Source organism: Roseovarius dicentrarchi, assembly GCF_003316635.1.
GTDB classification, from domain to species: domain Bacteria; phylum Pseudomonadota; class Alphaproteobacteria; order Rhodobacterales; family Rhodobacteraceae; genus Roseovarius; species Roseovarius dicentrarchi.
In genome coordinates, this window is the sequence record NZ_QNQP01000002.1 from 169,264 (window position 1) to 225,968 (window position 56,705).

Here is a 56,705-nt window from a genome sequence, read left to right on the forward strand (position 1 = left end):
GTCCAGCGTTTCGGCCATCGTCACCAGCTTGCCGCCCGCGCCGGTGGCGCCCGCCACGGTGGCAAAGGGCTGCGTCAGGAACCTCTCCAGCCGCCGCGCGCGGGCGACGATGGCGCGGTCATGGGCCGACAGCTCCTCGATCCCCAGCATGGCGATGATGTCGCGCAGATCCTCGTATTCGGCCAGCGTGCGCCGCACGCCGCGGGCAATGTCGTAATGCCGCTGGCCCACCACGTTCGGCGTCAGCATGACCGAGGTCGAGGCCAGCGGATCGACCGCCGGATAGAGCCCCTCGCTCGCGCGTTTGCGCGACAGCACGACCGAGGCCGACAGGTGCGAAAAAATATGCGCCGCCGCGGGATCGGTGAAATCGTCGGCCGGCACATAGACCGCCTGAATCGAGGTGATCGCGCCCGTGCGGGTCGAGGCGATGCGCTCCTGCAAGCTGGCCAGTTCGGTGGCCAGCGTCGGCTGGTATCCCACGCGGCTGGGCATCCGGCCCATCAGGCCCGACACTTCGGACCCCGCCTGCACATAACGAAAGATGTTGTCGATCAGCAGCAGAACATCCTGCTGGCGATCATCGCGGAACCATTCCGCCATGGTCAGCGCCGCCTTGCCGACCAGAAACCGCACGCCGGGGGCGGCGTTCATCTGGCCGAACAGCATCACCATCTTGTCGCGCACGCCCGCATCGCCCATCTCGCGCCACAGCTCCTCGGCCTCGCGGGACCGCTCGCCGATGCCGCAGAACATCGCGGCGCCGTGGTGATGTTCGACCGTGTTGTGGATCAGCTCGGTCAGCAGAACGGTCTTGCCCACGCCGGCACCGCCAAAGAGGCCGGTCTTGCCGCCGCGCTCGATCGGCGCCAGCAGGTCGATGGCCTTGATCCCCGTCTCCAGCACCTCGGCGCGCAGCACCCGGTCCGCCAAAGGCGGCGGCGCGTTATGGATCGAGCGGCGCTCCGCCGCTTCGGGGGCGGGCAGCCCGTCGATGGGCGCGCCGAATACATCCAGCATCCGGCCCAGCACGCCCTCGCCCACCGGGACCATGACAGGCCCGCCGGTGGCACGCACCGCCGTGCCAAGGCCAAGGCCCTGCACCGGCCCCAGCGCGATGCAGCGCGCCGCGCCGCCCTCGACAAAGCTCATCACTTGCAGCGCCACATCCCCGGCATAGAGCAGGTCGTCAATCTCGGGCCCGCCGCTGGGGAACACCGCATCGACGATGCCGCCGCGCACGGCCACGACCCGGCCCTCGGACGTTTGGGGCTGCGAAATGTTGGATGCCATATTCACATCTCCGCCCGCTGACAGATCATGCCAGAGATGATTTCGCGCGCATCGAAGCCTGTGAGAAATGTCATGCCGCGCCTCCGTTGCGTGTCTGAATTCTGGTCCCGGCCTGCCCGGTCAGGATTTGCGCCGCCTCCGCCAGCCGTCCGATGCCAGCCATGCCGCCGCTACGTGCGAACTGGACCGCCGCCGCAACCTTGGGCTGCATCGAGCCTGCGGGCAAGTCCAGTCTCAACGCGTCCTCGGGCCTGATATCGCCGATCCCGGCCTGTTTGACCGTGCCGAAATCCGTCATCACGGCAGGCACATCCGTCAGCAAAAGCAGCGCATCGGCGCCCAGCTCCTGCGCCAGAAGGGCGCTGGCGGCATCCTTGTCGATCACCGCCTCGACGCCCGACAGGCTGCCATCCTTGCCGCGCAGAACGGGGATGCCGCCGCCGCCGGTGCAGATGATGATGACATTCTGATCCAGCAGCAGTTTCAAAACGCGGAGATCCGGAATTTCCATCGGCTTTGGCGATGGCACAACGCGGCGCCACTTGTCGCCGTCCTGCGCGATGCTCCAGCCTGCGGCCTTGGCGCGGGCCTCGGCCTCGTCGCGCTCGTACACCGGGCCGATGAACTTGGTCGGGTTCTGGAACGCGGGGTCGGTGGCATCGACCACCACCTGCGTCAGCAGCGTGGCCACCGGGCGGGGATGATCCAGCACATTCTCCAGCTCCTGCTCGATCATGTAGCCGATCATACCGCCGGTTTCCGCCCCCAGAAGGTCCAGCGGATAGGCCTCGTCGGGTTTGTAGGCCGCGCCTTGCAGCGCCAGCAGCCCGACCTGCGGACCGTTGCCCTGGGTGATCACCAGATCATGGCCCGCGCGCACGATTTCGGCCAGCGACGTGGCGGCAATGCGCGCATTCGCGCGCTGATGTGCCGCCGTCAACGGCTGACCCCGTTCCAGCAGCGCATTGCCGCCAAGGGCTGCGACGACCAGCATATCCTAGCCCCCCAATGTGGCGACAAGAACCGCCTTGATGGTGTGCATCCGGTTTTCCGCCTGATCGAAAACGATGGAGGCTGGCGACTCGAACACCTCTTCGGTGACTTCCATCGCCTCGATGCCGAACTGATCAAAGATATCCGTGCCAATGCCCGTGTCGGTATTGTGGAAGGCCGGCTTGCAGTGCATGAATTTGGCGCGCGGATTGCCGGTTTTCTCCATCATGGCCGCATTGACCTGATAGGGCATCAGCAGCGCGATCCGCTCGGCCCATTTGTCCTTGCTTTCGCCCATCGACACCCAGACGTCGGTATAGACGAAATCGACGGCTTTTACGGCGTTGTCCACGTCCTCGGTGATCATGATGCGCGCGCCGGTTTCCTCCGCGACCTGCTGCGCCTCGTCCTGAATGGCCTGCGTGGGCCACAGCGATTTGGGCGCACAGAGGCGCACATCCATGCCCATCTTGACCCCGCCGATCAGCAGGCTGTCACCCATGTTGTTGCCCGCGTCCCCCATGAAGCAATAGGCGACCTCGCGCAGCGGTTTTTCGCCATGCTCCTGCATGGTCAGGAAATCAGCCAGGATCTGGGTGGGGTGAAATTCGTCCGTCAGCCCGTTATAGACCGGCACGCCGGACCATTCTGCCAGCTCCTCGACGATTTTCTGGCCAAATCCGCGATATTCGATCGCGTCATAAACCCGGCCCAAAACGCGCGCGGTGTCTTTGACCGTTTCCTTGCCGCCAATATGGGGGCCGGAGGGGCCAAGATAGGTGACCCTCGCGCCCTGATCGTGGGCCGCCACCTCAAAGCCGACGCGGGTGCGCGTGCTGTCCTTCTCAAAGATCAGCGCGATCTGCTTGCCCTTCAGCGTCTCGACCTCGGTGCCGGCGTATTTGCCGGACTTGAGGTCTGCCGACAGCTTGAGCAGAAATGCAATCTCGGCCTGGGTAAAGTCGCGCAGGGTCAGGAAGCTGCGGTTTTTCAGGTTGAAAGCCATTTCGTTCCCTCCTTTTCAAACCGCATCACGGATGGTCGGGCTGGACATGCAGCGGCTGCCGCCCCTGCCCCGGCCCAACTCGGCGCCCGGCAGCTCGATCACCTCGATGCCCTCGGCGCGCAGGGCGGCGTTGGTGTCGTCGTTGCGGTCGTAGCCCATGACGACACCGGGGCGCAGCGCCAGCACGTTGTTGCCGTCGTTCCACTGCTCGCGCGATTGCTCGAACGGGTTGTCGCCGCCGGTATCGACAACGGTCAGCTTCCTGAAGCCCATGACATCGGCCACCACGTCGAACATCGGGCGTTTGTCGCCGCCCTCCAGCGTGGCAAGCCCGTAATCCTTCAGCGGGACGCCCCAGATCACCTCGACCCCGCCCTTGAATTTGGGGTGATGTTTGTAAATCGCGGCGGTCAGCAGCGTTTCGGGCCGGCGCGCCTGCCAATACATCGGGTTCAGCGTGACGCCGCCATAGATCCAGGCCGAATTGTCGCGGGTAAACAGGAAGTTGGGCAAGGGCGGCAGGATGAAGCCATGCTTGCCCAGATAGGCGCCGAACATGCCGGTCGCCTCGAACGGCACATCATTCACGGTCAGCCCGCCGATCAGCCATTTCGACAGCTCCGTGCCGGGCAGCGCGTCCATCCACGCGCGCAGCTCGCGGCGCATGCCGACGCCGACATGAATGGCGGCGATGCTGATCGCCACTGAGATCAGAATGATGAGCAGCACCAGCAGCGGCCAGATAAAGGCCAGCCAGCGGTCATAGGACACGCGGCCAATCGCCAGCCCGCCGATCACCACCGCAAAGGTCGGGTTGATCAGGTTCACCAGGCCGTTGGCCGACTGATAGGCTGTCACCACCAGATCGTGGCCCACATCCGCAAAATCCGCCAGCGGCGCGAGGATGGGCATCGACAGGACCGCAAGGCCCGACGATGACGGCACGAGAAAACTCATCCCCGCCTCGATCCAGAACATCAGGTTGATGAAGGCCAGCTCGCCCAGACCGCCCAGCGTCGCCTCGGCGCCGTGCAGGATCGTGTCGGCGATCATGCCCTGCTCCATGATGACAACGATCCCGCGCGCCAGTCCGATGACCAGCGCCACGCCCAGAAGGTCGCGCGCGCCGTCAACAAAACTGCCGGTCAGCCGCTTCTCGCCCATGCGGGCGATCACGCCGGTGACAATGGCGGCGCCCAGAAACAGCGCGCCCATGCGGGCCATCCACCAGCCCTGACTGGCCACGCCCCAGATCATCACGGCAAAGGTGGCCGCGAAAACCACCAGCACCAGTTTCTGCGTGCCGGACAGGACGTCATCCACCTCGCCCGGCTTGGCAGCCTGAAGGAACAGGCGCTTGTGCGCCTCGGCCTGATGCGCGACGACCGAGCGGGACGGATCGGCCTTGACCCGTTTGGCATAGCGCATGACGTAGGCGGCGCAGATGGCAAGGCCCGCGACCAGCAGGATCAGCCGCGGCACGATACCATCGGTAAAGGGAATGCCGGCTGCGTCGGACGCAATGACCGTGGCAAATGGGTTGATCGTGGATCCCAGCACGCCAATGCCCGCGCCGATCAGGATCACCGCAACACCTGTGACGGCGTCATAGCCCGCGGCAATCATTACGGCGATCAAAATGGCATGAAACGCCAGCGTTTCCTCGGCCATGCCGTATGTCGTGCCGCCCAGCGCAAAGACCGCCATGAGGATCGGAATCATCCAGATCTCGCGCCCTTGCATGCGGGTCATGGTGGCCCTGATGCCGGTATCGACCGCGCCGGCAGCGTTCACGACGCCCAGGAACCCGCCCAGACACAGCACGAACAGCGCCACGTCGATCGCATTGGCCGCATAGCTGTCGGGATCATAAAACCCCGCAATCGGCGCCATCATCACATCCAAGACCCCCTGGGGGTTCCGTTCGGTCACGGCATAGCTGTCGGCAACCGCCACCTCGCGGCCCAGCGCGTCATCCATCACGCGCTGGTACTGGCCGGCGGGAATGATCCAGGTCAGCACTGCGATCAGGACAATCAGCGCGAAAAGGATGGTGTCGGCCGTCGGAAACCGCGACTCGAGAACCTGTTCGTCATCGGCCGGCAGATTGGGATCCGTAGGCATGGTGAAAGCTTCCTTCCGCGTTTTGCCGGCGCGCCGGAACGGGGCATCCCGTCCCCGCTGGGACCCTGGCGGAGGCGACACCAGCGACACATACCATCCTGCGCCGGGCCATCCTGCGCCGGGGGAATTTTGCTTTCATTAACATGGGTCAATGGCATCTGGCCGCGCACAGCGTAGGTATGAGCATGCCCACACGCCTGCGACGCCGCCCGATTTCGGGGCGGCGCCGCAGTTTGCGTGTTGCGGCCGGTAATTCAGGAGACTTCCAAGTGCTATATATCGAGACACCAACGCTGAAACAGATCGGCGCCCTGACCCAGACCCGCGCGGATGCGTGCGTATCCATTTACCTCAAGACAACGCCGTTGACGCAGGATATCGGGCAGGCCCGCACCAACCTTGGCAATCTGGCCAGGACGGCGGTTTCCCAGCTTGAGGATTCAGGTCTGCCCAAGCGACGCATCTGGCTTCTGGAGGAGCATCTGGGCATCCTGATGGAAGATGATGATTTTTGGGAACATCAGGCAAACAGCCTTGCCATTCTGGTCACGCCCGAGCGTATCCAGACCTTCCGCCTTGCCAATGATCTGCACGATATGGTCGAAGTATCCGACCGCTTTCACCTGAAGCCCCTGCTGCGCGCGGCGACCTTTGCGCATGTGGCTTACGTTTTGGCGGTGTCCGAGAATGACGTGCGCCTGATCGAGATGTCGGCGAACACGCCCGCGCGCGAAGTCCGCGTACCGGACATGCCCAAGGATGCGGCCAGCGCTGTCGGCAAAAAGTCGGTCAACGAATCCGGATCAGGCCGCCGCATTCAGGGGCTTGAGGGGCAAAAGGTGCGGCTGGGTCAGTATGTCCGCAAGATCGACGCCGCGCTGCGCCCCATCCTGAAGGATACCGATACCCCCGTCATTCTGGCCTCGACCCTGCCCATGGATGCGCTGGTTCGGTCGCTGACCGCCCTGCCGCTGCTGCCGCAAACGATCGAGACCAGCCCCGACCAGATGACCCCGGCGGAGCTGGCCGAGGCGGCGCGCCCGGTGCTGGATGCGCAGTATGACAGCCAGATCGAAGAATTCCGCGCAGAGTTCGAGCAGCGCCGCGGCGCGAGCCGGACAACAACAGACGTCTCGGATGCCGCACGCGCGGCCACGTTTGGCGGGATCGACACGCTGCTGGTCGATTTCGATTCCGTGACAACCGGAACCGTGGACGAGGATAGCGGCGCTATCACCTTTGCCGATCAGCCGGGCGCGACCAGCTACGGCATCATTGACGAAATTGCCGGTCGCGCCTTGCGCAGCGGCGCGCATGTCATGGCCGTGCGCCGCGATGACATCCCCGATGGCAAGGAACTGGCGGCGATCCTGCGCTATCCGATCTGACGAACTGCTATGGTCAAAGGGGCGCTCGCCTGCCCCCTCACATAAACAATGACGCGCCCAGGTATCACCTGGGCGCGTTTTTCGATGCGGGCCGGTACACGGCGCCCGGCCCGTATAACCGGACCGGGCGCCGCGTGGCGTCACCCCATCATGCCGCCCGCCTCGCCCAGGCTATCGTAATGCCGCTTGAGCCGTTGCAGCGCGATGCGCAGCACGATCTTGCCCGAGCGCGCGGACCAGCCCATGCGCTGCTCGGCGCGCTCCAGCCCCTCCAGATGACAGCAGCAGCGCAGGGCGATATCGCCAAGGCCCGGCCCCAGATCATGCAGCGCCCCTTCGACCCGGCGGCGCGCCGCCTCGAACCCGCGCGCATGCCCGCCGGTGCCATCGCCGCCGCCGGGAGTGGTCAGAAAACGGCTCCAGTCCTGGGTCATGCGCGGGCCCATCTGCGACAGCTCGAAATCTTCGCGCAGCCGCTCGCCCGCGCGGACCAGATCGTTCGGGATGAACTGCGCCCCATCGCGGCCCTTGCGCCGCGCCAGCGCGATCAGCGGGCTCTCGGACGTGCTGTAGCGCGGACGCTTCGGCGCGGCCTCCTTGCTTCGGACCTCATCGGTCGCGGCGAAGGGCGCATGCGCGTCGCCAAAGCCCGAAGCGCGGTTCTCCGCTTCGGCGACCAGCGCGGACAGGGTGGCGCGCCCCGCCTTGGTGATGTGGTAGCGCGCAACGCGCCCCGGCGCATCGCAGGCAATCCAGCCCTTCAGCGCCATCGCTTCGGCCACGGGGCGGTCCACGACAGCGGTGCGGGTCGGATCCGCGCGGTCGCCGTCACGCACAACCACGGCCTTGTCCATCTGGGCCGCAACCGCCAGCACCGCACCCGGCTCGCACAGGCGGCGCAGGATACGCAGCGATTCAAGCCGCAGTTGTGCGTCTGTGACCTCGGCAACATTTGTGGTTAGGGTTTCGGATGTCATGGCAGTCTCCTGATGGTTGGAGCCGGCCTTTTCTCGCGGGGCAATGCGGCATCCGAGGCGGCGCAGCGCCTCGTCTACCATGGGGTCATCGCGGCGGGCCTCGTATGCGCGGATCCGGCGCAGCACCGTTGAGGCATGACAGCCGCTGGCCCGTGCCAGTTCCCGTATGGACGAGCCCTGTTCGGTATGGGCGAGGTATAGTTTCGCCCCTTGCGGCACCCAGGACGGCATTTTGCGCGCGCCACTGGCGTCTGTTCCCCGATCCAACATATTTACCCTTCTTTACCCATTGCGCGGCTGTTGTCCGGGGGTCTGGCCCCCGGGGCGCCGCTGGTTGTTCGCAGACTTATCCCCGTCCTTAAGTGCAACCTATGCGAGAAAAAGTTACCGGTTCGTTAATTGTAAACGTGTCGTCAACAATGGTTTCGAAACTGTAAACAAACAGAAACACCAGCGCCCGGTGACTCCGCCAAATGTGCAACACCCGCCATAGTTGTGCCATCAAAAGGCCGCAATTCAGATTGGAGACTGCCGTGAAAGACATCCTCAAAGCCCTCGATGGCCTGCGCCGGCCCCGCCTTTTGATCCGCGCCGCACGCATTGGCGCCGCAGAATATCGGCGCGATTCGCACTTGCGCCGGCATCTGGGCTATGGCGCCCTGCCGCGCAGCGCCGCCGCGCTGGCCCGTCTGGTCGAGATGGAGGAGGAGCTGAATCAGCAGCGGCACAGCGACCGCACGCGCTATTCCGCGACGCGCCATGTCGAGATCCTGATCGCCATGATGGGCGAGGCGCGGATCCTGCGCGGCGGTCACGCGGCCTAAAAGCAGGCCGCGTGAGCCGTTAGCTTCAGATGAAGGCGTCGGGCATCGACGCCTTCTTTTTTGCAACATATTCGTCCAGCGCATCGGTGATGCCCTGATCCAGTGACGGGCGCTGATAGGTGTCCAGCATCCGGTGCATGCGCAGGTTGGCCAGCGTCATCGTGTCGCGCGCGCCTTCCTCGTCCCATGTCTCGAACGGTTTGTAATCCAGCAGTTCGGTACGCCAGAACGCATCCTTGAAATTGGCCTGCGTATGCGCGCAGCCGAGGTAGTGACCGCCCGGACCAACCTCACGGATGGCATCCATCGCCTGCCCGTTCTCGTCATGGCTGACACCGCGCGCCATGTTATGCAGAACGCCCAGTTGGTCGGCATCCATCACGAATTTCTCGAATCCGGCGACCAGTCCGCCCTCCAGCCAGCCGCAGCTGTGCAGCATGAAGTTCACGCCGCCCATCAGCACCGCGTTCAGCGTATGCGCCGATTCGTAGGCTGCCTGCGCATCGGGCAGCTTGGAGCCGCACAGCGCCCCGCCCGACCGATACGGCAGGTTCATCCGCCGCGCCAGTTGGCCTGCGCCATAGAGGATATGGCTCGCCTCCGGCGTGCCGAAGGTGGGCGCGCCCGAGTTCATGTCGATCGACGTGACGAACGCGCCAAAGATCACCGGCGCGCCGGGGCGGATCAGCTGGCTGTAGGCGACGCCCGCCAGCACCTCGGCCAGAACCTGCGTCAGCGTACCGATCACCGAGACGGGCGCCATCGCGCCCCCCACGATAAAGGGTGAGATGATGCAGGCCTGATTGTTGGCGGCATAGACCTCCAGCGCGCCCATCATCACATCGTCGAATGTCAGCGGCGAGTTGACGTTGATCAGCGACGTCATCACCGTGTTTTCCTGCACGAATTTCTCGCCAAAGAGGATACCGCACATATCAACACTGTCCTGCGCGCGGCTGGGGTCGGTCACGGACCCCATGAACGGCTTGTCCGACAGCGTCATATGCGCGTGCAGCATGTCCAGATGCCGCTTGTTCACCGGAATATCGGTCGGCTCGCAGACTGTGCCGCCCGACATGTGCAGCCATTTGGACATATAGCCCAGCTTCACGAATTTGCGGAAATCGTCCATGGTGGCATAGCGCCGCCCGCCTTCCATGTCGCGCACGAACGGGGGGCCATACACCGGCGCGGTGACCAGCGTGTTGCCGCCAATCTCGACATTGCGGGCAGGGTTGCGGGCGTGCTGTGTGTATGTACTGGGCGCGGTCGCGCACAGCTTGCGGGCAAGGCCGCGGGGGATGCGCACGCGCTCGCCGTCGATCTCGGCGCCGGCCTCGCGCCAGCGCTCCAGCGCCTTGGGGTTGTCGACCACGTTGACGCCGACTTCGGCCAGAACCGTCTCGGCGTTGGCCTCGATGATCTCCAGCGCCTCTTCGCTGAGCATGTTATAGACGGGGATATTCCGCTCGATGTACTTTGCGGTATCCATGCTGACAGCGGTGCGTTCGGCCCGCCGCGCGGCTCCGCCGCCACCCCGTGCGCGCCGCGGCGCCTCAACTTCTGCCATGTCTAGTGCCCCTTTGGAATCCTGCACGCCCCCATCCGGGGCCGTTTGATGCGCCCTGCTTACCGCGCGCCGCGCGCCGGGCGCTGCCGATTTGCGCCGCTTGAGGGGGGAAAGCGACATGGCGCAGCCTCTTGCGCAAATCGGCGGCGCGTCCTACTAGGCATGCATGACAGACATACAGCATGAACGCCTTCTTATCATCGACTTTGGCAGCCAGGTCACGCAGCTGATTGCGCGCCGCCTGCGCGAGCTGGACGTCTATTGCGAAATCCACCCGTTCCAAAAGGTTACGGACGCCTTTCTGAAGGATATGGCCCCCCGCGCCATTATCCTGTCGGGCGGCCCGGCCAGCGTGATCGACGCAGAATCGCCCCGCCCGCCGCAAGCGGTGTTCGAGATGGGCGTGCCCGTCCTGGGCATCTGCTATGGCCAACAGGTGATGATGCAAATGCTGGGCGGCCGCGTCGAGCGCGGCGACGGCACCGCCGAATTCGGCCGCGCCTATGTGACACCGACCGACACGCGCATCGACCTGCTGAAAGGCTGGTTTCTGGAATCGCGCGAGCAGGTCTGGATGAGCCATGGCGATCACGTCGCCGCCATCGCCCCCGGTTTCGAGATCTACGGCACATCCCCCGGTGCGCCCTTCGCAGTGACCGCCGATCTGGAGCGCCGCTTCTACGCCGTGCAATTCCACCCCGAGGTGCATCACACCCCGAACGGCAAAACGTTTTTCCAGAACTTCATTCAGGACGCCGGATTCACCGGCGACTGGACCATGGCAGCCTACCGCGAAGAGGCCGTGCGCCAGATCCGCGAACAGGTCGGCGACAAACAGGTGATTTGCGGGCTTTCGGGCGGCGTGGATTCCAGCGTCGCCGCGGTTCTGATCCACGAGGCGATCGGCGACCAGCTGACTTGCGTGTTCGTCGATCACGGCCTCCTGCGTCAGGGCGAGGCTGACGAGGTCGTCACCATGTTCCGCGACCATTACAACATCCCGCTGATCCACGCGGATGAGGCGGATCTGTTTCTGGGTGAGCTTGACGGTGTAAGTGACCCGGAAACCAAGAGAAAAATCATCGGCCGCCTGTTCATCGACGTGTTCCAGAAATACGCGAACCAGATCGAGGGCGCCGAATTCCTGGCGCAGGGCACGCTCTACCCCGATGTCATCGAGTCGGTCAGCTTCTCCGGCGGGCCATCGGTGACGATCAAATCGCACCACAATGTCGGCGGCCTGCCGGAAAAGATGGGCCTGAAACTGATCGAGCCGCTGCGCGAGCTGTTCAAGGATGAGGTCCGCGCGCTGGGCATGGAACTGGGCCTGCCGGCCAGCTTCATCGGGCGCCACCCCTTCCCCGGTCCGGGCCTTGCCATCCGCTGCCCCGGCGAGATTACCCGCGAAAAGCTGGACATCCTGCGCAAGGCCGATGCCGTCTATATCGACCAGATCCGCAAGCACGCGCTTTATGATGAAATCTGGCAGGCGTTCGTTGCAATCCTGCCGGTGCGCACCGTGGGCGTCATGGGCGACAGCCGCACCTATGATTTCGCCTGCGCCCTGCGCGCAGTGACATCCGTTGACGGCATGACCGCCGATTATTACCCTTTCACCCACGAATTTCTGGGCGAGACGGCGACACGCATCATCAACGAGGTGCGCGGCATCAACCGCGTGACCTATGACATCACCAGCAAACCGCCGGGCACCATCGAATGGGAATGATCACCTCATAAGGTGATAAAACGCTTGGGATAAACCGGACCGCAATCAGAGGATACCGAAATGACAAAATCCATGCCCGGAGCCGCAGGTGATCTGGCCGAACAGCATCCCGACCTTTGGCAGGCCTATTCCGCCCTCGGCAAGGCCTGCGCCGAAGCCGGACCGCTGACCGACCGCGAACGCCGCCTTGTCAAGCTGGCGCTGGCCATCGGCGCCGATTCCGAAGGCGCCGTGCATTCGCATTGCCGCCGTGCGCGCTCCGAAGGGATCGAGGACGCCGCGATCAATCAGGTCGCCCTGCTGGCCATCGGCCCGCTCGGCCTGCCGCGCGCAGTTGCGGCCAAGACGTGGATCGAGGACGACGCCAGCTAAACCAGCGGCGCTGTAACCGATTGAGGCAACACAGGTTATTGTTCAGGCGGCAGTGACCCAAAGTGAGGCGCACCATGCTATACCCTGATGCAAAGACATGGCGCGCCGCGCCAGAAAAGCATGTGCTGTTCTACGGCATGTCCGGCTTGGGCAAGACGCATCTGTCAAATATGCTGCGCGCCTCGGGCGGCTGGTTTCACTACTCCATCGATTACCGGATCGGCACGCGCTATATGGGCGAGCTGATCGCCGACAATGCCAAGGCGCACGCCATGCAGGTGCCGTTTCTGCGTGATCTGCTGCTGTCGGATTCGATCTATATCGGCTCGAACATCACGTTCGACAATCTGGCGCCGGTATCGACCTATCTGGGCAAACCCGGCAATGTCGAGCTGGGCGGAATGCCGATAGACGAGTACCGGACGCGACAGGATCAGTTCCGCCGCGCCGAAATCGCCGCGCTGCACGACACCGCCTATTTCATCGACCGCGCCCGGCGCCTCTATGACTACCCCAATTTCATCTGCGACACGGGCGGCTCGATCTGCGAATGGGTGGATGGCAACGACCCGGACGATCCACTGCTGACCGAGCTGTCGCGCCACTGTCTGCTGATCCGGCTGGAGGGAAGCGAGGCACACACCGCCGAGCTGATCCGCCGCTTTGATCGCGCGCCCAAACCGATGGCCTATCAGCCCGAGTTCCTGACCGATGCATGGGCCGAATATTTGCGCGAAAACAACTGCGTGGAGTCCGAGGTTAATCCTGACAGATTCATTCGCTGGACCTATGCCCGCGCACTGGCACACCGCAAACCGCGTTACGAGGCGATGGCGCCATGGGGTGTCACGCTCACGCCGGACGATGTAGGTCACATCACGGACGCCGCCAGTTTCACGGATGTGATCGCAAAGGCCATTGAGCGCCGCGAATAACCTCATATCTACCAGCCTTCCTAATTGACGGACCTGCCAAATGCCCATCAAGATCCCAGCCGACCTGCCCGCATACGACGTGCTCACGCGCGAGGGTGTCATGGTCATGGACGAGGATCAGGCCGCCACACAAGACATCCGCCCGCTGCGCATCGGACTGCTGAACCTGATGCCGAAAAAGATCCAGACGGAAAACCAGTTCGCGCGCCTGATCGGCGCGACCCCGCTTCAGATTGATCTGAGCCTTATTCGCATGACCGAACATCAGGCGCGCAATACGGCCGCCGACCATATGGAGAGCTTTTATCGATCCTTTGCCGACGTGTTCGCGGCCGATGAAAAGTTCGACGGCCTGATCATCACCGGCGCCCCGATCGAGCATCTGGACTTTGTCGACGTCACCTACTGGGACGAAATGCAGCGCGTATTCGACTGGACGCAAACCCATGTCCACTCCACCTTTGGCGTGTGCTGGGGCGGGATGGCGATGATCAACCACTTTCATGGCGTCAAAAAACACATACTGGACGCCAAGGCGTTTGGTTGCTTCCGGCACGAGAACATGAATCCCGCCTCGCCTTACTTGCGGGGGTTTTCAGACGATATGGTTGTGCCTGTCAGCCGCTGGACCGAAATGCGCAAGGATGAAATCGACGCGGTGCCGGGCCTTGAGACCTTGCTGCACAGTGACGAGGTCGGCCCCTGTCTGGTCGAGGATCAGGCGCATCGCGCGCTGTATGTGTTCAACCATTTTGAATATGACAGCGACACGCTAAAGCAGGAATACGACCGCGACATCGCCAGCGGAACGCCGATCAACGTGCCTTGCAATTACTATCCGGGCGATGACCCGTCGCAGGCGCCGCGCAACCGGTGGCGCAGCCATGCGCACCTGCTGTACGGCAACTGGATTTCGCAGATCTACCAGACAACGCCCTACGACATTGCCACAATCGGCACATGACCGCGTGCGCAAGGCCTTGATATATATCGCCTTTGCCATAGCGGCGCTGATCGCCGTCGTTCAGATCGCCGCAGCAATGCGCGAAGGCCAAGCGCTTCGTGATTTCCCGCCAGAGGGGCAGCTGTTGGATGTGGACGGCACGCAGGTCCACGCGGTTGTGATGGGCAGCGGGCCGGATCTGGTGCTGATCCACGGCGCCAGCGGCAACACGCGAGACATGACCTTCTCACTGGCGCCGCGACTGGCCGAACGTTACCGCGTGATCGTGTTTGACCGCCCCGGTCTGGGCTATACCGAGCGCCTGAACACCACGGGCGCAACCCTGCGCCAGCAAGCAACGCTTCTGCGCGCCGCCGCACAGCAACTGGGCGCAGCCAGGCCGATTGTGATGGGGCAAAGCTATGGCGGCGCTGTCGCGCTGGCTTGGGCCGCGCAGTCCCCCGATGATGTGGCCGCGCTGATCCCGGTTGCTGCCGCGTCCAACCCTTGGGATGCGCCGCTCAGCACGTTTTACCGCATCACCTCGTCCCGTTTCGGACAGGCCGTGATTGTGCCACTGATCACTGCCTTTGTTCCGAAATCCGTTGTGGAAAACGCTGTTGAGGCTGTGTTCGATCCTCAAAGCGCGCCCGAAGGATATGCCGATCACGTCGGCGCCGCGCTGACCTTGCGCCGTGTCTCCCTGCGTGCGAATGCCGATCAAAGGGCGAATATACTGAGCGAAATCAAAGCATTGGTGCCGCTTTACGGCAGTATCACCGCCCCGACAGAGATTGTGCATGGCACCGCCGACACCACGGTGGGCCTTGAGATCCATTCGGCAAAACTGGTGGACCAGATCGACGGCGCCACGCTGACGCGGCTGCCCGGCATTGGCCACATGGCCCATCACGCGGCCGAGGATGCGGTGGTGGCGGCTATTGATCGTGCCGCCCGCCGCGCCGGTCTGTAGCACTGCGATTGCACCTGCGCAGCTGCCGCACCATACTGGCACAATACGGCGGCGCTAAAGGATTTGCAGCAGATGACCCTCCCCTTTGATGGCGCAATCAGCGCGTTCTTTCGGCACGGCGCCCCTGATCCGATCCGCGAGGCGATCCGCACTGCGGGCAAGCGTCATATACTGGGCGACGATTACCCCTACTCCAAACGGATGGACCGCGATCATTACGAGGCCAGCCTGACCGCGATGCAGATCGAACTGGTCAAGATGCAGTCATGGGCGCAAGCCTCGGGCGCGCGCATCGCCGTTGTATTCGAAGGTCGCGATGCCGCCGGAAAAGGAGGCACGATCAAACGCTTGCGCGAGCATCTTAATCCACGTGGCGCAAGCGTGGTGGCCCTGTCAAAACCGTCCGAGATCGAACGGACGCAGTGGTATTTCCAGCGCTACATCCGCCACCTGCCCGCCGCTGGCGAAATCGTCTGCTATGATCGCAGCTGGTACAATCGCGGCGTGGTCGAGACGGTATTCGGCTTTTGCACCGCCGAAGAGCGCGCGTTGTTCTTTGACCAGACCCCCGCCTTTGAGAAGATGCTGGTGCAGGACGGTATCATTTTGATCAAGATCTGGCTGAACGTCGGGCGGGCCGAACAGCTGCGCCGTATGCTGGTGCGCGAGGCCGATCCGCTTAAACAGTGGAAACTCAGCTGGATCGACGTTGAGGGGCTGAAGAAGTGGGACGAATATTCCTCCGCCATCACCAGTACGCTGGACCGCACCGATACCGCCCACGCCCCTTGGACGATCATCCGGTCAGATGACAAACGCCGCGCCCGCATCGAGGCGATCCGGCGCGTCCTGAACGCCGTCCCTTACGCGACCAAGGATCAGGCCGCGATCGGCGATGTCGATCCGGCCATCAGCGCGGGCCTTGAAATCTGGGCGCCGGCCGAGGGCGCGGATGTCTAAGCAGGGCTATCATCACGGCAACCTGCGGCAGGCATTGGTCGACTCGGCCCTGACCCTGATCGAGGCAAAAGGCCCGACCGGCTTCACCCTCTCCGAGGCGGCCAAAAAGGCCGGTGTCACCCCGGCCGCAGTCTATCGCCATTTTGCCGGGCGCGAGGATCTGATTGCCGAGGTCGCTTTGCAAGGCTACGAGATATTTGCAACGCTGATGGGCCTGGCCTACCGTTCGGGGCAGCCTTCGGCGCTTGCCGCGTTCGAGGCGACGGGCCGTGCCTATCTGGCGTTTGCCCGCAAACATCCCGGTCACTACATCGCCATGTTCGAAAGCGGCATTTCCGTCAACCGCACACCAGAACTGGCCGCCGCCGCCGCCGCCGCGCGCCGCGTGCTGGAGCAGGCCGCCGCGCAGCTGTGCGAGCACATCCCGCAGGAAAAACGGCCGCCTGCCGCGATGTTCTCCGCCCATATCTGGGCGATGAGCCATGGGGTGGTTGAACTGTTCGCGCGCGGGTCACCCGGATCAGCCAGCCCGTTTGTGCCAGAGGATCTGCTGGAGTCGGGTATCGGGATTTATCTGCGCGGTTTGGGGTTGATCGCGCCAGACGGGTGATTGGATTCCGTTTCCAGTCAATACCATAGCCGAAAAACTTAAGGTAAAACGTTAAAAGGGCCGCCCGTGGACAGCCCTTTCGCAAACAGAGTGCACAAGCAATTAACGCTTGGAGAACTGGAAGCTCTTGCGCGCCTTGGCACGGCCATATTTCTTACGCTCGACAACACGGCTGTCGCGTGTCAGGAAACCTGCCGCTTTCAGGGCGCCGCGCAGGCTGGGATCATAAAGCTGAAGCGCTTTCGAGATGCCGTGCTTGACCGCGCCGGCCTGACCGGACAGACCGCCGCCGACGACAGTTGCCATCACGTCAAACTGGTCCTCGGTGCCGGAAATGGTGAACGGCTGGCGCAGGATCATTTGCAGAACCGGGCGCGCGAAATACACCTTCATTTCCTTGCCATTGACCATGACCTTGCCCGAGCCAGGCTTGATCCAGACACGGGCGACCGCATCCTTGCGCTTGCCCGTGGCGTAGGAACGGCCCAGTTCGTCGCGGACCGGCTCACGCGGTGTTTCTTCGACCTGTGCAGTGCCCGATGCGATCGCGTCAAGGTCCTGCAATGTGTTGATTTCGTCAGACATCAGTGAGCCACCCGCGTATTCTTGGAGTTCATATTCTTGACGTCCAGCACCTCGGGGCTTTGCGCCTCGTGGGGATGCTCGGCGCTTGCGTAGACGCGCAGATTGGTCAGCTGTGTGCGGCTCAGACGGTTACCCGGCAGCATGCGCTTGACCGCTTGCATGACGACACGCTCGGGGTATTTGCCCTCGAGGATCTCGCCGGTGGTGCGCGACTTGATGCCGCCCGGATGGCCGGTGTGCCAGTAGTTCGGCTTGTCACGCTTCTTGCCGGTCAGCTGGACCTTGTCGGCGTTGATGACGATGACGTTGTCGCCCATGTCCATGTGAGGCGTAAAGCTGGCCTTGTGCTTGCCGCGCAGGCGCATGGCGATGATCGACGCGAGACGGCCAAGAACGACGCCTTCCGCGTCGATCATGATCCATTTCTTGTCGATATCTGCCGGTGTTGCAGAGAATGTCTTCATGTCAGGAGAACCCTATTTTGCCGGAATGGGCGCCGCAATGGCCTGCCCGGTGGTGATGGGCGGGTTATATAGGCTGGCCGCGCCACGTCAATGCGCGTTTTGCGCAATTTGCCACGCAATCCCAATGACTTACAAATTAGGTATTCAAATACCCCATCACTTGACGCCGATATTCCCCGGTCAGGCCGCGCGCATCACCTGTGCGGCGCGGGCGGAATGGAATAGGTCATGCTGGCACGCGCCACTGGCGCGTCCGATCCATCGGAATAAACCAGCGCATCGCCCACAGCCAGAACGCGGCCCAGTTTCAGCAGCCGAACCTGCGCGATCAGGTTGGCATCGGCCGCCGGTTTGCGCATGAAATCGATGCTGCAATTCGTCGTGACCGCCAGTGCCTGCGGCCCGATCATGGCCAGCACCGCCAGATAGACACCCACATCGGCCAGCGCAAAGATTGCCGGACCCGACACGGTGCCGCCCGGACGCAGGTGGCGCTCCGACACGTTCAAGCGCAACGCCAGTTGCATCGGCGCCACCGCATCGACCGTGAAATCATGGGCAACCTGCGGGAACTGGGCCGACATGAACGCCTCAAGATCTGCGATGGACATCTTCAACGTCATGCTTTCCTCCTGACACGGGTCCCACTACACTTGAACGTATCAGTTAAGGAGAGACAAGATGGCATTGATCGAACGCAGCGATACCGGCGCCGTGGCGCGGCTGACCCTGAACAACCCCGATCGGCTGAACGCGCTCAGCGATGCGATGCTGGCCGCATTGGCAGACCATCTGGCCGCCTTGGCCGAGGATCCGACCATTCGCGCCGTTGTGCTGGCAGGCGCAGGCAAGGTGTTCTGCGCAGGCCACGACCTGAAGGAAATGACGGCAGGCCGCGATGCGGACGACGACGGGCGGGCCTTTTTCAGCGATCTTTTCAAACGCTGCGCCGCCGTCATGCTGTCCATCCGCGCCCTGCCCCAGCCCGTCATCGCCGAAGTACACGGCATCGCCACCGCTGCCGGCTGCCAGCTGGTCGCCTCCTGCGACATGGCCATCGCGGCGGAGGGCACGAAATTCGGCGTCAATGGCGTCAATATCGGCCTGTTCTGCTCAACTCCGGCAGTCCCGCTCAGCCGCAACCTGTCGCGCAAGCACGCGTTTGAACTGCTGTCCACCGGCGCCTTTATCGATGCGGCACGTGCGGCCGAACTTGGCCTGATCAATCGCGCCGTACCGGCAAGTGCCCTGACGGACGAGACGATGAAGCTGGCCGATACAGTCGCCGCCAAGCTGGGCAGTGCCGTGCGCGTCGGCAAGGCCGCGTTTTACGAACAGGTCGAACTGCCGCTTGAGCAAGCCTATGTCCATGCGGGTACCGCGATGACGGAAAACACGATGCTGGACGACACCGCCGAAGGCATTGCGGCATTTTTGGCCAAGCGCGCGCCCGACTGGTCCCAATAGAAGCGACGCGAATCGCGTTTGGGGCGCTGCATGCACCATGTCTGTTTCCCAAACGCATCCAGTTGCTGCAAATCGTTGGCAGTGTTTCGTAAACTTTGGCTCAACCTGTTCATACCCGCCGTTTTTCTGCCGTAATTGGCCACATTTTGCTTCCAATGCGGCCATTGCAAGGCTACGTTGGAGACAGAATTTGGGTCGCCGCAGTCACCGTCACGTCCCTCCAGGCCAGCCTCTCACTGGCTATCGACTTGGCTGACGCGGCGACCCGAATTATCTCTCCCCCATTTCAGCACAGCAAATGCTCAGCACAGCAAATGCCGCGCCACGCTGCGGGGACTTCCCAATGATGCGGTCATGCACTATCTGCGGTGCCATGACACAGATACTCAACATCGTTGGCGGCGGCATGGCCGGTGCCGAGGCCGCATGGCAGGCCGCCAATATGGGCGTGCAGGTCGTGATTCACGAAATGCGCCCGCAAACCGGCACTTTTGCGCATCGCACTGGCGATCTGGCGGAGATGGTGTGCTCCAACTCCTTCCGCTCGGATGATGACGAGCAAAACGCCGTCGGCCTGCTGCATTGGGAAATGCGCGCTGCCAATGGCCTTATCATGCAGACCGCGGACCAGCACCGCCTGCCCGCCGGCGGCGCGCTTGCGGTCGACCGTGATCCGTTTGCCGCATCCGTCACAGCCGCCCTGCGCGCGCATCCAAACATCACAATTTCCGGGTCCGAGGTTACGGACCTGCCCAAGGATGGCCAGTGGATCATCGCAACGGGCCCGTTGACGTCAGCGGCGCTCGGACAGGCGATCGCCGCCGAGACGGGCAGTGATGCGCTGGCCTTCTTTGACGCCATCGCCCCCATCATCCACTATGACAGCATCGATATGACGCGGGCGTGGATGCAATCGCGCTATGACAAGGGCGACACCGAAGACGAACGCACCGCCTATCTGAACTGCCCGATGGACCGCGAGACATATGATGCGTTCATTGATGCGCTGCTGGCCGCCGACAAAACCGAATTCCACGAAGGCGAAACCGCTGGGTATTTCGACGGCTGCCTGCCGATCGAAGTCATGGCCGAACGCGGCCGAGAAACCTTGCGCCACGGCCCGATGAAGCCTGTCGGCCTGACCAACCCCCACCAGCCCGAGGTCAAACCATGGGCGGTGGTCCAGTTGCGCCGCGACAATGCGTTGGGAACGCTCTATAACATCGTCGGATTCCAGACGAAGATGAAGTATGGCGCGCAAGCGGATGTGCTTCGCATGATCCCCGGTCTGGAGGATGCGCGCTTTGCCAGGCTTGGCGGTATTCACCGCAATACCTTTCTGAACTCCCCCACCTTGCTGGACGATCAAATGCGGTGGCGCGCGCATCCGCATATCCGTTTCGCCGGCCAGATCACCGGTGTCGAAGGGTATGTCGAATCCGCCGCAATGGGCCTTTTGGCCGGACGGCTTGCCGCAGGCGACATACTGGGCAAGCCCCTGCCCAGCCCGCCGCAAGACAGCGCCATGGGCGCCCTCATTCATCACATCACCGGCGGCGCCGAGGCGAAGACGTTCCAGCCGATGAATATCAATTTCGGCCTGTTCCGCCCGGTGGATGGCCTCAAGGGCGGGCGCCGGGGCCGCATGGATCGCTACAAAGCCTACACAGACCGCGCCAAGGCCGCATGGCAAGCGTGGCTGGCAGACAGCGGCAGCTAATCCTGAAGGTGAACTTGGGCGCTCAACCATCTGATATATCATGACTATAATCACCCGATTCGCGCCATCGCCGACCGGCCCCCTTCATCTGGGTCATGCGTATTCCGCTCTGCTCGCACATGACCTGGCAATGGCCCGACGCGGCACATTTCTGCTGCGTATCGAGGACATTGACCAGTCGCGCAGCCGCCCCGAGTGGGAAGAGCAGATATTGCATGATCTGGCATGGCTCGGCCTGTCATGGCCGCAGCCTGTCATGCGGCAATCAGCGCGGCTGGCGCAATATCAATCAACCTTGACGGCGCTGTGGCACCGCGGGCTTATCTACCCCTGCACATGCACCCGCCGCGACATTTCCGCCGCCGCCACCGCCCCCCAGGAAGGCGCGCCCCTGACCGGACCAGACGGCACAATCTATCCAGGAACATGCCGTCCAGTAACGCCGCAGACGCCAGTGGCGCCGCTTCCCCCACCGGGCACGGCGCTCCGTCTCGACATGCGCGCCGCACAATCCACGCTCGCGGACGCAGCCCTGACCTTTACCGAAACCGGCACGCCTACGAATGGCCACGCCGAGGTGATCCATACCTCATGGGACGATGTGCATACATCAATCGGCGATATTGTGCTGGCACGCCCGGCCATGGGCACATCCTACCATCTGTCCGTTGTGCTGGATGATGCTGCGCAAGGCATAACGCTGATTCCACGCGGCGCCGACCTGTTTGATGCGACCGTGATCCACGTCATCCTGCAACACCTGCTGAACCTGCAAACCCCCGCCTACCATCACCACCGCCTGATCCGCGACGATACGGGCAAACGGCTGGCCAAACGCGACGATGCACGGGCCATTTCCAAATATCGGGCAGACGGCGCAACCCCGGCTGACATTCGCCAGATGCTAAACCTCACGAGACATTAATTTCCCTGACGCCCGTGTTTTTTCTTGGTCCAAATACCCAAGATCCCGCAGGCTCACATGGGCGCCAGCGTCACGGCTTCTGCACCATCCTCGACAAGCGTGTAAAAACAACTGCGCCGGTTGGTGTGGCACGCAGGCCCGGTCTGCTCAATCTTCAGCAGCAGGCAGTCACGGTCACAATCAACGCGAAACTCGACCAGCTTTTGCGTGTGCCCCGACGTCTCGCCCTTCACCCAAAATGCCTTTCGCGAGCGTGACCAATAGGTTACCCTTCCCGTATCGAGCGTTTGCGCGACGGCGGCGGCGTTCATCCAGGCCATCATCAGCACCTCGCCGGATGCGGCATCCTGTGCGATTGCCGGGATCAGCCCTGCGTCATTATATGTCAGACTGGCGGGATCGAAACGCATTGGCCTTTTCCTTTTGCATCTGGCAACTCGCGCCTTATCTAAGGACCAAGCGAGCGAAGGACCAGCCATGACCGCCAATACTGACATGATCAAACTCTACTCGTCGCGCATTCTTGCGCTTGCCGCTGACATCCCCCTGCATCAACGGCTGGATGCGCCGGGCGCGACCGTCCAGCGCCGCGCGCCGCTATGCGGATCGACCGTCACGGTGGATCTGACATGCGAGGATGGCAAAGTGACCGCTTTCGGCCAGGACGTCAAAGCCTGCGCGCTGGGTCAGGCGGCGGCCAGCGTCGTTGGCGGGCATATCGTCGGCTGTACTACGGCGCAGATACGCGCGGCCCGCGATGCGCTAAAGCTGATGCTGACCGAGGATGGCCCAACCCCGCCGGCCCCGTTTGACGGGCTCGAAGTCTTGCGACCGGCGCAGGATTACAAAAACCGCCACGCATCCATCATGCTGGCCGTCGAGGCCGCAGTCGAGGCCGCCGAAGCCGCCTGCTGACGCCATTACGTGACACCTGAGCAAAAAAAACGCCGCGCATCCGGTAAAGGATGGCGGCGAAAGTTTGCGTTTTCCCGTGTGGAACCCTGTCCGAAATACCGCAGGTCTGAGGGCAAACCCCGGCGCGAGCTGTGACAGGCAGTGTCTTCGCCGTGCATCATGATTGGGGATGACGATGCAAGGAACGAACAGGCATGGAAAAATCGCAGGCAGAAACGGTCGATCAAAATCCCTGTGAAAGTCCGGGGAAATACAGGCAGCCCATCAAAATCACCATCAAAGCGGCAGCGCCGACTGCATCACCCAGCAGCGTTTCTTGAGATCGGGCGGCGGCGGTTTTGATCTGATGTATCATATTGGCTCCCTTCCTGAATCCAGTTGCCACTTTGTTCTCATTTCATAAACGCTTTGTAAAGAACTTTATGAGAACATTTGAGGCAAAAATTTGCAGGAAGGTCTTAACCAACTGAAATCAAACGAATCGCCTGATCACGCTCCATCAGCCACAACAGAACACGGGCCGCCCGGCCGCGTGGGCTGGTCAGGTCCGGATCATCAGACAGCAATTTGCGGGCATCGCTCTGCGCCACGGCCATCAGGCCCGCCTGCCCTTCGATATCTGCAATGCGGAACCGCGGCAGGCCCGATTGCGCCGTGCCGATCACATCCCCGGCGCCGCGCATCTCCAGATCGACCTCCGCGATGCGAAAGCCGTCTTCGGTATCGCGCATCGTTGCAAGCCGCCGCTCGCCGCCTTCGCTTAGCGGGGCTTGGTACATCAGCAGGCAGGTGGAGGCGGCGCTGCCGCGCCCGACCCGTCCGCGCAGCTGATGCAGCTGGGCAAGCCCGAAACTTTCGGCGCGCTCGATCACCATAATCGACGCATTGGGCACATCCACCCCCACCTCGATCACCGTCGTCGCCACCAGAACAGACGTCTCGCCGCGCTGAAACGCGGCCATGGCAGCATCTTTCTCTTCGGGTGGCATCTGGCCATGCACCAGACCGACGCGCCCCTCCCCAAGGGTGGCGCGCAGATGGCGAAATCTCTCTTCGGCGCTGCTCAGATCGCTCAGCTCGCTTTCGTCCACCAGCGGGCAGACCCAATAGGCTTGCCGCCCCTCGCCAATCGCGTGGCGCAATTTCTCGACCACCTCGGGCAGGCGCGTCATATTGATCAGCGCCGTGGCAATCGGTTTGCGCCCCGGCGGCTTTTCGTCCAGCACGCTGATGTCCATATCGCCATATTGCGCCAGGCTCAGGCTGCGCGGAATCGGCGTTGCCGTCATCACCAGGACGTCCACAGCCGCCCCTTTACGGCCCAGTTCCAGCCGCTGGCGCACGCCAAAACGGTGCTGCTCGTCTATGATGGCAAGGCGCAGATCGCTGAATTCCACATCCTTTTGAAACACCGCATGGGTTCCGACCAATATCTGAATGTCGCCCGCCGCCAGCGCGGCCAGTTTTGCCCGCCGCTCGGCCCCCTTGTCACGGCCCGTCAGGATTTCCAGCACGACGCCCGCGGAGTCGGCCAGCGGGCGCAACCCTTCCAGATGCTGCTGCGCCAATATGCCGGTCGGAGCCATCATCACGCCCTGCCCGCCCGCCTCGACCGCGACCAGAAGCGCGTTCAGCGCGACCAGCGTCTTGCCCGCCCCGACATCCCCCTGAAGAAGACGGTTCATGCGCATTTCCCGCCCCATATCCGCAGAAATCTCGGCTATCGCGCGGGTTTGTGCGCCCGTCGCGCGATAGGGCAGCGCCGCCATCACCCGCGCCTGCAATCGTCCGGTGCCAATCGTTGCGCGCCCTTTGGAGCGTTTGAGTTGCGAACGCGCCAGCGCCAGCGTGATCTGATGCGCCATCAACTCGTCATAGGCGAGACGCGCGCGCGCGGGGTGCGTCGCCCCCAGATCGGCCATGTTTTGCGGCACATGCGCGCCTTGAATCGCGGCGGCCCAATCGGGCCAGTTTTCCTTGGTCTTCTGGCCCGGATTTATCCATTCCGCCAGATCCGGCAACCGGGTCAACGCCGCCTGCGCCGCCTTGCGCATTGCACCTTGCGTCAGCCCGGCGGTCAGTGGATAGACCGGCTCGAAATCCGGAATATCCTGCGCCTCCTCCGCGGGCAGCATGTAGTCGGGATGCACCATCTGCGGGACACCATCGAACAGCTCCACCTTGCCCGATACAACGCGCCGCGCCCCGGTGGGCAGAACACGGCGCAAATGCTCGTCATGCGCGCGAAAGAAGACGATCTGAAACGTGGTCTGCGCGTCCTCTACCGTCACGCGATAGGCCCCGCCGCGGCGCGCTGGTGCGCGGTGCTGGCCGACGATTACCTCAACCGTGACGGTGCCGGGCAAATCCGCGTCCAGGACACTGGCACGCTTGCGCCTGTCGATCCCCGATTGCGGCAGGGTAAATACCAGATCAACCGGCCGCTCGATATGAAGCGTTTCCAGAAGCTTGGCGGATTTCGGCCCGACGCCCGGCAGCGTTTCGATATCGGCAAACAGCGGAAACAGCGCCTCTGGCCGACCTTTCACGACGTCGCTCATGCGCCGCCAATCAGCGCCAGCCAAGCGTCCTCATCCATCGTTTCAACACCCAGCTCCGCCGCCTTCGCCGCCTTGGAGCCGGCGCCCGGCCCCGCCACCAGAATATCCGTGCGCGCCGAAACGCTGCCCGATACCTTGGCCCCCAGCGCCTCTGCCCGCGCCTTGGCTTCGGCACGTGTCATTTTGTCCAGCGTACCGGTAAATACCACAGTCTTGCCCGCGACGGGGCTGTTGCCTGACATCGGCGGCGCGGCGTCCTCTATTGTCAGTTCTTCGACCAACCGGTCAATCGACGCCCGCTCGGCCTTTTGCTGGAAGCTGGTGACCAGCGATACCGCAACCGTCGCGCCGATGCCGTCGATCCCGATCAGGTCGCGCCACGCGGCCAGCGCCGGCGCATCCAGTTCACCCCATACCGCATCGCGCACCGGTTTTATCCGCGCCCTGCGCCCTTCGGACGTGGCCAGCTGCCGCTCTGCTGCTTCGGCGGCGTCGGCCTGCAACTCGCAGGCGGCAGCCGGGGCAGCTGTGTCGACCGCATCAACCAGCGCCTCCCAACTGCCGAAATGACGGGCCAGATCGCGGGCTGCCACCTCGCCGACATGGCGGATACCAAGCGCGAAGATCAGTCGCGCAAGGGGCACCGTCCGGCACTGCTCAATCGCGGCAAAAAGGTTGCGCGCGCTCAGGTCGCCCCAGCCCTCGCGATTGGCGAGTTTCGTCAGGTTATTCCTGTCCCGCGCCTCCAGCGTGAAGATATCGGCGGGGGTTTGGACCGGTAATTGGTCATCAGCATGAAACATCTCGATCTGCTTGGCGCCCAGCCCCTCGATGTCAAATGCTGCGCGGCTGACGAAATGCTTCAGCTTTTCGACCGCTTGCGACGGGCAGACCAGCCCGCCAGAGCAGCGGCGGACCGCGTCACCGTCCTCGCGAATGGCGTCCGACCCGCATTCCGGGCAAAGCGTCGGGAAACTGAACGGTTTGGCATTATCGGGGCGTTTGCCGAGGTCCAGATCAGATATTTTGGGAATCACATCGCCGGCGCGATAGACCTGCACCCAATCGCCAATCCGAATGTCCTTGCCGCCCCGTATGGGGCTGCCGTCGCCGCCGCGCCCTGCGATGTAATCCTCGTTATGCAAGGTGGCGTTGCTGACCACGACGCCGCCGACCGTCACGGGCGAAAGACGCGCAACCGGGCTGAGCGCACCGGTGCGGCCAACGTTGATTTCGATCGCCTCCAGCCGCGTCCAGGCAAGTTCCGCGGGGAATTTATGCGCGATCGCCCATCGCGGCGTTGTGCTGCGATAGCCCAGACGCCGCTGCAACTCCAGATCGTCCACCTTGTAGACCACGCCGTCAATATCGTAGGCCAAGCTGGCGCGCTGCTGTTCAATCTGGGCATAATGTGCCACCAGATCGTCGGGACCATCGCAAAGCGCGGTCAGCGGGTTGGTTGAAAACCCAAGCGCATTCAGCTTCGCAATCGCCTCAAACTGTGTACCGGCCAGCGGCGCACTTAGCTCGCCCCACGCATACGCGAAAAACCTCAATGGGCGACTGGCCGTCACCGCCGCATCAAGCTGCCGCAGGGATCCGGCGGCAGCATTGCGCGGATTGGCGAAGGTTTTCGCCCCCGCATCGCTCTGCCGCGCGTTGAGCGCGGTAAAATCAGCGTGGCTCATATAGACTTCGCCGCGCACCTCCAGAATATCCGGCGCGCCCGTCAGGTTTTCAGGAATATCTTTTATTGTCCGCGCATTGGCTGTCACATTCTCGCCAACGGCCCCGTCTCCGCGCGTTGCCGCCTGAACCAGCGCGCCATTTTCATAGCGCAGGCTCAGGCTAAGTCCGTCAATCTTGGGCTCGGCCGTGTAGCGAAGCGGAGCGCCGGACGGCACGCCCAGGTATTTGCGCACCCTCTGGTCGAATTCCGTGATTTCCGCATCGTCAAACGCATTGCTCAGCGACATCATCCGCTGCGCATGCGTCACCTTGCCAAACCGCTCGGATGGCGCCGCGCCGACTGTATCACTGGGGCTATCGGCGCGCTTAAGGTGCGGAAATTGTGCTTCTATTTCGGCATTGCGCCGCTTCAGACTGTCATAGTCGGCATCACTGACAAGCGGGGCATCCTCCCCGTGATAGGCGGCATCCGCGCGCAGCAGCGTCTCTGCCAGCCTTTCCAGTTCGGCTTTTGCTTCCTGCTCGGTCAGCGAGCCTGCCTTGCGCGCGTCGTGCATTGGTGCCCCCGGCGTTACCCCTCAGCCTTGCGGCCTGTCATTACGGTCAAGTGATAGGGCGCGACCCCGGTGCAGTCCAGAGGCCGGATGCCGGATATACCGAATGCAAGGTGACACCCCTGCCGCAAGTTTTGCCCGCCCGCCTCAGGCGCCGATGGCAAGCCGCTGACCGTCCAGATCCGATGGCTCGGGGTCGCGCAGGACGTATCCACGGCCCCAGACCGTTTCGATATGACTGTCACCGCCCGTTGCCACGCTCAGCTTCTTGCGCAATTTGCAGATGAATACGTCGATAATTTTCAGCTCAGGTTCGTCCATGCCGCCATAAAGGTGGTTCAGGAACATCTCCTTGGTCAGTGTGGTGCCCTTGCGCAGGCTGAGCAGCTCAAGCATCTGGTACTCCTTGCCGGTCAGATGCACGGTTTTGCCGCCGACTTCGACGGTTTTGCCATCCAGATTGACGTGGATCTTGCCGGTCCGGATCACCGATTGAGAGTGTCCCTTGGACCGGCGGATGATGGCGTGAATACGCGCAACCAGCTCCTCGCGGTGAAACGGTTTGGTCAGATAGTCATCGGCGCCAAAGCCGAAGCCCTTGATCTTGCTTTCAGTATCATCAGCACCTGACAGGATCAGAATCGGCGTTTCGATCTTTGCCAGCCGCAACTGTCGCAATACGTCATGGCCCGTCATGTCCGGCAACCCGATGTCGAGCAGGATCAAATCGTAATCATACAGTTTGGCCAGATCGATCCCTTCTTCGCCAAATTCCGTCGTATAAACGTTAAGATTGGCGTGCGTCAGCATCAATTCGATGCTTTTCGACGTGGTGGGATCGTCTTCAACCAAAAGGATACGCATTCGCTTACTCCGCATGTAGGATCTGTTCGCACCAACCTTGACCAAAATTGGTTAACTACAAGTTACCGTAAGCGAACATTTAGCGAAAACAACTCAGGGTTGTCTATAATTTTTCAAAGCGGTGACTTTCAACGCCTGTTCCCCATGCAACGACACCGCGCGCACCCACTCGGCAAACTCTTCATCGCTCAGCCCATAGCGCGCGCAGGCGTCGCCCTGCGAAATCAGGCCATAGAGTACGCCGCGCACCACCGCCAGCTTGCGCGAGGCGACCCAGCGGGTCGTGTTTGCGGGCGGCAAATCGGCCTGCGTCATTGCCTTGCCGTCTGGCAAGGTTACCGCGCGTACGCCTTCGACTTTTTTCAGATACATCGTTCCAATCCCCCTAATATACCGAAGGCAAAGATGCATCTTGCGTTGTTAACGCCGCCTGAAACACCGGCGGCAAAGTACCTAGGATTTAGCTAAACCGTTTTGCGTTTCCCGGCCCGCGCCCCTATATCACGGCCATAGATCTGCAAAGGAATACGCATATGGCTCTCGATGCCGCCCCCCGCATCAATTCGCTTGGCTTTGCCAAGCCCGAAGCGCAAACGCGCGTTGTCGTCGCCATGTCGGGCGGCGTCGACAGTTCGGTCGTGGCGGCGCAACTGGCCGAAGAAGGCTACGACGTGGTCGGCGTCACCTTGCAGCTATATGACCACGGCGCGGCGCTGGCCAAAAAGGGCGCCTGCTGCGCGGGGCTTGATATCCACGACGCCCGCCGCGTGGCCGAGGAAATGGGCTTTCCCCACTATGTTCTGGATTATGAGAACGTCTTCAAGGAGGCCGTGATCGACGAATTCGCCGACAGCTATCTGGCTGGCGCGACGCCCGTTCCCTGCATCCGCTGCAACGAGCGGGTCAAGTTCAAGGATCTGCTGGGAACCGCGCGCGATCTGGAGGCCGATTGCATGGCAACCGGGCATTATATTCAGCGCAAAATGGGCGCAAATGGACCCGAGCTGCATTCTGCCGAGGATGCGAACCGCGATCAGTCCTATTTCCTGTTCTCCACCACGCCGGAGCAGCTGGATTATCTGCGCTTCCCACTGGGCCACCTGCCCTCCAAGGACGCAACCCGCGCATTGGCAGCCAAATACGGGCTGAGCGTGGCGGACAAGCCCGACAGTCAGGATATCTGCTTTGTTCCCAATGGCAATTACGCCGCTGTCATCGAGAAACTGCGCCCCGGCGCTGCCGAGCCGGGCGAGATTGTCGACACCGACGGCACTGTTTTGGGCCAGCATGAGGGCGTGTTGCACTACACCGTCGGACAGCGGCGCGGGCTGGGTATTGGCGGGCTGGAATCGCCGCTATATGTGGTCAAGCTGGACGTGGATGCGCGACAAGTCATTGTCGGGCCAAAAGAAATGCTCAGCACCGCGATCGTGCCCGTGCGCGAGATTAACTGGCTGGGCGATGATGCGTTTGACGCGGTGCCGGTGCGGCAACTGTCGGTCAAGGTCCGCTCCACCCGCGCCCCGCGCGAGGCGATCGTGCGCCCCCTGTCGCCCACAACGGCCGAAGTGGAATTGCTGACCCCGGAGGAAGGCGTCGCGCCCGGTCAGGCCTGCGTGTTCTACGACAGCGACAGCACGCGCATCTTCGGCGGTGGCTGGATCTGGCGCGGTTACTGACGGGCTATTCCAGCCCGCTCAGCACCGCGCGCGCCGCTCTCAAGCCCGGCGCGTCACCGCCTTTGCCTAACCGCTGCATCGTTAGCTGCATTGCGGCTAACTGCGCACCCGGAGCGTCCAGCATTTTCAGCAATGCGGCGCTTATTTCCGGCGGATTGCAATGCTTGCCGTTGCATTCGGGAATGGCGCGGGTTTCGCTGACCAGATTGACCAGCGTCAGCGTGTCGATCTTCAGCATCGCGGCGATGATCTGCCTGCTGATCCAGCTGACATCATAGGCGATCACCATCGGGGTTTCGCTGGCTGCCAGTTCCAGCGACACTGTCCCCGATGCCGCCAGCGCGCCCGTGGCCGCGCCGAATGCGCACATCTTTTCATGCTTGTAGTCGGCGCTCTTCATGTTGCTTGGGTCAATCAGAACCGGCGCCACCGGCCAGTCCGCGATGACCCCGCGCAAGATGGGCGCCACATGCGCCGTAGTGGGCACAACCACCCGCAGATCCGGATGCCGCGCAATGACCGGCGCCAGCGCCTTGCCGAAAATCGGACCCAGCCGCGCGACCTCGCCCTTGCGGGAGCCGGGCAAGACCAGCAAGACAGGCGCATCGCCCAAATCGTTGCGCCGGCGGAATTCACTGATATCTGACGCGCTCGCCTGCGGTTCAGCCACAACAGGATGCCCGACGAAATCGCACTCCATTCCGGCCGATTGCATATAGGGCGGCTCGAACGGCAGCAGCGCCAGAACATGGTCGATCACCTTGGCCATCCTGGCCGCCCGCCCGGCGCGCCAGGCCCAGACGGACGGCGCCACGTAATGAACCGTGCGCATCGCGCTGCGCGCCTTGACCAGCGCGGCCACGCGCAGCGAAAAATCGGGACTGTCAATGGTGATTAACACATCCGCGCCGCTGGCCAGCGCGGCGTCAGCCGTCTGGCGAATCCGTCGCTTGAGGTGGCGATATTTCGGCAACACCTCTGTGATGCCCATAACGCTGAGTTCGTCCATCGCAAACAAGCTGTCCAGCCCTTCGGCCTGCATCAGCGCGCCGCCGATGCCCTGAAACTCGACGTCTGTCAGCTCTTTCAATCCGGCCATGAGTGCCGCCCCCAGACGGTCACCGGAAGCCTCCCCAGCCAGGATGAAGACCTTCATGCAATATCCTGAGAAATCAGGAATATTCCGCGCTCCTGCGCCAGTTCCAAGGTTTCAGCGCGCTGCATGAGAACAACTTTTCCCGCCGCGATCACCAGCCCGGCAAGCCCCGCATCCGCCACCGCTGCCACAGTCCTTGGCCCGACTGTCGGCATATCTATGCGCAGATCCTGCCCGGCTTTAGGCGCCTTTACATAGACGCCGCGCGCACCGCGGCGCAGTGCGGCAGGCGTCTGTGCGACATAGGCCAGTAGCGCATCTGTGCCCTGCACCGTCTCAATTCCCAGACATTGGCCGCCCGCCACAACGCAGCCTTGCCCGATATCCAAGGGGGAAATTGCCGTCAGGATATGCGCACCGCGTGCGGCATCGGTCAGATCGACGGGCAACGGCGCTGGTCCGGCAGTCAGCCCCCCTTGCGCCGTCAAACCCGGCAAAAGCTCATGCGCACCCAGCACCGCAAATCCCTGCTCTTCAAACATGGAAATCACAAAGCGCAGCAGCGCATCGTCCCCTTGCGGGATCGCCGCCATCAGGCCGGGTGCAAGGCGCATCATCTCGGCGTCAAATTCAGCCGGGTTCAGCGCCGGTCGCGTCAGCGTGCCGGCAAAAACCATTCGCGTGACGCCTTCCGCCTTCATTGCCGCGAACAAAGCGCCGATCTGTTCCAGCGGAAATTCCTGCGCGCTGGCTGACAGCTCGCTCGGGACGCCGCGCAGGGTAAAGTGTACCGCATCGGGGTGCGCGCGCGCCAGCATCACAGGCAATGCGCCGCCACAAGCGAGGATGGCAAGACGGCCCGCCACAGTCTAACCCTGCCCCGGTGTCAGAAATGAACGGTCGCTGGCGGCGGTCACAAAGTCAACGATATGAGCAACATAGGCGCTGTCCGTCTCTGCCCCCATGCGGCGCGCCCGCTCCTGAAATGTGCCTTCGCCCTGCGCAAGCATCTGGAACGCCGCGCGCAGCGCCGTGATATCGGCCCGGCCCACGCCGCGCCGTTTCAGCCCCACCAGGTTCAGCCCGTCCAACACACCGCGCGGCGCCTGTACCAGGCCATAGGGAATCACGTCATTGGTCACCATGGTCACAGCGCCGATTATGGCACCGCGTCCGATCCGTACAAACTGATGCACGCCCGACAGGCCGCCGATAATCACGTCATCCTCAACCACGCAATGCCCCGCCAGTGCGGCATTATTGACCACGATCACCCGGTTGCCGACGCGCACGTCATGCGCGATATGACAGCCCGCCATCAGCAGGCAATCATCGCCAACCTGCGTTAGCCCGCCACCACCCGCCGTCCCGGTATTGATCGTCACATGCTCGCGAATGCGGGCGCGCGCGCCAATTTGCAGACGGGTCTTTTCGCCCTGGAATTTCAGATCCTGAGGAATTTCTCCAATGCAAGCAAAGGAGTAGACCGTGCTGCCCTCACCGATGGTCGTGTCGCCGGTGATCACGACGTGACTTTTCAACGTCACGCCGGCGCCCAGGCGTACATCAGGGCCGATGTGGCAAAAGGGACCAATCACGCAGCCTGCGCCGATCTGTGCGCCATCCTCGATAATGGCGCCGGGATGAATACCGCTGGTGTTCATTCCGCCTTGGTCCCGCCCAGATCCATCATCGCGGTAAAGGACGCCTCGCAAGCCATTTCGCCATCTACCGACGCCACACCGGCAAATTTCCAGACCTTGCCGCCCGGCTTGCCGCGCTGCGTTGTCAGGCGCATCTCCAGCACATCGCCCGGCACCACCATGCGGCGGAACTTGCAGCTTTCGATGGCCATGAAATAGACCAGCATGTTTTTATCCTGCATTTCCAGCGCGGTGCCCACCATGACGGCCGCCGTCTGCGCCATCGCCTCGATGATGGTGACACCGGGCATGATGGGTTTGCCTGGAAAATGGCCCTGAAAATGCGGCTCGTTCATGGTCACGTTCTTGATGCCCGTGGCCGATTGATATCCGTCGATGTCGCGCACCTTGTCGACCAGCAGGAATGGATAGCGATGGGGGATCAGCCGCTGAATCATGTGAATATCGGCAGTTTGCAGCGTCTGTGTCATCGTTTTCCTTTCAGGCGCCGCACGGACGCTGTTCGTTCCGGGCGGTGCCCTGACTGCGGGCAGACGGCGCCCAATTTGCGCAAATCTGTAGCAATTCAGCCCGTGCGGAGCAAGATCGCGTCACTCATCCGCCGGGTTGCCACCGGATGTGTCCGCGCCGCTCGGGTTGTCGGAATCTTCCCCGTCGGGCGCGTCGATCTCGGGCAATGCGTCCGCGCCCTCTTCGGTGGCCATGTCAGATCCGTCACCAACGGCGGCGTCCACCCGCGCGATTGCCAGATCGGTTATATCAATGGCGTCGGCACGCAGCAAAACCTGCCGGTTGTCCAAGATAAGGCTGCCACCTCTTTCGCGCATGACCTGGACCAGAACAGGCTCTGCCATCCGCATCAATGACAGCGGTGCAATCTCGCGGCCGCGTTCCAGATCGCGTGCCTTGCGTTCATTTTCCTGCCGGATTGAGCGGACTTTGGCATCAAACGCGTCGGCCATCGTGCGAAATTGCTTGGGCGTCATATCCGCGCGGGCGTCGGTCAGCGCCTGTTCTTCGGCGCGTAGCTCCGCCTCCAGTTCGCGGTTGCTTGCAATCAGCCGGTCACGTTCGGCCTCATATTGCGCGATCAGGCGCTGGCCGACCAATGTGCCGGTAAACAGACGATCAGGGTCCAGCGTCAAAATCGCGCTCTGAACGGTGCCGATCTCCTGCGCCTGCACCGCGCCGCCCGCGACGATCAGGGCGGACGCGGGCAGCAAAGGTGCAAACGAAAGGGCCAGCGCACCCAAAAATGCGCCGGCCCTTCTGTATCTTGCCGGATCGCACATCAGAAGGTCGAGGCGATGGACACGTCAAAGGATTGCGTCTGGTCGCCCGTCTCTTTCTGAAGCGCCTGCGAGAAGTTGAAGCGCAGCGGACCGAACGGCGATGTCCAGATCAGTGAGACACCGATGGCAGAGCGCGGTTTGAAATCTATCGACGACAGCGGGCCGGTCGCGCCGACTGTGTCCACATCCCAGATGCTGCCGACATCCAGGAATGCGCCGCCCGTCAGGCCGTATTCTTCGGGCAGGCCCAGCGGGAATTCCGCGTCCAGTTTCAGCGCGGCAAAGTAGTTACCGCCCAGCTGCTCGGTGCCCTCCAGCGGGCCGATGCCATTGGGTTCGAACCCGCGAATGATCTGGCCTGCATAACGGTCCACCGCGCGGCTGTCCTTGCTGCCGGTAAAGTTCAGCGCGCCGGCCTCAAGCGTGGCCCGCAAGGTGACCTCTTCGTTCAGAACCTTGGTCTGTGCGATCGCACGCGCCGTGGTCTGGATATATTCCTGATCCCCGCCAAGCCCGTAAAAATCCTGGCCAAAGGACAGAAGAACGCCCGCATTGGGGTTCAGGCCCGTGCGGCGGGTGTCGAAGGTGTAATTGTAGCCAACGCCGCTTTCAAATTCGCCGCCGCGCAGGCTTTCATTCGCAAGGATGCCGCTTGTGCCGGTATAATTGTCCATATCCTTGTAACCAGCTGAATAGCTGATTTGCAGGCGGCCGTTTTCACTGACCGGGAAGGTCAGGCTGGGCCGGAACCGGCCAACGGTGGTGTCATAAAGCGCGAAATCGCCCTCTGTCTCAATCAGCGCGAATTCCAGCCCGAAGGCAACATCACGGCTCAGGAATGCCGGTTCGACGAAGTTGATGTTGTAATTGGCCCGGTCGGCGCTGGCGGCAATCTGCGCCGACAAACGCTGGCCGCGTCCAAGAAAGTTGCGCTCGGCAAAGCCGATGGTGAACCCGATGCCGGAGCTGGTTGAATAGGATGCGCCGAACGACAGCGACCCGGTGCTTTTCTCTTCGACGTCGACGTCGACGATCACCTGATCGGGGCGCGATCCCTCGCGCGCGTCCACTTCAGCCGTTTCAAAGAAATCCAGCGCGCGGATACGTTCGGCCGATTCGCGGATCTCGCGCGGGTTGAACGGGTCGCCCTCCACCGTGTCGAACTGGCGGCGGATCACCCTGTCCAGCGTGGTGGTGTTGCCCTCGATATCAATCCGCTCAACAAAAATGCGCGGACCGCGCACCAGCGCAAATTCGACATCCAGCGATTGATCGCGGTCATTACGGGTGATGCGCGGCTCGACCCGCAGGAAATCCACGCCCTGACGCACGCCCAAACGCTCCATCCGGGCAATCGCGTTTTCCACCTTGGCCGGCGAGTAAATCTCGCCGGGCTTGACGTTCAGCGCGGCCTGATATTCGGCGGCAACCGCACCGGGCAGTTCGCTGACCGTTGTGATGCGCCCAAAGCGGAATTGCTGACCTTCCTGCACGTTGAAGGTGATAAAATAGGTGTCACGCTCTCGCGCCAGTTCGGCATTGACGCCGGTTACCCGAAAATCGACATAGCCGCGCGCCGAATAGAAATCAGCCAGCACTTGTTTGTCGAACTCGATGCGGTCCTCGACAAATGTGTCGCGGTTGATGATCGCCCGCAGAAGGCCGGCCTGCTTGGATCCGACAACCCGGCGCAGACGCCCATCCGAATACGCGCGGTTGCCAACAAAGCTGACGCGCTGCACTTCGATCTTCTTGCCCTCGAAAATCTCGAACACCAGATCGACGCGGTTATCGCTGCGGCGGATCACCTTGGGATTGACGCGCGCGGCGCTGCGGCCCGTTTCGGCGTAGGCACCCACGATGGTTGCCGCATCCCGCTCCGCCTTGGCGGGGTTGAACACCTGACGCGAGGCGCTTTCGACGATGCCGGACAGATCCTCGTCCTTGATCTTGGAGTTGCCCTCGAACGCGATCTTGGAAATCGTCGGGTATTCGATCACCTTGATTTCCAGCGTGTTGCCGCGCGGAGTGATCGACACATCCTCGAACAGGCCACTGCCAAGGATTCGCTGATAGGCATCGTTCAGTTCGGCCGCCGAAACGGTCTGGCCGCGCCCGATGCCTGCATATGTCAGGATTGTCCCCGCTTCGATGCGCTGATTTCCGGCAATGGCCACATCTGTAAAGCGATAAGACTGCGCCTGTGCGGGCAGCGGTGCCATTGAGAACGCCAGAGAAACCAGGCAGGCGGTTCCGAAACCGGACTTGGCCCGCTGGAATGCCGAAGTGTGATTGCGCGATGCGCGCAGAAATTTCGGATGATTCATAATCCCAACCCAGTCAGACAAGCCAATATGCTAGTTCAGTAACGGGTCGCGTGGGCCTTGTCAAAACGCCTGTGCTTCAGAGTGCGGCAGGAAGTGACGTTCATGCGCGCCTTGGGCCGTGACGCCTAAAGTGAGGCAACATACGCGGCGGCAAACAGGGCAACCGCGATGGCGCCCGGAAACAGCAGGCGGTCGCAGTTGACGTTGATCAGCACGCTCATGCCGCGATATCCGTCTGTAATGTAACGCATTGGTCAGTCTCCTTGCAGATGGCCATGTCCCGAATGACATTAGGGGGCCGTTGCAGGAGGGTATGACACCGCATTGTGGCACCATCCGGCGCCGAATTACGGCAAAATTCGGGCAAGGCGCGCCCTGCCCGGATTTTTCACCTGAATTTACATGCGCAGTACCATATCTGGCGTTTTGCGCCCCTGATCCGAATCAGGGGCACCAGATATCGTTGAACAGCGCAAACAGCATCAGGCTGAGGATCATGGTCAGACCGATCGTCATCATCACGCGCAGCGCGCCGTCACTGGGCGGTTTGCGAAACACGGCCTCGTAGGCGTGGAACACCAAGTGCCCGCCATCCAGCACAGGGATGGGAAACAGGTTCAGCAGGCCAACAGCCGTCGACAGCACAGCGATGAACCAGATGAAATTTTCGGCGCCCTGACTGGCCATCGCGCCCGAGGTTTGGGCAATGCCGATGGGCCCCGACATGTTGCAGCTGCTGATGGCGCCCGTCACCATATAATACAGCCCCGAAACCGAACTGGCCGCGACCGCATATGTCTGGCGTACGCCATCCCCCAGCGCCTCGATCGGGCCGACAGCTTCGGTGCCCGGCTCGAATGCCCAGCCGCCGGCGATTCCAATGCGCCACTGGGTCGCGAAACCGCCATCCACCTGCGGCTCGTCCATGCGGCGCGGGGTCAGGCTCAGCTGCTGCTGCTGCGTGCCGTCGCGCCAGACATCCAGTTGCAAGGGCGCACCATTGGACGCCTCAACCACCTCCTTGAGTTGGGTGAATGACAAAATCGGCGTGCCGTTGATCCCCGAAATCACGTCCCCCGCCTTGATCCCCGCGTTATAGGCGGCCGATTGCGGCGCAAGCGCCGTCACAATCGGCGGAAGCGGGTGCGGCCCTGGCACTGTCAGTTCCTGCCCGTCACGCAGCACGCGGTATTCCATCACCTGCTGGTCCGGCAGTGCCGACGTGAATGTATCGAACGCGCCGCGGTCGTCATATCCGGGCATCGGGGTGCCGGAAATATCCAGCACCGTATCGCCCGGCTGCAATGCAATACCCTGCGCTGGCAGCGGTTTCAGCGATCCGACCTGAAGCGGCTCGGCCATCTTGCCCTGTGCCAGAATGACGCCGCCAAAGATCAGGATCGACAGAATGAAATTGAACACCGGCCCCGCCGCCACCGTCGCACTGCGCGCCCAGAGCGGTGCGCCATGCATGGTCTGGCGCAGCCGTTCGGGCGGCGTTGCCGTCATGGCCGCGCTGTCCTTGCCGCTGGCGGCATCGGCATCGCCGAGAAACTTGACGTAGCCGCCAAACGGCAGTGCCGCGACCTGCCACCGGGTGCCATGTTTATCAACGCGCGAGAACAGCACCGGCCCAAAACCCAGCGAAAACACTTCGGCCTTGATGCCGGACCAGCGGCCGACAATGTAATGGCCGTATTCATGCACCGCCACGATGACCGACAGGGCCACGACAAAAGCGGCAATGACGCCCAGCAGGCTGCCAAATTGCGGAAGAAGCGCTGAAATATCCAAAAACTGTCCTATTCTGCCTGCATTGGCACCGCGCGGCTGCGTCAGGCAGCGATCAGGCGGTCCATCTGTTGCCGTGTAAGGTGGTCGCAGCGGCGCACGCTTTCAAGCGTGATGTCGCTCTTCGGTGCATCGCACAGCCCATGGTCAAGCGCTTGGGCGACCAGCGCGCTCATATCCACAAAGCCGATGCGCCCGGCGATGAAGTGGTCCAGCGCCCGCTCTTTTGCGGCGTTGAAAATGGCGCCGGCGTGGCCGCCTGCCGCCATCACCTGCCACGCCAGCGCCAGCGCCGGATAGCGGGCCGGGTCCGGCACGCTGAAATCCAGACGACCGACCGATGCCAGATCCAGCCGCGCCACCGGCAGGTGGCGGCGGTCCGGCCAGTTCAGCGCAAAGCCGATGGCATGACGCATATCCGGCGGGCCGACATGCGCCATAAGCGCCCCGTCATTGAAACCGACCAGCGCGTGAACCGTGCTCTGCGGATGAACCAGCACCTCGATCTGGCTGGGGTCCAGCGCGAAAAACTCCTTCGCCTCAATGACTTCCAGAGCCTTGTTGAACATGGATGCCGAATCGATCGTGATGCGCTGCCCCATGTCCCAGTTGGGATGGGTCGAAGCCTCCTCCACGCCGACATGCGCCAGATCGGCCACGGGCCGATCCCGAAAAGCGCCGCCCGAGGCGGTGATGATCACCCGCTCGACTGCCGCGCGATCCTCGCCGATCAGCGCCTGAAAAATGGCGGAATGTTCGCTGTCTACCGGCAGGATGCGGGCATTGTACCGTGCCGCCGTGGCCAGCATCAGCGGACCGGCAGTCACCAGCGATTCCTTGTTCGCCAGGGCCAATGTGCCGCCCTGCTCCAGCGCGGCCAATCCCGGCGCAAGGCCCGCCACGCCGACAATGGCCGACATGGTCCAGTCCGCCGGGCGCTGCGCCGCCTCAATCAGCGCATCGGCGCCGGCGGCCACCGCGACGTCGCTGCCTGCAAGCGCGCCGCGCAGATCCTCCAGCAGGTCGGGATGGGCTGTCACGGCCAGCTCCGCGCGATGGCGGCGCGCGTCGGCGGCCAGTTGCGCGATATTGCGCCCGCCCGTCAGCGCCACCACCTGAAAATCGTCGGGCGCCCGCGCGATCAGATCAAGCGTGTTTTGCCCGATGGACCCCGTCGCGCCCAGAATGGTTACACGCCTCATAGGATCCCCGGCAGCATCCCGACCAGCCACAGCGCCCCGACCAGCAGCATCGCGCCCAGCATGGCATCGAACCGGTCCAGAACCCCGCCATGGCCGGGGATCAGGTTCGAGCTGTCCTTGACGCCGGCGCGCCGTTTGATCCAGCTTTCCCAGATGTCACCGGCCTGCCCTGTGACGGCCACCAGCGCCGACAGCACCATGAGCTGCGCGCCGATGCCCAGATACAGCCCAAAGCCAAGCCCCATGACCGCGCCCGCCACCCAGCCGGCGGCAGTGCCGGACCATGTTTTCTTGGGGCTGATCGCGGGCCAGAATTTCGGTCCACCAATCGCGCGGCCGGCAAAATATCCTGCAACATCAACCGATACGACAACACAGATCACCCAAAGGATCCACGCCAATCCGGCATCGACGCGCAGCAGGATTGCCGTGTAACATGCCAGCAAAATGCAGGCGGCATAAATGCCGAACAAAATCCGCCGCTCCGCCAGTTGCCACGCGCCGAAACCGGCGACAAACACCAGCCCCGGCAGGGCCAGCCATACCGGCAGCGCCCATGCAACGGCCAGCGCCAGCCCGGCGATCACCCCCATGCCCGGCGCCCAGGCATCGCCGCCCAACATGCGCGACAATTCCCACACCATCGCACCGCCGATAATCCACAGCGCAGCGGCAAAGATCATGCCCCCGGCCCATAGCACGATGACGCCGACGGTGATCATCACCGCCGCCGAGATTACCCTTGCATTCAGATCATTCCAGCGCGCCGGCAGACTCATGGTTTGGCTCCTCCAAATCGGCGGTCGCGTCCACCATATGCTGATACGATTCCGGCAAAGATATCCTTGGTGAAATCCGGCCAGAGCGTGTCGACAAATTCATACTCCGCATAGGCCGATTGCCATAGCAAAAAGTTTGAAATCCGCGCTTCGCCCGATGTGCGGATGACCAGATCAGGATCAGGCAAAACCCTTGTATCCAAGTACCTTGTCAGCGTTTCTTCATCCACATCCGCAGGGTCAAGCGCGCCTGCGGCGACGTCTTCGGCCAGATGTTTGATGGCGCGGCTCACCTCGTCGCGGCTGCCGTAATTCAGCGCGATGGTCAGGTGAATGCGGTCGTTGCCTTCGGTGATGCCCTCCAATTCGTCCATCAGCGAAATCAGCTTGGCATCCAGCCGCACGCGGTCGCCGATGAACCGGACGCGCACACCCTCGTCGCGCAGCGCGCGCGCCTCCTTGGCGATGTAGCGGCGAAAAAGGCTCATCAAACCGGCCACTTCGGTCTGGGTCCGCTTCCAATTTTCGGTGGAGAAGGCGAATACTGTCAGATACTTGACCCCCAGATCGGGACAAGCATCGACAATTTCGCGCACCCGTTTGGCGCCGGCATGGTGGCCGAACAGGCGCGGCCGCCCGCGCGCCTGCGCCCAGCGGCCATTGCCGTCCATGATCACGGCCACATGGCGCGGGCCCTGATGCGCTTGCGGGGCGGTTGGTGCCGCCTCTGCGCTGTCTGTGCCCTTGCGCCGGAACATCCTAGACCTGCATGATCTCGGCCTGTTTCGTCTCCAGCGACTCGTCAACGCGGGCGATAAAACGGTTGGTCAGCTCCTGAACCTCGGTTTCCCAGAATTTCTGATCGTCCTCGGACATGCCGTTTGCCTTGCCCTTCTTGATCTGGTCCATGCCATCACGACGCACGTTGCGCACCGCGACGCGGGCGTTTTCGGCATATTGCGAGGCAACCTTGGTCAGATCGCGGCGGCGCTCTTCGTTCAGTTCGGGAATGGGCAGCATGATGATGGTGCCATTCATCTGAGGATTGATCCCCAAGCCGCTGTTACGAATGGCTTTTTCGACCTTGTTGACCAGCCCCTTGTCCCAGACGTTGATGGTGACCATGCGCGGTTCGGGCACGTTGACGGTGCCGACCTGATTGATCGGCGTCATCTGCCCGTAGGCATCCACCATCACCGGCTCAAGGATCGAGGCACTGGCGCGCCCGGTGCGCAGGGATGAAAATTCGGTTCGGAGCGATGCAATCGCCCCTTCCATGCGCCGTTCCAGATCGGCGGTGTCAATTTCGATATCTTCGGACATAATCGTGTTTCCTCTGCGGTCTGCCTTGTGCGCTGCGTCAGGCATGAACGGTTGTATAAGTGCCTTCTCCGGCCAGAATACCGCGAAAGCCCCCCGGCTCGTCCAGACTGAAGACGATGATCGGCAGGTTATTGTCACGCGCCAGGGCAATGGCGCTGGCATCCATTACTTGCAGATGCTTGGCCAGCACGTCGTCATAGCTGATCCGGTCATAGCGCACGGCGTCCGCATTGGTCATCGGGTCCTTGTCATAAACGCCGTCCACCTTTGTGCCTTTCAGGATCGCCTCGCACGCCATTTCATTGGCGCGCAACGTCGCGGCCGTGTCGGTGGTGAAATAGGGGTTGCCCGTACCGGCGGCAAAGATGCAGACGCGCTTTTTCTCAAGGTGGCGCACGGCGCGGCGGCGGATATATGGCTCGGCCACTTCATCCATGCGGATCGCCGATATGACGCGGCAAAATACGCCCAGCTCCTCCAGCGCGCTTTGCATGGCCAGCGCGTTCATCACCGTGGCCAGCATGCCCATGTAATCGGCTGTCGTCCGCTCCATCCCCTGGGCCGAACCGGAAAGCCCGCGAAAGATGTTGCCGCCGCCAATCACCATGCAGATCTCAACACCCATGTCGTGAACGACTTTGACCTCGCGCGCGATCCGCTCCACGGTGGGCGGATGCAGGCCGTAGGCCGTGTCGCCCATCAACGCCTCCCCCGAGATTTTCAACATCACGCGCCGAAAGGTGGTTCGAGGGGTGTCACTGTCCGGCATGGGGGATCTCCTTGCATGTCTGAGGCGCAAAATGTCGCAATCGGCGGCAAAGTTCAATCGCTTAAACCGGGGTTGCGCTGCAATGCAGCATGAAACAGCGCTGCGCCCCCTCGCCCCCGGTGCCGCGCCGCGCTAAAAGGGCGCCATGCTGAAGAACCTGACCTTGACCCGCAACGCCCCTGTCCTGATCGCCGGACCCACCGCCTCGGGCAAGTCCGCGCTGGCGCTGGACATTGCCGAACGTTGGGGCGGCACGATCATCAACGCTGATTCCATGCAGGTCTTTGCCGGATGGCGCATTCTGACCGCGCGCCCCACTGCTCAGGACGAGGCGCGCGCGCCGCATGCGCTGTATGGGCATGTCCCGCAGGAGGCTGATTATTCGGTGGGCCATTGGCTGCGCGATGTGGCGCCTTTGCTCGGCAGCGGCAACCGGCCGATCATCGTGGGCGGTACGGGGCTGTATTTTGCCGCGCTGACCGAGGGGCTGGCCGATATCCCGCCCACCCCCGCCGCGATCCGGGCCGAGGCTGACGCGCTGCGCACCGCCGGCGCGCTGGAGCAGATGCGCAGCGCACTAGATCGCGACACTCGCGCCCGGATCGACCTGCGCAACCCGATGCGCGTGCAGCGCGCGTGGGAGGTGCAGCAGACCACCGGGCGCGGGCTGGCGGCATGGCAGGACGCCACACCGCCGCCACTGCTACCGCTGGCGGACGTCCATGCGCTGTTGCTGGATGCCGATACAGACTGGCTGAACGCGCGGATCGCGGGCCGGCTGGGCACCATGCTGGCCGCCGGTGCGCTGGACGAGGTGCGCGCGAATATGGCCCAAATCGCCGCCGGCTGCCCCAGCGCCAAGGCCATCGGCGCGCCCGAACTTGCGGCGCATCTGCGCGGCGACCTGTCGCTGGCCCAAGCGCAGGAGGCCGCCACCATCGCCACCCGGCAATTTGCCAAACGCCAGCGGACGTGGTTCCGGGCCAGAATGAAAACATGGCAACGGATTGCGTTACCGGGGCATGAATAATTGCACTTTTACGACATATTTTGTGTATAACTCGCCATTATGGCCGTATATGTTGCCCTAAAAGAACCAGCAGGAGCCTGCCGTGACGTCCGCGCCCCAGATCATGACCATCGCGCAGTGGGCGCATGGCGCCCCTTGGCGCCTGACATTGCCGCACAGCCAGCCGCAACATGCGCTGATCTGGATCACGCGCGGACAGGCGCGTGCGGCGGTCGGCGGGCTGCGCCGGGGCGTTGGCGCCCATAATGCGCTGGCTGTGCCTGCCGGCACGCTGTTTTCGCTGGATATCGGGCCGGGCTGCTATGGTCAGGTCTGCCTCATCCCGCCCGGTGGCCCTGCCCTGATGCCGGACGAGCCCGAACATCTGCGCATCCGCGAGGCGCAGACGCAATCCGAGCTGACCGCCCTGCTGGAGGCGCTGACGCGCGAGACAACGCAGGCGCGCCCCTTCTCGGACGAGGCGGCGCAGGCGCTCGCCATCATGATGACTGTCTGGCTGCGCCGCGCCATGATCGCGCAAGAGCCCGGACCGCAACCGACAGCCGCACAGCGTCTGGTCATCGCCTATGCCGCGCTGGTTGAGCAGTGCCATGCCAGCGGCCAGCCCATGGCCGCCTATGCGCGGGATCTGGGGGTGACGCCGACGCATCTGGGCCGCAGCTGCAAGGCGTGTTCGGGGCTGACGGCCTCAGACCTGTTGGTGCAGCGCATCCTGCATGCGGCGCGCGAGTTGCTGGAGGATGGCGAGGATGCAATCCTCCATGTCGCGGCTCGACTGGGGTTTGGCAGCGCTGCCTATTTTTCGCGCTTCATTCACGCGCATACGGGCCTCAGCCCCTCTGCACTGCGCCGCAAGGCACAGGCCGCTTAGCTGCCCCAGATCACGCGCACATAATGCGTGGTTTCCGCAAAAGGCGGCACATCACCGTATTTCTTGACCGCCCCCGGCCCGGCATTATACGCCGCCAGCGCCAGCCGCCATGACCCGAATTCGCGATACTGCATCGCCAGATAGCGCGCGCCGCCCTCCAGGTTCTGCTTGGGATCATGCGGATCGACCCGCAACAACGCCGCCGTGCCTGGCATCAACTGTGCCAGGCCAATGGCGCCCTTGTGTGACAACGCGGCAGCCTTCCAGCCGCTTTCCTGCTGAACCAGACGCAGGAACAAATCCTCCGGCACGGAATATTTGCGCGCAGCCTCTTTGGCCAGTTTCAGGAATTCACCGCGATAGGCTCCGCTATAGGCCACCGCGTTGCCCCATTTGGTCGGCGTATTGATCCGCTCCGGCTGAAGCCGCACAGATGCCTTGTATTGCGACGCGGCGCGGTTATCCAGAACGCTGGTCTGTGACTTGAACTGGTTACCGCGATTCTTGGTTGACAGAATCTCTGCCTGCGCACCCTGCACCACCGTCATTGATGCTCCGAACAGCAATGCCCGCGCAAAAAATCGCTTCATAAGAATACCCCGAAATCCCGTCTCACTCTCCCTCGGTTACACGATTCCCGGCTGGAATTCCAGCTTTACGCGGCACGGGCGCGCCCCGTTCACTGTTCTGGCGCCGCGCCAAGGATATTTTAGGCTGGCATTAACCCTCTTCTGATGATGTAACACGAGGCAAATTCCATTCCCTATCAGGAGAGCGCGCATGGCCGGATCGGTTAACAAAGTCATCATCATCGGCAATCTGGGCCGCGACCCCGAGGTGCGCACATTCCAGAATGGCGGCAAAGTCTGCAATCTGCGCATCGCCACGTCCGAAAACTGGAAAGACAAAAGCACCGGGGAACGGCGCGAAAAAACCGAATGGCATTCGGTGGCGATTTTCAACGAGGGTCTTGTCAGAATTGCCGAGCAGTACCTGCGCAAAGGATCCAAGGTCTACATTGAAGGCCAACTTCAAACCCGCAAGTGGCAGGATCAGTCCGGTCAGGACCGGTATTCGACGGAAGTGGTGCTTCAGGGCTTCAACGGCAATTTGACAATGCTCGACGGCCGCAGCGAAGGCGGTGGCGGCGGCGGCGGTTATTCCGGCGGTGGCGGCGGATATGACGGCCCGGATGATCGCGGCGGACCATCATCGTCCGGCGGCGGAGGCAGCGCGCCCTCGCGTGATTTCGACGATGAAATCCCGTTCTAAGGGCGTCGCAAGCAAAACCTGAACCTGCCAAATGGCGTAAAGCAGTGCTTTACGCCATTTGTGCCGCCCCATTGCATCATCAACGCACGCGCACCAAAAACCCAACAGAGCGCATTCAGGCGGCGGTCCATCTGTGCGATCAGCTTGACGAAGCTCTGCCCCACCTTCACAAGCGGCGTATGGACAAATTCGAAGAACAGATAGCCCATCTTATCCGCGCGGTCGACGATCTGTCAGACATTGTCGCCCGGCAGGACAGTGAAATATCCGTCCTCAGCCGCCGTGTTGAAATGCTCATGCGCCGGGAGGGTGAGCGCGAGGCCGAGAGCGCCAGCGCCGTCACGATCGGCAACGAACGCCCCCCTCACTATTGAGCGCCCGAGATTTTTCGCGAAAAATCTCCACCCGGCCTCAGATGTCCTGCACATCCATGACGCCATCAAGGCTTTTGATCGCGCCCTTGATCTGCGGTGTCACCGGATAATCGCGCCCCGCGGACAGCTCCACCTCGCCCGGTAGCCCGTCCCCCATCAGGCAGAACCGGATCGGACCGGGCCGCGCGGCGCGCGCCGCCTCACCGGCGCCTTCCAGTACCCGCGCGACAGACGCAACGGCAGAAGGCGCGTCGACAAAAATCATCAGCCCCAGACTGCCCGCATCCGCCACAACGCCGTCAATCGGCGCCACAGCACGCGCGAGCAGCTTGAGCTGTTCAGACTCCATCGTCGCCTCGACCGTCACGACCACCTGCGCGCCTGTGTCGATATGCTCGCGCGATTTCTCCAGCGTTTCCGAGAACATGACCACCTCGTATCCACCTGTCGTATCGCTGAGCTGCACAAAGGCAAACCGATTGCCGCGCGCCGATTTGCGTTCCTGACGGCCCGCGACAATACCGGCCATCTTGACCACGCAGGGCGCGCGGGCCGCCTGGGTCATTACCTCGTCCAGCGTCTTGACCTGTTTGCGCTTCAGCGCCGCCATGTAATCGTCCAGCGGATGGCCTGACAAATAAAACCCGACGGCTTTGAACTCCTCGGTCAGGCGCTCGGCGGGCAGCCAGTCATCGACCGGGGGCAATCGCGGCTCTGGCAGATCCTCGCCCGCCTCACCGAACAGCGACACCTGCGCGGAGTTTTTCTGATCGTGGATCGCGGCCGAGTAATTCATCAATGGCTCGATCGCGTCGAAGACGCGGCGCCGATTACGGTCAATCTCATCGAATGCGCCGGACCGGGCCAGCATTTCCATCGGACGCTTGCCGATCCGCTTGATATCGACGCGCCGTGCAAAGTCATACAGCGTGGCAAAGGGTTTGCCGTCCCGTCCCGCGACAACCAGCTTCATCGCCTCGACACCGACATTCTTCAACGCGCCCAAACCATAGTGCAGCACGCCCGATTTCACCATGAACTGCGCGTCCGAGCGGTTGACGCAAGGCGGCGCCCACGGCAGGCCCAGCCCCTTTTTTACCTCTTCGAAATAGACCGACAGCTTGTCCGTCAGGTGAATATCGCAGTTCATCACCCCGGCCATGAACTCGGTCGGGTGGTTGGCCTTCAGCCATGCGGTCTGGTAGCTGACCACCGCATAGGCCGCCGCGTGGGATTTGTTGAAACCGTAATTTGCGAACTTGTCCAAGAGGTTCCAGACCTCCAGCGCCTTATCGTCATCGACACCGTTTTCCTTGGCGCCTGCAATGAATTTGGGCCGCTCGGCATCCATCGCCGCTTGGATCTTCTTGCCCATGGCGCGGCGCAACAGGTCCGCGCCGCCCAATGAATAGCCCGCCATTTCCTGCGCGATCTGCATCACCTGTTCCTGGTAAACGATGATGCCCTGCGTTTCGTCCAGGATATGGTCAATCGTCGGATGCAGCAGATCACGGTCCGAAATCTCGTTCTTTACCTCGCAGAATTTCGGGATATTCTCCATCGGGCCGGGACGGTAAAGCGCGACCAGCGCGATGATATCCTCGATGCAGTCCGGCTTCATCCGCTTGAGCGCGTCCATCATGCCCGAGCTTTCCACCTGGAACACGGCGACAGTCTTCGCCTTGGCATAAAGCGCGTAGGTCTTGGCGTCGTCCAGTGGGATCTGGCCGATATCGTTTTCCGCGCCCTCGAACGGCTCGTAAATCGTGCTGCCATCGGCGGCGGTGTGCAGATCGCGGCCCTCGCCGTGGATTTGGCTAATCGCGTTCTGGATCACCGTCAGGGTTTTCAGGCCGAGAAAGTCGAATTTGACCAGCCCCGCCTGCTCCACCCATTTCATGTTGAACTGGGTTGCGGGCATGTCCGAGCGCGGATCCTGATAGAGCGGCACCAATTCGTCCAGCGGGCGGTCGCCGATCACGACGCCTGCCGCGTGGGTCGACGCGTTGCGCAGCAGCCCCTCGACCTGCATGCCGTATTTCAGCAGCCGGTCGACGACCTCCTCGTTGCGGGCCTCTTCGCGCAGGCGGTCCTCCTGGATCAGCGCCTGTTGGATGCTGACGGGTTTGACACCCTCGACCGGGATCATTTTCGACAGCCGGTCCACCTGCCCGTAGGGCATCTGCAAAACGCGGCCGATGTCGCGCACCGCGGCCTTGGACAAGAGCGCGCCGAAGGTGATGATCTGGCCCACGCGGTCACGGCCATATTTTTCCTGAACGTAGTGAATCACCTCCTCGCGCCGGTCCATGCAGAAATCGATATCGAAGTCAGGCATGGATACGCGCTCGGGGTTAAGAAACCGTTCAAACAAAAGCGAATAGCGCAGCGGATCCAGGTCGGTGATGGTCAGCGCATAGGCGACAAGGCTGCCCGCGCCCGAGCCGCGCCCCGGTCCCACCGGAATATCGCGGTCCTTGGCCCATTTGATGAAATCGGCCACAATCAGGAAATAACCGGGAAAGCCCATCCCCTCGATGATGCCCAACTCGAAGTCCAGCCGCGCCTCGTACTCCTCGACACTGGTCGCGTGGGGGATGACCTTTAGCCGGTCGGCCAGCCCCAGCTTGGCCTGGCGGCGCAGTTCGACAACCTCGTCATCGGCAAATCTGGGCAGGATCGGGTCGCGCTTGTAGGCGCCGAACGCGCAACGCTTGGCAATTTCGACGGTGTTTTCAATCGCTTCGGGCAGGTCGGCAAACAGCGTTGCCATTTCGCGCGGCGTCTTGAAGTTGTGCTGCGGCGTCAGGCGGCGCCGCGGCGCGGATTGATCGACATAGGTGCCCTCCGCAACGCAGAGCATTGCGTCATGCGCCTCGTACATTTCGGCCTTGGGAAAATAGACGTCATTTGTTGCGACCAGCGGCAGCTCCATCGCATAGGCCATCTCGACAAGGCCGCGCTCGCTCTGGCGTTCGGCCTCGGGCAGGCCATCGTCGCCAGGGTGGCGTTGCAGCTCGACATAGAGCCGGTCGCCGTAAATCTCGGACAGTTGCCGCATCAGCGCCTCGGCAGCGGGGCGCTGGCCGCCGCGCAGCAGGCGCCCAACCGGGCCGTCAGGGCCGCCTGAGAGGCAAATCAGACCGGCAGAATTTTCGGCCAGATCGGTCCGGGTGACATGCGGCAGCGCGCCGTCACCGCGCAGGTAAAGGCAGGAGTTGAGCTTCATCAGATGCTCATATCCCTGCTCGTTCTGCGCCAGCAGGACGATGGGCGCGGGCGGTGGCACCCGCTCGCCCGGCGCGACATCGGTATAGGCCAGATCGATCTGGCAGCCCATGATCGGCTGGATACCCGCGCCCGCCGCGGAGACGGCGAATTCCAACGCGGCGAACATGTTGTTCGTGTCGGTCACCGCCACGGCAGGCATGTCTGCCTTGCGGCAGAGTTCCGGCAGGGATTTCAGGCGGATAGCCCCCTCAAGCAGGGAGTATTCGCTGTGAACGCGCAGGTGGATGAATCGGGCTGGATTGGACATGGCGGCACTTTAGGCCAGAGACCCGCATGCCGCCAGAGGGCAATCCGCCCTGCCCCCACGTCAGGCGCTGTAGGTCACCTGCCCGCCGCAGATCGTCACCATTGCGCGGGCCTTGTGGATTTGTTCCGGCGCGCAGGCCTCAAGGTCGCGGTCCATCACCACCACATCGCCCATCTGGCCCGGTGCCAGCTGCCCCTTGCGGCCCTCGTTGAACTCAACCCACGCGTTGCCGCTGGTGTAGGAGGCCAGCGTGTCCATCAGGCTTTGCGGGCGCACATCCCACAGGCCGCCGGGCTGATCCGGCGCGATGGCGCATTGGATGTTGCGCATCACATCGACCGGGATCACCGGCCAGTCGGTCGAGAAGATCACCGGCGCGCCGGTGTCGCGGATACGCTGCCACGCATAGGCATACGGGTACTGATCGTCATGCAGCAGCGTACCCTGCGGGACATCGGGAAAATAATCGCCCAGCGGTGAATGGCGCGGTTGCAGCGACGCGACCGCGCCCAAGGCATGGATGCGCGGCAGGTCGTCCGGGTGGATAAGCTCTATATGTTCGATCCGGTGGCGGGAATCGCGCGCGCCATTGGCGCGGCGCGCTGCCTCGAACCCGTCCAGCGTGCAGCGCGTTGCCAGATCGCCGATGGAATGGACGCTCAGTTGCAAGCCCATCGCGTCGGTGCGAATGCAAGCTTCGTTGAAATGGTTCGGCTCGAACACCGGCTCGCCCACCTGATCGGTGCCGGGATAGGGCCGCGTCATCATCGCCGTATGGGTGTCCAGCACGCCGTCCATGAACATCTTGACCCGGCCCGACCAGACCCGGTCGCCGGTGTAGCAGCGCTGCATTTCGGCGGCTTCCTCCAGCCGGTCCAGCGGATCGTAGTTTTTCAGATGAAACGGCACCTGCATGCGGCATTTCAGATCGCCTGCCGCGTCCAGATCGCTGAGCAGCTCCAGCTGGTAGAAATTGCCGTCCATATTGTGCATCGTGGTGATGCCGTGGCTGGCGGCATGGGCCAGACCGCGCGCCAGCAGGCGGCGGTCCGCGGCGCGCTCGGCCTCTGTCGCGGGCGGCTCCGGCTCGGCGCCGGTGACATAGCCCAGCATGTCGCGCCCGCCCGTGCGGCTGAGCTTCAAAACAGGGCCAAAGGCGCCGGTTTCCTGCAACTCGCCGGTGGCATTGCCGCCCGCCTCCATCACGATCACGCTGCCCTCGGGCACAGGCGCACCGTGCAGCAGGCCCGCCTGCCGCAGCGCCATGGTATTGGCCCAAAGTGTGTGAATATCGGGCGCCAGCAGCGCCAGCGGACGGTCCGGCAGGATCGCGTCCAGATCGTGCCGGGTCGGATTGCGCCCGTCCATCAGCCCGTAGGCGGTGCTGGTGCCCAGGATCATCGGCTCGTCCGGGTTGGCATCCGCGTAGGCGCGGATGGTTCGGGCGGCATCGCTTGCCGTCTCGACCCCCTCCATCGCCATGAATTCCAGCGCGGCCGCGCCTTGGAACAGATGCACATGACTGTCGATGAAACCGGGCAGCACCGTGCCGCCGCCGGCGTCAATCACCTGCGCGCCAGGCGCGGCCAGATCGCGGATGCCGGCCGTGCTGCCCACGGCCAGAACCACGCCGCCCGCCAGCGCGACCGCCTCGGCGCGGGGGTGCGCGGTGTCCATCGTCAGAACCTTGCCGTTCAGGATCACCAGATCCGCCTTGCCTGCCATGCTCCGCCTCCTTGGGGTGGGAATATCGCGCGCAGATTGCAGCACAGCGCGCGCGGCGTAAATACCTGCCGGGACACAAGCGGACGGCAAAGGGGTATTTACCTTGTCCGCGGGCGCGGCATAGGCTGACCCCCGAAGCGCGCGCCGGGAATCGAGCGCGCAGGCATAAAAACAGGCAGTTTACTGTGACAAGACAGGGGGATCGCATGGCGACCCAATCAGCGACGGCACAGCCAGACGCACACCGCCCAACCGCAGCAACCACGCATGAGGTGATGATCCACGCCGAAGGCGTGACCAAGACATTCGGGCATGGCAGCAGCCAGATCACCGCGCTGGACAACGTGACGGTGGATATCCGCAAGAACGAGTTTTTCACCCTTCTCGGCCCGTCGGGCTGCGGCAAGACCACGCTTTTGCGGCTGATCGCCGGATTTGACCTGCCCGATGCGGGCCAGATCCTGCTGGACGGTCAGGAAATCGGCCACCTGCCGCCCTACAAGCGGCCCGTGAACACGGTGTTCCAGTCCTACGCGCTGTTTCCGCATATGAGCGTGGCGCGCAACATCGGCTTTGGCCTGGAAATGCAGGGCCGTCCCAAATCCGAGATCAAGGACGCGACCGAAGAAATGCTGGCGCTGGTGCAGATGCAGCATCTGGCCGGCCGGCGCACGGACCAGCTGTCAGGCGGCCAGCAACAGCGCGTTGCACTGGCGCGCGCTCTGGCGCCCCGCCCCAAGGTGCTGCTGCTGGACGAGCCACTGTCCGCGCTGGATCTGAAGCTGCGCAAGGAAATGCAGATCGAGCTGAAGCGCCTTCAGGGCGAGACGGGCATCACCTTTGTTTTCGTCACCCACGATCAGGAAGAGGCGCTGACCATGTCCGACCGGATCGCCGTCATGCAGGCGGGCAGCATCCTTCAGGTGGGCGCGCCGAAAGAGATCTACAACAATCCCGCCCGCCGCTTCGTTGCTGATTTCATAGGCGATATCAATATTCTGGACGGCGACCTTGATGCAAAGGGTGAACGCGTGATCCTGCCCGGCGGTGCCTCGATCCGCGCGCTCCTGCCCGAGGGCGCCGCCCGCACCGGGCGCGTATCGGTTGCGATCCGCCCCGAGAATATGAACTTGACGGCACCCGATGCACCCGAGGCCGCCCTGACGGGCCGCGTGACCAACATCGTCTATTTCGGCGCGGGCCATAACGTGCATGTCGCGCTGGAGGGCGGCGGCGAGGTGCTGGTGCGGCGCGCGCAGACCGACGCGCAGATCGGTGCGCATGTGGGCCTGAGCGTGCCGGACGCCGTTCAGGTTCTGGTGGACTGATGGCCGATCTCACCTCCTCCAGCGCGGGGACGCGCCTTGCCGAGGCGCGCAGGCAGACCAGCGCCGCCGCGCGCCGTCGTCGCTGGCAGTTGCTGTCGCCTGCGATCGTCATCATCGCCGCCTTCGGGATTTTCCCGCTGACAATCACGCTGATCTATTCGTTTCTCAGCCCCGGCACCTATGGCGGCGTAAGGTGGGAGTTTTCCACGGATGCCTATGTGCAATTCCTGTTCGACCGGGACATTTTCGATGACACGCTGCAATTTTCCGCCACCTATCTCAGCATCTTTGGCCGCTCCATCGGGCTGGCCTTCGGCGCCACGGTCGGCGCGCTGCTGATCGGGTTCCCGACCGCGTATTTCATCGCCTCCAAACCGGCAAACCAGCGCAATCTGTGGCTGTTCCTGATTACACTGCCATTCTGGGTGAACCTGCTGATCCGCACCTATGCGATCCTGCTGATCATCCGGGATGAGGGGATCGTGAACATCTCCCTGATGTGGACCGGCCTGATCGACCAGCCCATCGGCATGCTGTACACCGATTACGCGGTGTTTGCCGGGCTGATCTACAGCTACCTGCCCTTCATGGTGCTGCCGCTTTATGCGTCGCTGGAGAAGCTGGATTTCCGGCTGGTCGAGGCGGCGTATGACCTTTACGCCAGCCGGTTTCAGGTGCTGCGCCATGTCATCATTCCGATGGCCAAACCCGGCATCGTGGCGGGGTGCATCCTTGTTTTCATCCCCGGCCTTGGCGCCTATATCACGCCCGAATTGCTGGGCGGTGGCAAGGAGCTGATGATCGGCAACCTGATCGCGTTGCAATTTGGCGGATCGCGCAACTGGCCGTTCGGATCGGCCGCCGCGCTGATCCTGCTGGTCGTTGTGATGGTGTCGCTGATCGTTTACGTCCGTTATTCCGGCAAGGAGGGCAGCAACCATGGCTAAGCCCACCCAGACCCCCGCCACCGTGGCCAGCCCCGACCCCGTTCCGCCACGCCGCCGCCGGATGAAGGATCTGCGCAAGCAGCCCGGCTTTGACACGATCGCGTGGATCTGCCTGTTCCTGCTTTATGCGCCGATCGCGGTGCTGATCGTGTTTTCGTTCAACGACAATCGCTCGGTCGTGAAATGGACCGAATTCAGCCTGCGCTGGTACAAGGCCGCGTTCGAAAATGATGGCATCCGCAAGGCGACGCTGATCTCGCTGCAAGTGGCCGCAGTTTCCACGATCTTTGCCACCACATTCGCCACCATGGCCGCGCTGGCCACTACGCGGGTGCGCGCCTTCAAGGGGCAGACGCTGGCCTATGCGGTCATCAACCAGCCGCTGATGGTGCCCGAAATCGTCACTGCCGTCTCGACCCTCGCGTTTTTCGGCATCATCAAGCAGGTGACAGGCATCAACGGCATCGGGTTCCTGATGCTGGCACATACCGTGTTCTGCATCCCGTTCGCCTATATGCCGATCCGCGCGCGGCTGGAGGATATGAACCTGTCGCTGGAGCAGGCGGCGGCCGACCTTTATGCGACCCCCGTTCAGGTGTTCCGCAAGGTCACGCTTCCCCTGATGGCACCGGGGATCGTGGCGGGGGGCATGCTGGCCTTTGTGGTGTCGCTGGATGATGTTATCATCACGCTGCTGGTTGCCGGCCCTGGCGAGACGACGCTGCCGGTCTATATCCTCGGCCAGATCCGGCGCGGCATCACGCCCGAAATCAACGCCGTCTCGACCGTGCTTCTGGGTCTGTCGGTTGTGCTGGTTTCGATCTTTTTCCTGATAGGCAACAAAAAGCGGACGTAAAACCCGCAATATACCAACCCAACCGGAGGACTGTTATGATGAAAAGAACCACCCCCACACTGGCCGCCAGCCTTGCCGCTGCCGTGGCGCTTGCCGGGTCCGCATCGGCCGAGGGCAAGCTGAACATCTACAACTGGGGCAACTACACCAACCCCAAGCTGATCGAGAAATTCGAGAAAGAGTATAACGTCGAGGTCACGCAGGACGAATACGACAGCAACGAAATCATGCTGGCCAAGGTCCGCGAAGGCAACAGCGGCTATGACATCGTTGTCCCCAGCGATTCCACCGTCCCGGTGATGATCGATCAGGGCCTGCTGGCCGAGGTCAAGCCGAACGAGATGGAAAATTACGGCAACATGGATCCCCGCTGGATCGATGTCTACTGGGACGAGGGGCGCAACTATACCGTGCCATGGCTCTGGGGCACCACCGCGCTGACCGTCGACACGGCCGTTTATGATGGCGAGCTGGACAGCTTGTCGCTGCTGTTCGAGCCGCCGGAGGAGCTGAAGGGCCGCATCAACATGCTGAACGACATGGGCGAGGTGATCAACGCCGCGCTGCGCTACAAGGGCTATGAGCGCTGCAACTCCAACACCGACGAGCTTCGCGACGTGACCGAGTTGATGATCAGCGCCAAACAGCATTGGCGCACCATGGATTATGCCACGATTGAAAAACTGACGTCGGGCGATGTGGACGCCAGCCACAGCTATAACGGCGCCGCGATCCGGTCGCGCGACCAGCGCCCGACGCTGCAATATGTCTATCCCAAGGAAGGGTTTACCGGCTGGATGGACAACGTCGCCGTGCTGGCCGATGCGCCCAACATGGAAAACGCCAAGCTGTTCATGAACTTCCTGATGGAACCGGAAAATGCGGCGCTGCTGTCGAACTTTGCCCGCTATGCCAACGGCATCACCGGCAGCGAGGAATTCATGGATGACGACATCCGCGATGCACCGGAAATCGTGCTGCCCGCAGATGCACCGACGCCGGATTTCGTCCGTCCCTGCCCGCAGGAAGTGACCGATATGTACAACCGCATCTGGACGAAGCTGAAGCAATAAGGCATTGCCACGTCAGGCGGGGCGTGCAGACTGTACGCCCCGCCCCTGTTTTTCGAGCGCACCGCGCCCATCCCCGAGGATATCCCGAACATGTCAGTCCCCGCCGCCCCCGTCCCTGCGCCGATTCCGATGACCGCGCGCGAGCAAGGCATCATGGAAGGCTTCCCGCCCGCCCCTGACAAGATCCCCGGCCCCACCACCTGGGACATGCCGCCCTTCAACCGCTGGTCGTTCCAGCACATACGAGAGCTGTTCCCGACGACCGAGGTGCGGCGCGGCACCGGCCCGGTGCGCGATCTGCCCGCCGCCCCGCAGGAGCGTCTGGGCGATGTCGCCTTCAAGGCGATGTCCGGCGAGACGACCACAATCGACGACTGGCTGGCGCACAGCTACACAGACGGGTTTCTGGTGATGAGCCGGGGCAAGGTCGTCACCGAACAGTATTTCAACGACATGGAGGGGCACACCCCGCACCTGTCGCAATCTGTCGCCAAATCGGTCGTCGGCACGCTGGCCGGCGTTCTGCATGGCGAGGGCGCGCTGGATCTGCACGCCCCCATCCTGGACCTGATCCCCGAGCTGGGCAAATCGGGCTATGCCGGCGCCACCGTGGGCCAGGTTCTGGACATGCGCAGCGGCACGCGGTTCACCGAGGATTACAACACGCCCGGTTCGGACATGACCCGGATCGACATCGCCAGCGGCTGGCGCCCGCCCGTACCGGGCGAGCCTGTGCCGACCATCCGCGAGGTGATCCAGTCCCTGCCCGCCGAGCGCGAGCATGGCGAGGCGTTCAAATACCGCTCGATCGAAACCGATGTCGTCGCCTGGGCGCTGGAGCGCGCGGGCGGCCAATCGCTGGCTCATATGCTGTCAGACCGCATCTGGCAGCATATCGGCGCCGAGCGCGACGGGTATTTTACCGTCGACGGGGCCGGCACCGCACTGGCCGATGGGGGCTTCAACGCGGTGCTGCGCGACTATGCCCGCTTTGGCCTGATGATGCTGGAGGGGGGCGCCGTGAATGGCAAGCAGGTCGTGCCCGAGGCATGGGTGCGCGCCTGCGCGCGCGGCGATACCGCCTCCTTCGGCGAGCCGTATACGGCCACGTCGCCGCATGGCGCCTACAGCAATCAATGGTGGATCCATGACGCCAAGCGCGGCGATTTCATGGCGCGGGGCGTGTTTGGCCAGCTGATCTATCTGGACCCGCAGACCGAGTTCATGGCTGTCAAACTGTCCACCTGGCCCGATTTCCTGATCCACAGCTACACCGTGGACATGCTTTCTGCCGTCACCACCATCCGCGACGCGCTGGCCGAATCCGA

Annotated in this window: 54 protein-coding genes (2 of these 54 only partly in view); 23 read left to right on the forward strand and 31 right to left on the reverse strand. The window is 62.7% G+C overall.

Annotation, left to right across the window (positions count from 1 at the left end; all coding sequences use genetic code 11):
• The 4 genes from atpD to DQ230_RS02260 form a co-directional block, all read right to left on the reverse strand.
• Positions 1-1,293, reverse strand: partial view of a F0F1 ATP synthase subunit beta gene (gene atpD, locus DQ230_RS02245; protein WP_113910869.1) — the 5' portion only. The gene continues 108 nt to the left of window position 1, outside the view; 1,293 of the gene's 1,401 nt are visible here — the first part of the coding sequence; it begins with the start codon at positions 1,291-1,293; the stop codon falls past the left edge of the window.
• A gap of 70 nt (positions 1,294-1,363) precedes the next feature.
• Positions 1,364-2,287 (reverse strand): carbamate kinase, encoded by a 924-nt coding sequence (gene arcC, locus DQ230_RS02250; RefSeq protein ID WP_113910870.1) that lies wholly within the window; start codon positions 2,285-2,287, stop codon positions 1,364-1,366.
• 3 nt (positions 2,288-2,290) lie between these two features.
• The gene (argF, locus tag DQ230_RS02255; protein ID WP_113910871.1) at positions 2,291-3,292 is read right to left on the reverse strand and encodes an ornithine carbamoyltransferase; all 1,002 of its coding nucleotides are present in this window, start codon (positions 3,290-3,292) and stop codon (positions 2,291-2,293) included.
• A gap of 15 nt (positions 3,293-3,307) precedes the next feature.
• Positions 3,308-5,416, reverse strand: coding sequence for an arginine deiminase family protein (locus tag DQ230_RS02260; RefSeq protein WP_113910872.1), 2,109 nt, complete (start codon positions 5,414-5,416; stop codon positions 3,308-3,310).
• 269 nt (positions 5,417-5,685) lie between these two features.
• Here DQ230_RS02260 and DQ230_RS02265 point away from each other — a divergent pair, with 269 nt between their 5' ends.
• Positions 5,686-6,804 carry a baeRF11 domain-containing protein gene (locus DQ230_RS02265; protein WP_113910873.1) on the forward strand — a complete coding sequence of 373 codons (1,119 nt, stop codon included), beginning with the start codon at positions 5,686-5,688 and terminating at the stop codon, positions 6,802-6,804.
• A 140-nt stretch (positions 6,805-6,944) separates the two neighbouring features.
• On the opposite strand, the gene DQ230_RS02270 is transcribed toward DQ230_RS02265, so the two are convergent.
• A complete protein-coding gene (locus DQ230_RS02270; protein ID WP_113910874.1) occupies positions 6,945-8,051 on the reverse strand; it encodes a DUF6456 domain-containing protein in 1,107 nt (368 codons plus the stop codon).
• Positions 8,052-8,314: 263 nt separating this feature from the next.
• Between DQ230_RS02270 and DQ230_RS02275 the strand changes: the two genes are divergently transcribed.
• A complete protein-coding gene (locus tag DQ230_RS02275; protein ID WP_113910931.1) occupies positions 8,315-8,605 on the forward strand; it encodes a DUF6477 family protein in 291 nt (96 codons plus the stop codon).
• Positions 8,606-8,630: 25 nt separating this feature from the next.
• Here DQ230_RS02275 and DQ230_RS02280 read toward each other — a convergent pair whose 3' ends face one another.
• A complete protein-coding gene (locus tag DQ230_RS02280) occupies positions 8,631-10,175 on the reverse strand; it encodes a trimethylamine methyltransferase family protein (protein ID WP_113910875.1) in 1,545 nt (514 codons plus the stop codon).
• Between the two features lie 166 nt (positions 10,176-10,341).
• Here DQ230_RS02280 and guaA point away from each other — a divergent pair, with 166 nt between their 5' ends.
• The 7 genes from guaA (at position 10,342) to DQ230_RS02315 (ending at position 16,697) form a co-directional block, all read left to right on the forward strand.
• Positions 10,342-11,904, forward strand: a complete 1,563-nt coding sequence (gene guaA, locus DQ230_RS02285; protein ID WP_113910876.1) for a glutamine-hydrolyzing GMP synthase — start codon at positions 10,342-10,344, stop codon at positions 11,902-11,904.
• A 60-nt stretch (positions 11,905-11,964) separates the two neighbouring features.
• Positions 11,965-12,276: a carboxymuconolactone decarboxylase family protein gene (locus DQ230_RS02290; RefSeq protein WP_113910877.1), complete on the forward strand. Its 312-nt coding sequence runs from the start codon at positions 11,965-11,967 to the stop codon at positions 12,274-12,276.
• Between the two features lie 74 nt (positions 12,277-12,350).
• Positions 12,351-13,211 carry an ATPase gene (locus DQ230_RS02295; protein WP_113910878.1) on the forward strand — a complete coding sequence of 287 codons (861 nt, stop codon included), beginning with the start codon at positions 12,351-12,353 and terminating at the stop codon, positions 13,209-13,211.
• A 40-nt stretch (positions 13,212-13,251) separates the two neighbouring features.
• A complete protein-coding gene (gene metA, locus DQ230_RS02300) occupies positions 13,252-14,175 on the forward strand; it encodes a homoserine O-acetyltransferase MetA (protein WP_113910879.1) in 924 nt (307 codons plus the stop codon).
• 16 nt (positions 14,176-14,191) lie between these two features.
• Positions 14,192-15,127, forward strand: coding sequence for an alpha/beta fold hydrolase (locus tag DQ230_RS02305; protein WP_420820882.1), 936 nt, complete (start codon positions 14,192-14,194; stop codon positions 15,125-15,127).
• Positions 15,128-15,199: 72 nt separating this feature from the next.
• Positions 15,200-16,087, forward strand: a complete 888-nt coding sequence (gene ppk2 / locus DQ230_RS02310; RefSeq protein WP_113910880.1) for a polyphosphate kinase 2 — start codon at positions 15,200-15,202, stop codon at positions 16,085-16,087.
• Positions 16,080-16,697 (forward strand): TetR/AcrR family transcriptional regulator, encoded by a 618-nt coding sequence (locus DQ230_RS02315; RefSeq protein ID WP_113910881.1) that lies wholly within the window; start codon positions 16,080-16,082, stop codon positions 16,695-16,697. Before ppk2 ends, DQ230_RS02315 begins: the two co-directional genes overlap by 8 nt.
• 102 nt (positions 16,698-16,799) lie before the next feature.
• Here the strand turns inward: DQ230_RS02315 and rpsI are convergent, their stop codons facing one another.
• The 3 genes from rpsI to DQ230_RS02330 all read right to left on the reverse strand — a co-directional run bounded on the left by rpsI (position 16,800) and on the right by DQ230_RS02330 (position 18,369).
• Positions 16,800-17,282, reverse strand: a complete 483-nt coding sequence (gene rpsI, locus DQ230_RS02320) for a 30S ribosomal protein S9 (protein ID WP_113910882.1) — start codon at positions 17,280-17,282, stop codon at positions 16,800-16,802.
• Positions 17,282-17,746 carry a 50S ribosomal protein L13 gene (gene rplM / locus DQ230_RS02325; protein WP_113910883.1) on the reverse strand — a complete coding sequence of 155 codons (465 nt, stop codon included), beginning with the start codon at positions 17,744-17,746 and terminating at the stop codon, positions 17,282-17,284. Before rplM ends, rpsI begins: the two co-directional genes overlap by 1 nt.
• 194 nt (positions 17,747-17,940) lie before the next feature.
• Positions 17,941-18,369 (reverse strand): PaaI family thioesterase, encoded by a 429-nt coding sequence (locus DQ230_RS02330; protein ID WP_113910884.1) that lies wholly within the window; start codon positions 18,367-18,369, stop codon positions 17,941-17,943.
• A 58-nt stretch (positions 18,370-18,427) separates the two neighbouring features.
• Between DQ230_RS02330 and DQ230_RS02335 the strand changes: the two genes are divergently transcribed.
• The 3 genes from DQ230_RS02335 to gluQRS all read left to right on the forward strand — a co-directional run bounded on the left by DQ230_RS02335 (position 18,428) and on the right by gluQRS (position 21,858).
• Complete coding sequence (locus DQ230_RS02335) at positions 18,428-19,213, forward strand: enoyl-CoA hydratase (protein WP_113910885.1); 786 nt, start codon at positions 18,428-18,430, stop codon at positions 19,211-19,213.
• A 346-nt stretch (positions 19,214-19,559) separates the two neighbouring features.
• Entirely contained in the window at positions 19,560-20,933 is a 1,374-nt protein-coding gene (gene trmFO / locus DQ230_RS02340; protein ID WP_113910933.1) for a methylenetetrahydrofolate--tRNA-(uracil(54)-C(5))-methyltransferase (FADH(2)-oxidizing) TrmFO, read from the forward strand.
• A 40-nt stretch (positions 20,934-20,973) separates the two neighbouring features.
• Entirely contained in the window at positions 20,974-21,858 is an 885-nt protein-coding gene (gene gluQRS, locus DQ230_RS02345) for a tRNA glutamyl-Q(34) synthetase GluQRS (RefSeq protein WP_113910886.1), read from the forward strand.
• 53 nt (positions 21,859-21,911) lie between these two features.
• On the opposite strand, the gene hisI is transcribed toward gluQRS, so the two are convergent.
• On the reverse strand, positions 21,912-22,268 hold the full coding sequence (hisI, locus tag DQ230_RS02350) for a phosphoribosyl-AMP cyclohydrolase (RefSeq protein WP_113910887.1): 357 nt from the start codon (positions 22,266-22,268) through the stop codon (positions 21,912-21,914).
• Between the two features lie 67 nt (positions 22,269-22,335).
• Here hisI and DQ230_RS02355 point away from each other — a divergent pair, with 67 nt between their 5' ends.
• Complete coding sequence (locus tag DQ230_RS02355; RefSeq protein WP_113910888.1) at positions 22,336-22,773, forward strand: iron-sulfur cluster assembly scaffold protein; 438 nt, start codon at positions 22,336-22,338, stop codon at positions 22,771-22,773.
• Positions 22,774-22,996: 223 nt separating this feature from the next.
• On the opposite strand, the gene DQ230_RS17420 is transcribed toward DQ230_RS02355, so the two are convergent.
• The 5 genes from DQ230_RS17420 to sciP form a co-directional block, all read right to left on the reverse strand.
• On the reverse strand, positions 22,997-23,128 hold the full coding sequence (locus DQ230_RS17420; protein ID WP_275263516.1) for a hypothetical protein: 132 nt from the start codon (positions 23,126-23,128) through the stop codon (positions 22,997-22,999).
• A 103-nt stretch (positions 23,129-23,231) separates the two neighbouring features.
• On the reverse strand, positions 23,232-25,322 hold the full coding sequence (gene recG, locus DQ230_RS02360; protein WP_113910934.1) for an ATP-dependent DNA helicase RecG: 2,091 nt from the start codon (positions 25,320-25,322) through the stop codon (positions 23,232-23,234).
• 8 nt (positions 25,323-25,330) lie between these two features.
• The gene (gene ligA / locus DQ230_RS02365; protein ID WP_113910889.1) at positions 25,331-27,580 is read right to left on the reverse strand and encodes an NAD-dependent DNA ligase LigA; all 2,250 of its coding nucleotides are present in this window, start codon (positions 27,578-27,580) and stop codon (positions 25,331-25,333) included.
• A gap of 144 nt (positions 27,581-27,724) precedes the next feature.
• The gene (ctrA, locus tag DQ230_RS02370; RefSeq protein ID WP_113910890.1) at positions 27,725-28,441 is read right to left on the reverse strand and encodes a response regulator transcription factor CtrA; all 717 of its coding nucleotides are present in this window, start codon (positions 28,439-28,441) and stop codon (positions 27,725-27,727) included.
• A 93-nt stretch (positions 28,442-28,534) separates the two neighbouring features.
• Positions 28,535-28,813: a CtrA inhibitor SciP gene (gene sciP / locus DQ230_RS02375; RefSeq protein WP_113910891.1), complete on the reverse strand. Its 279-nt coding sequence runs from the start codon at positions 28,811-28,813 to the stop codon at positions 28,535-28,537.
• Between the two features lie 161 nt (positions 28,814-28,974).
• Here sciP and mnmA point away from each other — a divergent pair, with 161 nt between their 5' ends.
• Positions 28,975-30,120: a tRNA 2-thiouridine(34) synthase MnmA gene (gene mnmA, locus DQ230_RS02380; protein WP_113910892.1), complete on the forward strand. Its 1,146-nt coding sequence runs from the start codon at positions 28,975-28,977 to the stop codon at positions 30,118-30,120.
• Positions 30,121-30,124: 4 nt separating this feature from the next.
• On the opposite strand, the gene lpxB is transcribed toward mnmA, so the two are convergent.
• The 13 genes from lpxB to pyrH form a co-directional block, all read right to left on the reverse strand.
• Positions 30,125-31,276, reverse strand: coding sequence for a lipid-A-disaccharide synthase (gene lpxB / locus DQ230_RS02385; protein ID WP_113910893.1), 1,152 nt, complete (start codon positions 31,274-31,276; stop codon positions 30,125-30,127).
• On the reverse strand, positions 31,273-32,082 hold the full coding sequence (locus DQ230_RS02390; protein WP_113910894.1) for an LpxI family protein: 810 nt from the start codon (positions 32,080-32,082) through the stop codon (positions 31,273-31,275). The genes lpxB and DQ230_RS02390 overlap by 4 nt, the downstream gene beginning before the upstream one ends.
• Before the next feature lie 3 nt (positions 32,083-32,085).
• Positions 32,086-32,880: an acyl-ACP--UDP-N-acetylglucosamine O-acyltransferase gene (lpxA, locus tag DQ230_RS02395; protein WP_113910895.1), complete on the reverse strand. Its 795-nt coding sequence runs from the start codon at positions 32,878-32,880 to the stop codon at positions 32,086-32,088.
• Entirely contained in the window at positions 32,877-33,350 is a 474-nt protein-coding gene (fabZ, locus tag DQ230_RS02400) for a 3-hydroxyacyl-ACP dehydratase FabZ (protein ID WP_113910896.1), read from the reverse strand. The genes lpxA and fabZ overlap by 4 nt, the downstream gene beginning before the upstream one ends.
• Before the next feature lie 120 nt (positions 33,351-33,470).
• Positions 33,471-34,133 carry an OmpH/Skp family outer membrane protein gene (locus DQ230_RS02405; RefSeq protein ID WP_162497342.1) on the reverse strand — a complete coding sequence of 221 codons (663 nt, stop codon included), beginning with the start codon at positions 34,131-34,133 and terminating at the stop codon, positions 33,471-33,473.
• 38 nt (positions 34,134-34,171) lie between these two features.
• Positions 34,172-36,394: an outer membrane protein assembly factor BamA gene (gene bamA / locus DQ230_RS02410; RefSeq protein WP_238987398.1), complete on the reverse strand. Its 2,223-nt coding sequence runs from the start codon at positions 36,392-36,394 to the stop codon at positions 34,172-34,174.
• Positions 36,395-36,624: 230 nt separating this feature from the next.
• Positions 36,625-36,750 (reverse strand): hypothetical protein, encoded by a 126-nt coding sequence (locus DQ230_RS17425; protein ID WP_275263517.1) that lies wholly within the window; start codon positions 36,748-36,750, stop codon positions 36,625-36,627.
• Between the two features lie 193 nt (positions 36,751-36,943).
• Positions 36,944-38,293: an RIP metalloprotease RseP gene (rseP, locus tag DQ230_RS02415; RefSeq protein ID WP_113910899.1), complete on the reverse strand. Its 1,350-nt coding sequence runs from the start codon at positions 38,291-38,293 to the stop codon at positions 36,944-36,946.
• A 41-nt stretch (positions 38,294-38,334) separates the two neighbouring features.
• Positions 38,335-39,492, reverse strand: coding sequence for a 1-deoxy-D-xylulose-5-phosphate reductoisomerase (dxr, locus tag DQ230_RS02420; RefSeq protein WP_113910900.1), 1,158 nt, complete (start codon positions 39,490-39,492; stop codon positions 38,335-38,337).
• Positions 39,489-40,271 carry a phosphatidate cytidylyltransferase gene (locus DQ230_RS02425; protein ID WP_113910901.1) on the reverse strand — a complete coding sequence of 261 codons (783 nt, stop codon included), beginning with the start codon at positions 40,269-40,271 and terminating at the stop codon, positions 39,489-39,491. Before DQ230_RS02425 ends, dxr begins: the two co-directional genes overlap by 4 nt.
• Entirely contained in the window at positions 40,268-41,029 is a 762-nt protein-coding gene (gene uppS, locus DQ230_RS02430; protein ID WP_113910902.1) for a polyprenyl diphosphate synthase, read from the reverse strand. Before uppS ends, DQ230_RS02425 begins: the two co-directional genes overlap by 4 nt.
• Position 41,030: 1 nt before the next feature.
• Positions 41,031-41,594, reverse strand: a complete 564-nt coding sequence (gene frr / locus DQ230_RS02435) for a ribosome recycling factor (RefSeq protein WP_113910903.1) — start codon at positions 41,592-41,594, stop codon at positions 41,031-41,033.
• Positions 41,595-41,631: 37 nt separating this feature from the next.
• Positions 41,632-42,363: a UMP kinase gene (gene pyrH, locus DQ230_RS02440; protein WP_113910904.1), complete on the reverse strand. Its 732-nt coding sequence runs from the start codon at positions 42,361-42,363 to the stop codon at positions 41,632-41,634.
• 145 nt (positions 42,364-42,508) lie between these two features.
• Here pyrH and miaA point away from each other — a divergent pair, with 145 nt between their 5' ends.
• Positions 42,509-43,393, forward strand: coding sequence for a tRNA (adenosine(37)-N6)-dimethylallyltransferase MiaA (gene miaA / locus DQ230_RS02445; protein ID WP_113910905.1), 885 nt, complete (start codon positions 42,509-42,511; stop codon positions 43,391-43,393).
• An 82-nt stretch (positions 43,394-43,475) separates the two neighbouring features.
• On the forward strand, positions 43,476-44,264 hold the full coding sequence (locus DQ230_RS02450; RefSeq protein WP_238987399.1) for an AraC family transcriptional regulator: 789 nt from the start codon (positions 43,476-43,478) through the stop codon (positions 44,262-44,264).
• On the opposite strand, the gene DQ230_RS02455 is transcribed toward DQ230_RS02450, so the two are convergent.
• A complete protein-coding gene (locus DQ230_RS02455; RefSeq protein ID WP_113910906.1) occupies positions 44,261-44,854 on the reverse strand; it encodes a lytic transglycosylase domain-containing protein in 594 nt (197 codons plus the stop codon). The two genes, DQ230_RS02450 and DQ230_RS02455, sit on opposite strands and share 4 nt — an antisense overlap.
• A 190-nt stretch (positions 44,855-45,044) precedes the next feature.
• Here DQ230_RS02455 and DQ230_RS02460 point away from each other — a divergent pair, with 190 nt between their 5' ends.
• Both DQ230_RS02460 and DQ230_RS02465 read left to right on the forward strand, forming a co-directional pair.
• Positions 45,045-45,536: a single-stranded DNA-binding protein gene (locus DQ230_RS02460; RefSeq protein WP_113910907.1), complete on the forward strand. Its 492-nt coding sequence runs from the start codon at positions 45,045-45,047 to the stop codon at positions 45,534-45,536.
• A 179-nt stretch (positions 45,537-45,715) separates the two neighbouring features.
• Entirely contained in the window at positions 45,716-45,910 is a 195-nt protein-coding gene (locus tag DQ230_RS02465; RefSeq protein ID WP_113910936.1) for a SlyX family protein, read from the forward strand.
• A gap of 37 nt (positions 45,911-45,947) precedes the next feature.
• Here DQ230_RS02465 and dnaE read toward each other — a convergent pair whose 3' ends face one another.
• Both dnaE and DQ230_RS02475 read right to left on the reverse strand, forming a co-directional pair.
• Positions 45,948-49,448, reverse strand: coding sequence for a DNA polymerase III subunit alpha (dnaE, locus tag DQ230_RS02470; RefSeq protein ID WP_113910908.1), 3,501 nt, complete (start codon positions 49,446-49,448; stop codon positions 45,948-45,950).
• Between the two features lie 60 nt (positions 49,449-49,508).
• Positions 49,509-51,173: an amidohydrolase gene (locus tag DQ230_RS02475; RefSeq protein WP_113910909.1), complete on the reverse strand. Its 1,665-nt coding sequence runs from the start codon at positions 51,171-51,173 to the stop codon at positions 49,509-49,511.
• A 275-nt stretch (positions 51,174-51,448) separates the two neighbouring features.
• On the opposite strand from DQ230_RS02475, the gene DQ230_RS02480 reads away from it, so the two are divergent.
• From DQ230_RS02480 to DQ230_RS02500, 5 genes are all read left to right on the forward strand, one after another.
• Positions 51,449-52,501, forward strand: a complete 1,053-nt coding sequence (locus DQ230_RS02480; RefSeq protein WP_113910937.1) for an ABC transporter ATP-binding protein — start codon at positions 51,449-51,451, stop codon at positions 52,499-52,501.
• Entirely contained in the window at positions 52,501-53,448 is a 948-nt protein-coding gene (locus DQ230_RS02485) for an ABC transporter permease (protein ID WP_113910910.1), read from the forward strand. The genes DQ230_RS02480 and DQ230_RS02485 overlap by 1 nt, the downstream gene beginning before the upstream one ends.
• A 61-nt stretch (positions 53,449-53,509) precedes the next feature.
• Positions 53,510-54,304, forward strand: coding sequence for an ABC transporter permease (locus tag DQ230_RS02490; protein ID WP_113910938.1), 795 nt, complete (start codon positions 53,510-53,512; stop codon positions 54,302-54,304).
• A 38-nt stretch (positions 54,305-54,342) separates the two neighbouring features.
• Positions 54,343-55,377 carry an extracellular solute-binding protein gene (locus DQ230_RS02495; protein WP_113910939.1) on the forward strand — a complete coding sequence of 345 codons (1,035 nt, stop codon included), beginning with the start codon at positions 54,343-54,345 and terminating at the stop codon, positions 55,375-55,377.
• A 90-nt stretch (positions 55,378-55,467) separates the two neighbouring features.
• Positions 55,468-56,705, forward strand: the 5' portion of a protein-coding gene (locus tag DQ230_RS02500) for a serine hydrolase domain-containing protein (protein ID WP_203227981.1). 43 nt of this gene lie beyond the right edge of the window; 1,238 of the gene's 1,281 nt are visible here — the first part of the coding sequence; it begins with the start codon at positions 55,468-55,470; its stop codon lies beyond the right edge, outside the window.

What these genes read in the sequence shown, in the direction of transcription:
- uppS (WP_113910902.1), bottom strand. Translation starts at nt 41,029, where the DNA reads ATGTTCCGGCGCAAGGGCACAGACAGCGCAGAGGCGGCACCAACCGCC.
- DQ230_RS02295 (WP_113910878.1), top strand. Translation starts at nt 12,351, where the DNA reads ATGCTATACCCTGATGCAAAGACATGGCGCGCCGCGCCAGAAAAGCAT.
- miaA (WP_113910905.1), top strand. Translation starts at nt 42,509, where the DNA reads ATGCTGAAGAACCTGACCTTGACCCGCAACGCCCCTGTCCTGATCGCC.
- DQ230_RS02455 (WP_113910906.1), bottom strand. Translation starts at nt 44,854, where the DNA reads ATGAAGCGATTTTTTGCGCGGGCATTGCTGTTCGGAGCATCAATGACG.
- ligA (WP_113910889.1), bottom strand. Translation starts at nt 27,580, where the DNA reads ATGCACGACGCGCGCAAGGCAGGCTCGCTGACCGAGCAGGAAGCAAAA.
- DQ230_RS02355 (WP_113910888.1), top strand. Translation starts at nt 22,336, where the DNA reads ATGACCGCCAATACTGACATGATCAAACTCTACTCGTCGCGCATTCTT.
- DQ230_RS02290 (WP_113910877.1), top strand. Translation starts at nt 11,965, where the DNA reads ATGACAAAATCCATGCCCGGAGCCGCAGGTGATCTGGCCGAACAGCAT.
- DQ230_RS02270 (WP_113910874.1), bottom strand. Translation starts at nt 8,051, where the DNA reads ATGTTGGATCGGGGAACAGACGCCAGTGGCGCGCGCAAAATGCCGTCC.
- lpxB (WP_113910893.1), bottom strand. Translation starts at nt 31,276, where the DNA reads ATGAAGGTCTTCATCCTGGCTGGGGAGGCTTCCGGTGACCGTCTGGGG.
- dnaE (WP_113910908.1), bottom strand. Translation starts at nt 49,448, where the DNA reads ATGTCCAATCCAGCCCGATTCATCCACCTGCGCGTTCACAGCGAATAC.
- DQ230_RS02425 (WP_113910901.1), bottom strand. Translation starts at nt 40,271, where the DNA reads ATGAGTCTGCCGGCGCGCTGGAATGATCTGAATGCAAGGGTAATCTCG.
- bamA (WP_238987398.1), bottom strand. Translation starts at nt 36,394, where the DNA reads ATGGCACCGCTGCCCGCACAGGCGCAGTCTTATCGCTTTACAGATGTG.
- DQ230_RS17420 (WP_275263516.1), bottom strand. Translation starts at nt 23,128, where the DNA reads ATGATACATCAGATCAAAACCGCCGCCGCCCGATCTCAAGAAACGCTG.
- sciP (WP_113910891.1), bottom strand. Translation starts at nt 28,813, where the DNA reads ATGTATCTGAAAAAAGTCGAAGGCGTACGCGCGGTAACCTTGCCAGAC.
- DQ230_RS02260 (WP_113910872.1), bottom strand. Translation starts at nt 5,416, where the DNA reads ATGCCTACGGATCCCAATCTGCCGGCCGATGACGAACAGGTTCTCGAG.
- DQ230_RS02330 (WP_113910884.1), bottom strand. Translation starts at nt 18,369, where the DNA reads ATGACGTTGAAGATGTCCATCGCAGATCTTGAGGCGTTCATGTCGGCC.
- DQ230_RS02485 (WP_113910910.1), top strand. Translation starts at nt 52,501, where the DNA reads ATGGCCGATCTCACCTCCTCCAGCGCGGGGACGCGCCTTGCCGAGGCG.
- rpsI (WP_113910882.1), bottom strand. Translation starts at nt 17,282, where the DNA reads ATGTCTGACGAAATCAACACATTGCAGGACCTTGACGCGATCGCATCG.
- DQ230_RS02280 (WP_113910875.1), bottom strand. Translation starts at nt 10,175, where the DNA reads ATGGCAGAAGTTGAGGCGCCGCGGCGCGCACGGGGTGGCGGCGGAGCC.
- arcC (WP_113910870.1), bottom strand. Translation starts at nt 2,287, where the DNA reads ATGCTGGTCGTCGCAGCCCTTGGCGGCAATGCGCTGCTGGAACGGGGT.
- metA (WP_113910879.1), top strand. Translation starts at nt 13,252, where the DNA reads ATGCCCATCAAGATCCCAGCCGACCTGCCCGCATACGACGTGCTCACG.
- mnmA (WP_113910892.1), top strand. Translation starts at nt 28,975, where the DNA reads ATGGCTCTCGATGCCGCCCCCCGCATCAATTCGCTTGGCTTTGCCAAG.
- DQ230_RS02460 (WP_113910907.1), top strand. Translation starts at nt 45,045, where the DNA reads ATGGCCGGATCGGTTAACAAAGTCATCATCATCGGCAATCTGGGCCGC.
- DQ230_RS17425 (WP_275263517.1), bottom strand. Translation starts at nt 36,750, where the DNA reads ATGCGTTACATTACAGACGGATATCGCGGCATGAGCGTGCTGATCAAC.
- DQ230_RS02335 (WP_113910885.1), top strand. Translation starts at nt 18,428, where the DNA reads ATGGCATTGATCGAACGCAGCGATACCGGCGCCGTGGCGCGGCTGACC.
- ctrA (WP_113910890.1), bottom strand. Translation starts at nt 28,441, where the DNA reads ATGCGTATCCTTTTGGTTGAAGACGATCCCACCACGTCGAAAAGCATC.
- DQ230_RS02480 (WP_113910937.1), top strand. Translation starts at nt 51,449, where the DNA reads ATGATCCACGCCGAAGGCGTGACCAAGACATTCGGGCATGGCAGCAGC.
- DQ230_RS02475 (WP_113910909.1), bottom strand. Translation starts at nt 51,173, where the DNA reads ATGGCAGGCAAGGCGGATCTGGTGATCCTGAACGGCAAGGTTCTGACG.
- dxr (WP_113910900.1), bottom strand. Translation starts at nt 39,492, where the DNA reads ATGAGGCGTGTAACCATTCTGGGCGCGACGGGGTCCATCGGGCAAAAC.
- argF (WP_113910871.1), bottom strand. Translation starts at nt 3,292, where the DNA reads ATGGCTTTCAACCTGAAAAACCGCAGCTTCCTGACCCTGCGCGACTTT.
- DQ230_RS02495 (WP_113910939.1), top strand. Translation starts at nt 54,343, where the DNA reads ATGAAAAGAACCACCCCCACACTGGCCGCCAGCCTTGCCGCTGCCGTG.
- fabZ (WP_113910896.1), bottom strand. Translation starts at nt 33,350, where the DNA reads ATGACACAGACGCTGCAAACTGCCGATATTCACATGATTCAGCGGCTG.
- DQ230_RS02465 (WP_113910936.1), top strand. Translation starts at nt 45,716, where the DNA reads ATGGACAAATTCGAAGAACAGATAGCCCATCTTATCCGCGCGGTCGAC.
- trmFO (WP_113910933.1), top strand. Translation starts at nt 19,560, where the DNA reads ATGCGGTCATGCACTATCTGCGGTGCCATGACACAGATACTCAACATC.
- gluQRS (WP_113910886.1), top strand. Translation starts at nt 20,974, where the DNA reads ATGACTATAATCACCCGATTCGCGCCATCGCCGACCGGCCCCCTTCAT.
- ppk2 (WP_113910880.1), top strand. Translation starts at nt 15,200, where the DNA reads ATGACCCTCCCCTTTGATGGCGCAATCAGCGCGTTCTTTCGGCACGGC.
- pyrH (WP_113910904.1), bottom strand. Translation starts at nt 42,363, where the DNA reads ATGCCGGACAGTGACACCCCTCGAACCACCTTTCGGCGCGTGATGTTG.
- hisI (WP_113910887.1), bottom strand. Translation starts at nt 22,268, where the DNA reads ATGCGTTTCGATCCCGCCAGTCTGACATATAATGACGCAGGGCTGATC.
- guaA (WP_113910876.1), top strand. Translation starts at nt 10,342, where the DNA reads ATGACAGACATACAGCATGAACGCCTTCTTATCATCGACTTTGGCAGC.
- rplM (WP_113910883.1), bottom strand. Translation starts at nt 17,746, where the DNA reads ATGAAGACATTCTCTGCAACACCGGCAGATATCGACAAGAAATGGATC.
- frr (WP_113910903.1), bottom strand. Translation starts at nt 41,594, where the DNA reads ATGTCCGAAGATATCGAAATTGACACCGCCGATCTGGAACGGCGCATG.
- DQ230_RS02315 (WP_113910881.1), top strand. Translation starts at nt 16,080, where the DNA reads ATGTCTAAGCAGGGCTATCATCACGGCAACCTGCGGCAGGCATTGGTC.
- DQ230_RS02490 (WP_113910938.1), top strand. Translation starts at nt 53,510, where the DNA reads ATGAAGGATCTGCGCAAGCAGCCCGGCTTTGACACGATCGCGTGGATC.
- lpxA (WP_113910895.1), bottom strand. Translation starts at nt 32,880, where the DNA reads ATGAACACCAGCGGTATTCATCCCGGCGCCATTATCGAGGATGGCGCA.